A 57,671-nucleotide genomic window follows, 5' to 3' on the forward strand; every position below is an offset into this window, starting at 1 on the left:
GATCTATAAGGTATACCATAAATCCCTCCCCATTCTAGTTTCCTATGTGAAGTGCCTTCTCCATCCGGACTATGAATATCGATTGGATAACCTGAGTGAGCAATGACATCATCAAATTTACGTTGTTCTAATAAATCCTCTGCCTTTAACGTATATAATCCCTCAATTTGCCTTGAACTTCGAACACCAATCGAAGGGCCAGTTGTAACCACTACAGCATTTTCAAAACCAATCATATAGTTTTTCATAAAATACTCAAGTTCGCGGCATTGTTTTCTGCCTTCAATTTCAGCATTGCTTAAGCTCCAAGGGTCTGTACTGTCAAAACCTAACAATCTAGTAGTATTAAAGATTACTTCTCCAGGGTTATTCGTTTCAAAAAACAAGACATCCTCTCTTTTTATCGTGATGTCCCCTTTTTCTTTAGCTTCTTTAAACTCTTTTAAATAGCCGACAACTGATAGTCGCTCTACTTTATTTAGATCATCTAAATTTTCTGGTACTCTTGTAAAATTATCAGGGTTTTCCTTTATATATTGTTTAACTCGATTGATATCTACGTTTCTTACTTTCATTTTTAATGTCATGGGCTGTGATGCTCCATCAGTTTCTCTTCCTTTGGTAAACTTGACACCTGACCATGCAGCTAAATCTCCGTCACCGGAAGCATCTATAAAAATCTTACCGCCAATTTCGGAAAGACCAGCTTTATTACAGACTTTTATCTTTGTTATCTTATTTCCTTCTTTTATTACTTCAGCTAATACTGTGTGGTATAAGATTTCAGCACCACTTTCAACTAACATCATTTCTAATTCATGTTTCATTGCTTCTGAATCAAATGGAGTAATTGAGTAAGTGTAATTAGTTAAATCCTTTATATGTCCAACAGATTTCCCAATTTTTTTCAAGCGTTGAATGAGTTCATCCGTAATTCCTTGAATAGCTTGTTTTTTTCCTGCATGAAAAGTCATCATAGGGCCTACTCCGGCAGCTGTTAGCATCCCACCTAAAAAACCATGAGATTCAATGATTAATGTTTTGGCCCCTAACCTTGAAGACGCTATTCCTGCTACCGCACCAGAAATACCCCCACCTAAAATGATCACGTCAAATTCTTTCATTAAATCACTCCTCAAGATTTTAGATTTACTACTAGATAAAATGTTAATTATTACATGAAACATACAGAAACATATTTTTTGCATGTCCGTCCATTCGTCAACTCGTTGTCAAACATGACTAACCTGGTGCACGATACCTTCCCTTAACTAACCGGCTTATTGCTCCTTACCGTTATCATTGTGTGACATTCCTTGTTTTCGATCGCTAAATTGGCGAACCACATAAGTGCAAATGCAAGGTAACTAAAGCTGAAGAAAGGGAGGAGCCCCGGAATAGCCTCCATGAGTAAGGTAAAACAAAACAAGATAAAGGTCATTGAAATCACATGAAAGGGATAAGAGATCGTCATCATGAACGAAACCTTAAATAATTGGATGACCTTTAGATCATAATGAGCAAAAACAGGCGCGACAAAGAACAAAGTCATCAAATACAATAAGCAGATGGCAAACATGAGTAAAAAGAACACCATCGAAGCCGTACCGCTCTGTGCTTGGAAAAAACGCAAGTAAAAATAAAGAATAAAACCAACAACAACAGAAATACCTCCAACAGCATTCGCTTTATAAAAATCTTTTTTATAAAGCTGCTTAAAAGTAGGGAAAAGGGCAATGTCAGTCTGTCCGCGAACCCACTTTCTTGTTACAGCAAACATCGCAAATGTCGCTGGAAAAAAACCGAATCCGATCAACCCCATTACAGTAAAAATTGCCCATAAGAATTGCAGATATACTAAGCGTGAAATCCACTCCATTACTGTATAAATGCCTCCAATTATACCTTTGTTTGCCATTTGCTTCTCTCCTAAAAATAATAAAAGTTGACTTAGGGATTTTTGGCTCAAACGTATCGAGATCTACCTTTTTCCATTTCTAACCACCACAGAAAAAGCCTCCAATATCAAAACCATACTAATCTTTAACTCTCTATCGTTCCCTCTAAGAAAGATGGCTGCCTCAAATAGATTCTAAGGGTAGTTTAAGGCAGCCATATGATATTACCAGTACATTTTCCAATCCTTCAATAATCGAATGAGCGCTTCCATGTAAAAATAGTCGCCCCAAATGCAACATTCATCAACACCTGTATTTCTAGGTTTATGGTAGACTGCGTGTTTTAAAACTCCATTAGCATATGGTTCATCTTTTGTTGTGTAGTGTTCAGCAAGCGAATGAACAATATGCAATGCACTATTTTCATAATACTCTTTCATACCATCAGTTAGAGGAAGCCTTTTACTCATTTCAAGTAAGCCGCAGACGGCAATGGCAGCAGCAGAACTATCTCTTTCTTCTTCGCCTTTTGTGAAGGTTAAGTCCCAATAACAGACGTGATCCTCTGGGAGGCGATTAAGAAAGTAGTTTGCTAGTTTTTTGCTTAGGATGATAAATGTTTCATCACCTGTATAGTGATAGGTAAGGGGAAATCCATATATTCCCCATGCCTGCCCTCTTGCCCAGCAGGAATCATCTGAAAATCCTTGATGAGTGTTGCCGTATAAAGGTTTTCCCGTCACTGGATCCATATAAAAAGTATGATATGTTGAAGAATCTGGACGAACAATATACTTAGCTGACTGCTTTGCATGATGATAAGCAAGTTGACGATAGGTTTGATCACCTGTTACTTCACTTGCCCAATAAAGCAGGGGCAAGTTCATCATACAATCAATGATCATCCTTCCGCTTTGCTTGGGATCTGTTAATTCTCCCCATGCTTGAATGATTCCTGCTTTTTCAGAGTAGCGAGTAAGAAGTAATTCAGCTGCTTCAAGTGCTGCTTCCTTTCCTTGATTCTCTCCCGTTAATTGATAAGCACTAACAGATGAGAGACTGTACAAAAACCCCAAATCATGATGGTTCACGACAATTCTGTTCTTGATTCTATTTTTAAAACTTGTAACCTGCTTTTCAGCTACTCGTCTGTATTTTTCTTCTCCGGTATATTCATAAGCGAGCCAGAGCATTCCTGTCCAGAAACCTGTCGTCCATTCGACATTGTCTATCTGTTGATAAACTAAATTCTTGCTGCTAGGACTAGGGAATTTAGATGTAAAAACTTCTAGGCTCTGATCGATTTTAAAAAGCACATAATCTAGTGCCTTTTCAATAAAAGCACGATCTACAGGTGGTCTTGTTGAAAATCTTTCTTTTCTTAAGAGACTTTCATCTACGACTTGTTCGGTTTTCTGCAACTTTGTTACCTCCTATTCTATTTTCCTATCATTTCTCCATCGATCGATTATACGCTTTTTGATGGAGCTCAATATATTCCTCAACACCAAGATTTTTTAGTTGATTCTTAAATTTCTCATAATCTATCTCTTCGGCACCCATAACCCATTTTTGCATCATTTCATCCCGATAGGTTTTTAAGTCTGCTGCAATTTCAATAATCTTCTTTTCTTCTTCTTCAGTAAAAGTGAGAGGCGGCAGTGGCTCTGCAAAATAGTTATTAGCAGTGTATTCTTCTATCCCTTTTAAGGCAATTGGGTTTAACCATTGTTTCTCATACTCAAAATCCTGATGATAAGAAAAGAGAGTTTGGGCCCCATACTCATGCAATGTTGTTGGAACATCTGGAGAACTCAAAATTTCTTCTTTAAATACAGGTTTTCCATCGACTAGATCATAAGTTTCTCCTTCTACCCCATAGTTCATCAAGCGTCGTCCCTCTTCTGTGTAAAAGAAATCAAGATATTTGATCGCTTTTACTGGATCTTCTGTTGAATAGCCAATCGCTATTCCTGCTTTGTCTCCATATGGATCACGGACGGTAGGTTCGACTTTTTCACCTTCCGTATTTTGAGGAGGAGCAAATGTTTCAAATTTAAACCCTTCAACCTGATCTTTTAATAAATTGTTGTAACCTGCCGTGCTTCCGAACCAATCGTGTGTCATACCTCCTTGATTGTTACCAAGTAAGATATCTCTAGCTTTTGCTCCTCTTGTAAAGATCTCTGGATCAATTAACTTTTCTTCATACCATTTAGCTAATCCTGAAAGGGCAGTACCATATTTTTCTTCATATGGCCCGAATTGAACCTTATCTCCATCAAGATAGAGGTCATTGCGAGCGCCCCATAAAATCGTAAGGTCACCCAAACTTTCCGGAATTCTTGAAAAATAAGGAATTTCATCTTGTTTACCGTTTCCATTTGGATCTTTTTCTTTAAATGCCTTTAACACTTCATATGTTTCTTCTGAGGTTTGCGGTATTTTAAGGCCAAGCTTATCTAACCAATCTTGTCTAACGAACCATCCTTTCTGCGCCTTTCCATCTGCTATAAAAGGAACAAAATAAAGATTTCCATCTGAAGCTGTAGCAAATTCTTCTAAGCCTTCCATCTCTTCAAGGTATTTCTTAATGTTTGGAGCATGTTTCTCAATTAATTCATCTAGTGGAAGAAACGCCCCTTCTTTCCCATACTTCGTTAAATCTGCCTTTGTCCCATGAACAAGATCAGGAATTTCACCTGAAGCAATCATCAAGTTAAAAGCTTCCTGACTATCTGTTGAAGTCTTTGGAGCCACTCCTTTCAAGTTCACATTAGTTAACTCAGCTGCCTTCTTAAACGTCGGCCAATCATCATTAAAAATGACCTGGCCATCAAAATGATGAAGGTGAATCTTCAGATCAATTGGTTCCTTGGATACCTGAACCCCCGTTAGACCTTTTTCACTTTCTGAGTTTTTATTAGCACCCACATTACTTGAAGCACTATTATTCGAGCATCCTCCCATAATTAGCAGAAAAATGGAGAACAAGATCAAAGCGATTTTTTTCAATTGGACTCCCCCCAAGACTTAGTCGTTAATTTTTGTTACGTGTACAACCACCCGATATTCGGAACATCAGGGATTTTATAGAAACAATGAATTCTGTTTCAGCACAAAGACTAAAACATAATCCCCAATACATTACTCCTTTAGCAGTTATCACTTTTACTCTTTAATCCCGCCAATCATCGTTCCTTTTACAAAATACTTTTGCAAATACGGATAGACCAATATGATCGGAATAATCGAAACAATAATTGTCGCATATATCACGGTCTCTGCAGAGTATTGAGAGGTTGTATCCAGTGAATTGGCCATTTGTTCCTTTACACTCATATCAACAACCAATTTTTTCAATAGCACCTGCAGGGGAATTTTACTTTCATCATTTAATACAATCATTGACCAGAAGTAGCCGTTCCACCTGCTAACCGCGTAAAAGAGTCCGACTGTTATGAGCGCTGGTTTTGATAAGGGCAAGAAGATTTTCCACAATATCTGCAGATCATTTGCTCCATCCACTTTTGCCGACTCCTCCAAGGAATCTGGTACTGATTGAAAAAAGCTTCTCATTATGAAGACCAAAAACGTTGAAATAGCAAAGCCTACAATGATCGCTGTCCGAGTATCAAGTAATCCCAGATCTTTTAAATTCAAGTAGGTAGGGATAATTCCTGCATTGAACCACATCGTGAATGCGATGAAAAAAGCGAAAAAGCTGCGACCTTTTAGTCGTTTTTTAGAAAGCGGATAAGCCCCACAAATCGTAACAAACATGCTAAACAGTGTTCCAACTACCGTGTAAAAGATTGTATTTCCGTATGCTACCCAAATTCCAGGCTCCTCAAGGACCAGTTTGTATGCTTCAATTGTTATATCTTTCGGAAATAAGAGCACATCTCCCTTAAGAACGGCATCAGATGAACTGATAGAAGCAGACAATACATAAATGAATGGGTAAATGCAGATAATGGCAATCAATCCGACAACAGCATAAATAATGAAATCGGCTAGTTTACTTCCAGAACCCTTCATTTACCATAACCCTCCGCTCTCACTGAATTTTTTCGTTATTTTGTTCGCTGTGACCACTAGCACTAAACCAACAACTGCATTGAACAAGCCAGCTGCTGCCCCGATCTCATAGTTTGCTCCTTGCAAGCCTGCCCGGTATACGTATGTGTTAATGACATCAGCTGTTTCATATGTTGCGGGTTGATAGAGAAGGATAATCGCTTCATACCCAACCTCCAGGAAGCTTCCGATATTCAAAATAAATAAGATTAAGATCGTCGGGATTATCCCCGGCAAGGTGACATGCCACATTTGTTTCCATCGGTTCGCCCCATCCATTTTGGCTGCTTCATACAACTGTGGATTGATCCCGCTGATTGCAGCAATATAGATAATCGCGTTGAACCCGACATCCTTCCAAATATTCATCCCGATAAAGATGGATCGGAAATATTCTGGATTGGTTAAAAAATAAATTTTTTCTCCTCCTAATTTTTCAATGATGATGTTGACCAGGCCGTTTGATGGGGAAAGAAAGTTAGTTACAATCCCTGCTACAACAACAATTGAAATGAAATAAGGAAGATATGTCGCCGTCTGAGTCAACTTTCTGTAGGTTACCGATTTAATTTCATTAAAAAGAAGAGCCAAAATAATCGGTGCCGGAAAGGCAAATACTAAGGTGTATAAACTAATAAGGATGGTGTTTTTTAACGTTCTAATAAAGTAATCGCTTTCAAAAAACTGTACGAAATGTTGAAATCCAACCCAAGGACTAGCTTCAATCCCCTGAAAAATACTGTAATCTTTAAATGCAATCTGAAGTCCATACATTGGGCGGTATAAGAAGATAATGTACCACGCAATAAACGGGATCAACAATAAATACAAATATTTATCACGGATGATTGTTTTTTTGATTCTCTGAAGGCGCGAAAGATCTGCCTTATGAGTAATTGACGGCATATGCTTTTTCTCTTCAGATTGAATTTGACCATTCATACCTTTCCTCCTTTCCTTTTTTTAATCTGGTTGACTGATTTCATTGATTATCCTAACTTTAAATCGATCATACCCCTGATTACTATCACCAGTTCTTTGTTTTCATCACCGTTTTTTGCAAAATCATAAGAAATGTAGATGGATCACAAATAGTATCGATAAAGTGAGATTTCTTTTTGGGGTACTAACCCCACTGAATAGCAGCGAAACTTATCACGCATAAAACGCCAAGGCCTAATGTCTTCGCCTTACTTGGACATCCTGTCCTACTTCGGATCTTTACGGGCAGTTATCTCTTTCTTATCTTCTTTGCTTCTCATAATCTTGTGCCATGAGGTTTTACTGCCCGTTAAGACTAGAATAAATTAATCACTTAAGATCCTTTTTCATATTGACCAGGGGAAAGTCCAACATATTTTTTAAAGGTTCTGATAAACGTATTGACGTTGTTAAAGCCGACCATGCTTGCTACTTGACTGATTTTCACCTCTTGTGCCGACAAAATCTCCTTTGCTTTCTTTACTCGGTACATATTTAAATATTCTTTAAAGTTTTCTCCTGTTTGTTCTTTAAAGACTTTACTCACGTAACTTGGGGTTAAATTAAAATGTTCCGCTAGATCTGAAAGAGAAAGATCCCTGTGAAAATGATCATGAATAAAGTTCATCAGTTGATCAGCCACTGTCAAGTCTGCTTTTTTTGTTTGTTCTTGAATGTTTTCTAAAAGCTCCTCGAAAAGACTAGTAATTGTCTGTTCAAGCTTTTCTTTTCCGCGAATCACTTGAAGTCTTCGATAGACGGTTTCATCTTCACCAAAGATTGTCCTTTCTGCTTGATTAGTCTGTGATAAAATTCGATGAATGGTAGCAAGTATTTCAAATACCAAGCTTCGGAGTGTAGATTCATCAAGCTGTCTAACATGAAGATTATCATTTAAGACGTTTTTCAAAATGGCCATGGCCTTCTCCTTCTGACCTCTACAACTAAAATTAATCAAATCTTTCTCCATTTCGAGTGGGTAATAGTAGCTCTTTTGCTCAAAAGTATCAATATCTTCTGTTGACACAATGTTTTTTCGATCAATCGCATATCTGTATTCAAGCAAATTTCTTGCCTGTTTATATCCTTTTTCAAATTCAGAAAGTTCTGCAACCGGATCACTGATCGCAATAAACATTGTTGCATGAAGGCGTTCATCCAACCCTGATTTAAACGAATTCAACCAATCGCGAATTCTCTGCAAATTGGTTTCACTTGTCAGGATTGCGAGTTTCTCTACTTCCATTTCAATCATTTCGTAAGAGATTTCCTTTTCTATATGTTCTTTTAAATAGGTTAGCAGCTGTAGCTTGATCGTCAGAATCTCTTCAGGTGTGACCGATTCTCCCCACTCCTTATAGTTAGTGAATTCAAAGAGGATGACCCTTCCTTGTTTCAACTCGGCAAGACCGTATTGCCCCGATTTCTCCTTCACTTCCTCTTTCTCAACTAACCCAAGAAGTAAATCTTTCATAAATTTTTTTTTCAACGACAGCTGGTGATGATCGATGGTAGAAAGCAGTTTTTCGTTCATTTTTTTCATATTGATTGTTATTTGCTGGATAATGGCAAACTCATCTCCATCAATACTCTCTTGTCCATCTTTCAATACATGAAGAACTTTTTTTACAGGCTGATACGTATAATTGACAAACAAAATTTGAACCACAAGACCAGCTAATATAAATAGTACATAAACAGGCAGCGAATCCATTAGAAGCCCGGTAAACGATGTTTCGGTTATTTGTTTCGGCGTAATATAAAGATACTTCCAATCTTTTAACACTTCTGAGGATAAGGATTTAATCTGAAAGTCTGCAGCCGTTATTTTTTGATATGGAACAGGCTCTTCTTTAGAAGGTTCAAGTTGTTTTAATCGATCCTTAGTCAAGATGTCGGTAATCGAAAGATCATGAAAAGTTGTTCGATGACTTGAAATCCGGTTACCTTCTACAATGGCAAACCCTCCCTGATCAATAGGATTTAGAGCAGGGTACAGGTTTTTAGTATAGAAGGAAAGAAAAAAGACAACGTTATTGCCTTCAGCTATCCTCTCTTTTTTCAACAGGGTAATATACACGTTATCTTTCTTTTGATTCATGAGGGTAAATAATTTATACTGCTCGAAGCTATTGTTTTTTTCCTCTAAATAGTCAGCCACCTGTTGATTCTCTTCCTTATTCAGACCAAGCTGCTGAAAATACTGTTCTTGATTAATCGTCATATCAGGTGTCACAATCAAATCTTCATCTGCATTCATCACACCTAGCTTATACTCAAACTGGCTAAAAGCATTCGAATTTTTCTGCAGTTCCTTATACAACTCATTAACATAGTAATATTTCAACTTTTCATTCCTATTTTGACTAAAATTCACAAACGCCTCCGTTGACTTGAGTTGGTTAATCCCGCTCAACGCCACCTGCAAACGATGATCCACTTTTTCCTTCGTCTGTTTTAAAAGCTCCTTCTGACTCTGTTCCAGCTCGAAATTCGTAAACTCCCGATTCTTTAAATAATAAACAAACGACAATGCGGCCGTATAAACAAAAATAACCGCCATCATACATACAAACAACTTCCAATAAAATTTCCTCTTTCTCACCGCTTCTCCCCCCGATCAGTATTTACGTCTTCTTTTAAATTTCCAATTAGTCCAAACCTAATCCTCTAAAATTCACTCTAGATTCCTATTAGAGTGTTTTTGCTCATCACCTAAAACGGTTTATTAAAACATTATGACATGTGCAATCAACGTTAAGCGATGGTAGCCGTCAAAGGAGTGGCTGAACCTACTCCGATTTTGAACTCAGGCACCATTAAATGGTTTTAAGCTTAGTATAATGTTGCGGTCTATACGTGTATTTTTGTAAAACATCATCTACACAAAGTATAATCCCTCCCACAACTTCGATTTGCCTCATTATAATTCCTTCTTTTATTCATACGAATAGGGAAAGGTTTGACGTTATAAGTCAATTTACCTCTCCTTTAAGCTCCATAAGGTATCTTTCTCATAGAAACAGAGATTGATATTCTCAAATTGCCGTGGAATAAAGTAAGAATGCATTCTTAAATAGGATTCTTACATGGTTGAAGATGCGAAATTTGAGGAACTACATAATCAATTTAAATGAGAAAACTGCGATTTATAAAAATGAACAGGAGTTTGATCAAATAGGGTGTATTGCCTTATAGGAGGCTTCGCAACGGTTTAATGAAGATAAGGGAAATTTTCAGTCATATGTCTATTCCTATATCAGCTGCCGGATGAAAACAGCCCGTACGAGTGAAAGGAGAAAAGTGAATAGGGAATGCCAGCTGACATTGCAGAGGAGGCAGGCGTATCTGTTTATGCCGTGAAAGCTTGGCGGAGGGATACGATTGCTAAGTGAAAGAAGCATTTTAGTGAGGCGTTTTGAGAAATAAGAAGCATTCATACAAAGGCGAGATTTTGTTAAATAAAGCTGACTTTCGTCTGCATTTGCTAATACAGGAAATGAACTTGATTAACTGTCTGATTGGCTCATGTTTGACACAGAGCACTACGATAAACCATGAAAATGTGCTGCTTTCATGGTTTATCCACCTGTAGTGAAGTGATGAAACCGCAAATAAAGTTAACGAACGTTAATCAATTTTCTGCTCCTGCCTATGGTATTTAGCTACTTTTTGTAATTTATCCAAATTCACCTTACGATCCCACACTTTTCTTGCATTTTCTGTCATATAAGGGTAAATATACTGATCGACCATCACTTGGTAATCTAGGTCGTCAATTAGATTATAAGTACGAATTTTTATTGTTTTGTTATCGAAGGTTTCAATGACAATATCATTGATCAAATTCAGTGAATTTCTTACTAAATCGATATTACGGATATTCTTAATATAAACTGTACCTTTCTTCGCTTTAACCGTACCATTCACACCTTGAACAATCGTTAACAGGATCTTTCCTGGAATAAAACCTGGAAGTGCCCAGAGAGTTAAATATAGAAAAATAGGAAAAAAAATGATACCTCCAAAGATATAAAACAACGAATATTTCGATTCAAATGAAAAGCCTTCAAAAATTAAGAATGAACAACCTACTAAACCACCTAAAACAAATAAAGCCATCCACCCGTACATGAACTTTGAACCTTTGATTTTGATAGAATTTTCTTCTGTCTTTATATTAATCAAACTTTTTCCTCCTACGAAGGTAACTGTACCGCCAGAAATATAGAGGTATCTGTATCTGAAGGCTTTGCTGTGAGGTGCATTGTTAGGCTGATGAATCTTTTATTGAGGATAAAGCTGAATTTCTTCAGTATTTGTTAACAGATTAACTGTTTAATTGACTCAAGGTTGGCACAGGTATAAACCATGAAAAGATATTATTTTCACAGTTTATTACCTGTATTTATATGGTGTCACACCTTGAGGAAATGAAGGTTAATCAATTTTTTGCTCCTGCCGCTCGTATTTGGCTATCTTTAGCAATTTATCTAAATCCACCTTACGATCCCATACTTTTCTGGCGTTTTCTGTCATATAAGGATAAATATATTGATCGACCATCATTTGATATCCAAGATCATCAAGAATATTGTAAGTACGAATTTTGATTTTCTTGTCATCAAAGGTTTCAACGACAACATCATTGATCAAATTCAATGGATTTCTGACTAAATCAATATTACGAATATTTTTAATAAAAACTGTACCTTTTTTCGATTTTATCTTGCCGTTTCCGCCTTGGACAATCGTTAACAGAACCTTCCCTGGAATAAAACCTGGAAGTGACCAAAGAGTTAGATAAAGGTAAAAAGGAGTGAGGATAATACCGCCACCAAGGTAAAATAATGAATATTTGGAATTAAATTTCAACCCGTGTATGATTAAGAAAATACATGCAATTAAAAAACCTACAGTCGCAAGAAACATCCACCCGTACATGAACTTTGAGCCTTTTATGTGGACGACTTCATTTTCTTTCTTAACGTTTACCAAACGATGCACCTCCTAAGCTGAAAGAATCTTTTTCGTTACGAATAGTTGTTTAATAGATGCCTCATTTGCTCTTTGAATATTCAGGTCAAGGCTGTTGTCCCTTGTCGCTAGCCAACATTCATTCTTTCCTGGAATAAGAAAATAAAGATCCATTAGGTCAGGGGTATTTTCTGAGTCATAGGCTAAGCTTACTAAACTATCCATTGTACCGTTTCTATTCGAAAGATCATTTAAAAACGCTAGGATACTAGTAGACTCTCCCTTTTTGCTTATCCATTTCTGAACAATTGATTCTGGTAAAGAATGAGATTGACTTACATCTTCTAATAGTTCTTCAAATTCTTCACTTTTTAACCGAAGGATGACTTCACCTTGCTTTTCTAAGGTATGGAAGTTGAAAAACCTGCTTACCTCTGAAAGGATTTCTTCTTCCGGCAGCTTTGAAATAGAATGAACTTGATTGTCGTACAGTAATTTATGTAAATAAACCTCTCCATTTTTATAATGAAAGGAGATACTTTCTTCTCCATTGAAGTCTGACTGATGTTTAGAAGCCTTAATGGTACCTTCCGCATAATTCAATGTATGGATATAGGCAGCAAATTCATCCTTTAACTTATATTGATGATCGACTTCCTTAATCATATCTTTTGCTAACAAGGAGCGAGAGGCAATTTCGAGCATTAATTTTAACTCCGCATCCTGAAGCGTTGGAAAATAGGCTTCTTTAATGGATATTCCTTGTTCAAATAAACCTTCACTATAAAATGAAAAAAGTAATTCCTCAATACTTAATTGAATCGTATTCATATATCCTCCTTAAAAAAATGACAATTTATCCTCAAGAAAAACTTTCGCTCCATCGACTAGAGAGCTCGCTGTTTCTTTTGCCTTCGATAATCCTTTACCAATTTCTTTCACCTTCCCTACTGGGTCAGCAATTGTCTCCTTAATTTGATCATTTACAAAATCTACACCTTTATTAACACCTTCAACCACTTTCCCTGCTTTTTCGAATCCACCTTTAAAAAACTCAACCCCAGCATGTATAGGTTCTTTTAAAGCTATAGCCGCTTTTTCTGCTATTCCTGCAGTAAGTTTGGCAGCTTGCTCTCCAACAATACCACCTACAAAAGAGCCTGCAGTAGCACCTAAAACAGTACCTACTGGACCGACTAAACTTCCTAGAGCCCCACCTACTACTGCCCCTGCAATGGAACCTCCAGAAATGGCTACTGTATTATTCACTGCATTTCCCACCGCTTTTGCATTTTCTCGCTTTAGGACCTCAGAATTATTTCCATACTTCGCATAGTTTTCAGAAATTTTCAGGCCCATTCCGCCTACTTCCACTGCTCCTGTTACTAATAGAGTACTAACAGCATTTGTTCTTGCGAATTTTGCTCCAGTTTGAAGAAATGATTTTAATTTAGTTGAATCCACTGCTCTATACTGAATTCCTTCAAGCAAAGCCTTTGAACTATCTGTATACTTAATAACATCACTAGGAAGATATTTTGCAACTTTTTTGTGAACTAAATCAGCAAGTGGGACATCTCGGTATTTTTTCAATAAAAAGCTTGGACTTAATAATCCTCTGGCCACAGTTTGAAACTTGGAATTGTCAATCGCATCCGATAATTGATGAAGTGCCCCCATATGTTTATATGTAAATAACCCATTAGCATTCTTTGGAAATTGTGTAAAACCAAGTCCATAAAATGCTAGTTGTTTTGTTGCTAAAGCCCCCATCGCAGTTAGTGCTCCATACTGATCATACAGTTTATAAAGTTTCCCAACTAAGTTATCAGCGTCTGAGAATTTATTAGCGGTCATTCGCAGGTCAATCTCCATTTCACTCAGAAGATCAACTAATTGATTTCCCGTTCCCCACGGATCCCCTACTTGATAAAAACAATGACTATACTCTGCTGGAGCACTGCTAATTAGGTTGTAAAGCTCCAAATGAAGATCCTTGTATTCCTCTTCAATTTTCGACAATTTCGAGACAAGCTCATTTGCTAAATCTTCTAAACGATCTGGATCTACTGATATTTTATTTCCCATTCTATCACTCTCTTTTTGGTTTACTTTAGCCTTTATAATATTTTCTACTATTCCATCTAAATACTATTAAAAAAATGATGTCCTAATATAATTATCTGTAAAGGTAGTAGAAAAAAATCTACACATCCAGGTAAGACACAACCATCATTTACTGGCTTTTTTTCGTTTTTATTCTCATTTTTAGGCTTATCATTACCCATTTATTTCCTCCTGTAATTTTAACTAAATTAAAGCTGCTATAACTTCAATTTGTAGTAGAAATAGCAAAAGTAGATACAACCTAGTATCCATTTATCAGCTATTTCTTTCCTTATCTTCATCTTCTTTTTTATCCTCTTTTATATATAGTAGGTACCAATTTCTCGCTAATGAGAAAAATTCTTATATTGGTCTAATTACTTGATGTGCCAAAACACCAAATTGAATGATCAAAATAAAAAAATCACTGCAGCCGGGGAGTAAACTACCATCTTTATTGTTCTTATTCTTATCGGGGAAGATCCAGCCTTCCTCTTCTAAACTTTTGCGATCCCTATTCTTCGGTTTCATATGACACCTCTTTATATCCTTCATTCATTTAATTTCTACTCATCCCTCATACAAGCAAGCCGCTCTAATTCTCTTTGTCTTTCAATCTCTTCTCTCACCCTGTCAACATCATTTGCTGCACTTTCTAATTCTTTGCTTATGGTATAAAGATTGTCTGAATGTCTTTGAAATAAAATATCTGCTTCATCAAGAAGAGAATCAAATTTTTTTCGTGCTTCTCCTGTCCATGTCTCCGTATTTGTATGTACACTCTGCATTAATTTCGATTCATCTAATTTTAACGTTTCAGAAGATTCCTGGAACACTTTTGCTAATGCTCTGACTTTTTCTGAATTCATAAATTTCACCTCATTATTAACTTACTTTTCTATTCATCGTCAACTTCATTTTCAATAAAATCCAATAATAGCTAAGTAAATGTTACTATAATTACCAGATCACTTCCATAAGTCTCCAGTAGTGAAATTGGAAATGAATATAGGAAGAATGTTTTATTTTATTAAACTCAACTTTCACAGAGTGCAATCGACTAATTTGCTTTTATATAATTATCCACTGCTCATGTTGACTTTAAATGAACTATCTATTTTTTATAATTTTAAAGTATTCTTAATTCTAGGTTTTGAAGCTAATAAAATTTAAAAATAGTAATAAAATACAACAGGAATATACTCGTCTCTAGTACTGGCTAGGTTACAACTTTTTGTTCATAAAAAAGGAACATGGCACCTATCCCCATGTTCCTCCCTAACGATTATCCCTTTTTAATAACGAGTCTATTCCCCCCTTGCCTTTTTGATGTTGCAACAAGCATTCCGCCAATTAATGGGAGACTAGTTAAGTTTGCTACTTTACTATTTCCTATCTTAGAAACTGGTTTGTAAAACTTTTTTAAATCTTGAGAAACAAAACAACAGGCACCCAAAACTACCTTACAATAAATTCTTCAATTAACTTATCGTTTTTCAACTGATTGCATTGAAAACAAGCACAAACACAGTTTTTCGGGTTCGTCAGCCCACCCTTGGACTTTGGAACGATGTGATCAATAGTATCACCATATTCGCCATAGTAAAAACAGATAAAATTGCTTTCTTCAATAATCACACACTTCAGCATCGTGATCACTTCCATCCAAACGAACGGTACCTAGTGAAAACTTTAATTGAATAAGGAGAAGTAAAGCGAGAAACTCCTAAGCTGATGGAAAATAATTAGATTAATATCCGTGGAACTATCTTACTCTTCCAAAATATCTAAAAATCTCCGGCATATTCGCGGTGACTAGAAAACTAAATGAAATGACAGCCAGTTTTAATTAGGAATACTTTTATGTATAATGGATATATAATATAAGGGAGAAGCCAACTAACTCTTCTCCCTACAACCTCTACCGTCAGGGTGATGGTTGTCAAAAAATTACTTTCTTTTCGAACCACCCTCTTGCTTGCGACGGCGCGGGGTGGTTTCCTTGTTTTCTAATACGTTCTTCCAAAAAAATACGCACTCACTTCACGCACAATCCCCTTCAGAACTTCTCGTAAAAATTCAAGAAATGTTTCCATGATTATCACCTCCTTTCCTATACGGAAAAGAAGCTTGACAACTAACCAACCTCACAATATTCAGTTGCAACTCTATTCTATTCATGTCTATTTAATCTAATAACCTACCAACCTTCGACAAATTTCGGGTGGTGACAGGCACCCAAAACTACGTTACACAGACAAAAACCCCAATAACACCATCACCCTAACGAACTCCCTACCAATAACCTCGTTATTACTAAGAAATAATCCCCTTAATAGGTTAATCTCCCCCGTTATCTCCACCATATTGAAAGTTTCTCAAAGAAAAATAGACTGATATTCTCAAATTACCGCGGAAAACATAAGAATGCATTCTTAAAAAGGATTCTTATATGAATGAAGATGAGAAATTCGAGAAGCTGCATGAACAATTTGAACCAATGATTTATCATATGATGAAAAAGTTAAAGATTTACAAAGATAAAAAGGAGTTTTATCAAATTGGCTGTATTGCATTATGGGAGGCTTCATTACGGTTTAATGAAGAAAAAGGGGAATTCAAGTCTTATGTTTATTCCTATATCATTGGTCGAATGAAAGCAGTGCTTACGAAAGAAAGGAAAAAACAGGAGAAGGAAAATCGTCTCATGACTGTTTCACCCCAAGAAGAAACAAGCGAAGATGATTTTAAACATCTACTATCAGATTCTAATATTAACAGTATTTCCACCCTTTTGACTTCAAATCAAAGCAAATGGCTAAAAGCCTACTGCCTTCATGATAGAACACCAAGTCAAGTTGCAAAGGATGAAGGAGTATCAATATCTGCAGTTAAAGGATGGCGTAGGAATGCGATTGCTAAACTAAAGAAGTATTCTAGTGAGGATTTTTTGGAAATCAGGTAATACCAGTGGTTAGCAACATGCCAGAAGCTATTACATCCATCTTTTATAAAAAAAAATTAATAACACGCTACTCTACCTACCCTTTCTCTATATATAAAGGGTGAAAGGAGGTGAGAGCATGGCAGTTGCAACATTATTAGATTCTCAATTAAGCCTTGTCTTTAACATGGGAGTTGATGAGAACGGCAAAGACATCTATAAGCGTAAAAACTACAACAATGTCAAAACTTCAGCAACACCTGACCAATTGCTTCAAGCTGCACAAGCGATCGCAAGCTTACAATCAGAAACACTAACATTTGTTGAGCGTAACGACACAAATCAAATTGATGCGTAACAACAGGTAAGAATGTAAAAAACAGCTATTTGAAGGAATACTTAGACACCTAATTCCTTCAAAAACCCTAGAAAGGAGGGAAAAAAATGGCGAAAACATTAGAGCTTCAATTTTTAAACACAGCAGGAAAAACAGTGAAAATCAGTGTGGATTCTCCAGTAGAACCGGTTGATCAAACTGCCCTAAATGCAGCAATGGATCAAATCTTAGCAGCAAATATTTTCATTTCAACGGATGGAGAATTTGTCTCAAAAAAAGGCGCAAGAATTATTGACCGTAATGTGACGGAAATTGTGCTTGGATAACTACGTATAGGGCTGACAAGCTTTCTCTTGTCGGCCCTTTTCTATAAATTCTAATGAAAGAGGTGTGAAAGGATGGAACAATGGTTAACAATGATAAGTGATGCCGGCTTCCCGATCATCATCACATTATATTTACTTAATCGAATCGAAAACAAGCTTGACACATTAAATCAGCCGATCCAGATGCTTCCTACGCAATCGCAAAAGGGATAACTCGTAAAAGGCGTGGGGGTTTTCTTTTTGCTGTCTAAATACGCTTTTCCGAATTAAATGTACACTTGTTTCGCGTACAATTCCTTTCAAAAAACTTCTCTTAGAAATTCAAGAAATCTTTCGATGATTATCACATCCTTTCCTCAACAGAAAGAAGACCGACAACAACCACCCTCACACTAGCCAGTTGCTACTGTGAATTACCATATTCTATCCAATTACTAGTCTATCAATCTTCGAGAAAATTCGAGTGGTGCTAAGCACATAAATCATACCTATATTTACCTTTATAAAACATAAAAAAAAAGAATTACTTTAAAATGAAGATATGGTACCTTATAGTACATTAGAACGATATCCACTACTCAATGGGAAAGGTATAAGAAGATGCAAACAGAAATAAAACCACCAATCAAAACAGAGTACACCAAGCCGTATATTCCAATCAAAACTAAGTTCATAGTAAGTCACTTGACTGCGTTTCTATGGATGTGCCTATCCATTTATTTAGGACTTCCTTGGCTAAAGGATCTTTCTCATATTCTTCCCTTACCAGTAGCTTTGCTTATTATCGGAGGGATATCTTATATTCCTGGGTATATGAATGCCTTTCTAGTAATGAGCTTACTCTTAGATCGGCAGCCCCCTTTAAAAAATCAATATCCTGAAGATCAAATTTCAGTTCTTATTGCAGCCTTTAATGAAGAAGATAAAATTTATCAAACACTTCGTTATTTAGATCATCAAGACTATCATGGAAAAATGAAGATATATGTAATTAATAATGGTTCCTTAGACAGAACAGCAGAAGAAACCTTACGAGCAAAAAGGGAATTGTCAATAGATATTGAACTGCTGCATGAGGAGAAACCTGGTAAGTTCCATGCATTAAATCATGGTTTAACCATGGTTCAAACCCCTTATGTTATTACAATTGACGCTGATACACTTTTACAACCAACTTCTATCCGCTATCTTGTAGCGCGCATCAAATCCAGCCCTGAAGATGTATGTGCTATAGCTGGCTCTGTTCTAACAAAAAACAGCAGAGAAAATCTATGGACCAGAGTTCAAGAGTGGGATTATTTCTTAGGGATTGCCTCGATTAAAAGGCTTCAAGGTTTATACCAAGGCACCCTTGTTGCACAAGGTGCTTATAGTCTATATAAAACAAACTGTATTAAAGCAGTTGGCGGATGGCCAAATGCAATCGGAGAAGACATCGTTTTAACTTGGCGATTACTGCAAAAACATTGGAAAGTATACTATGAGCCATTAGCTGTTGCTTTCACAGAAGTACCAAGTACACTTAAGCACTTTATTCGACAGCGAGCAAGATGGGCAAGGGGCATGATTGAAGGTTTAAATGAAGTAAAACCTTGGAATCAGCCGCAAATTTATATTAAATATTTAACGGGCATTAATTTGATCATGCCTTACTTAGACTTCATCTTCACTGTATGTTGGATTCCTGGGCTAATATTAGCATTTTTCGGTCATTATTGGATTGTTGGTCCAATAACATTATTTGTCCTGCCGTTAACCTTTTTAAGTTATAGCATTCTTTATTTCTATCAAAAGAATTATGTGTTTAAGCCATTAAATCTAAGTATCCGAAAAAATTTAGTAGGCTTTATTTTCTTTATCATTGGTTATCAAATGATCATGTCACCTGTATCCGTATTCGGCTATGTACAAGAACTTTTTAAATTTAAACGTAATTGGAAGTGAATTTAATCGCTGAACTTATTAGTCTAAATTAGACAAGATTGGTTCAGCACCTTTTGGTTTGTGACGGCGCGAGGTGGTTTCCTTGTTTTCTAATACGTTCTTCCGAAAGAAATAGGCACTTACTTCGCGCACAAACCCCTTCAGAACTTCTCGTACAAATTCAAGAAATGTTTCCATGATTATCATCTCCTTCCTAAACGGAAAGAAGACTGACAACCAACCACCCTCACAATATGCAGTTGCAACTGTATATTACAATATTCTATCCATTTACTAGGCTATCCATCTTCGACAAAATTCGGGTGGTGACAGGCACCCTTAACAAGTTCTCTCGAATAAACTCATCCACTACAGCATTAAACTGCTCTGGCTGACATAAATTTGTTGGATCAAACGCATTCTTAATAATATGTAATGAACCATCTGGAATTGGTTCTATGACTTCACGCATTTTTTCGATGACTAATGGTTCATCATCTCCTACTATGCCTAGTACTGGAATTTCTAATTTTGCCAATGCAGGTAGATTATTCAATCCAAAGCATCCCATGAGTTGATTTGTTACTTCTTTGGCCCTTCGATTTTGAATAATGTCTACAATTTCTTGATGTGCTAGCTCCCAGCGTTCATAGCGTTTAAAAATAGGCATGATCCATTTGGATGGTAACCATACGGAAAAGGCAATAAAGCCTGCAAATAAAAAAAGTTCAAACTCTTCCCTACTTTTTGGAATGGTATTTGCGTACGTATCAACGAGGATGAGTTTATCTACTAATTGGGGGTGAGTAATTGCAAGATGTTGCGCAACGATTCCTCCGTATGACACACCGACTAAAGTAATGTTATCAAGATGTAAATCGTGACATAAGGTAAGAATCGACTCACAATGGATGTCTAAACATTTTGAGGGTAAACAATTTAACGAATCCGATTGCCCACTTCCCTTTAGATCAACAGTAATGGTTTGAAACTCCTGTGAAAAATAGTCTACTTGAGGCTGAAACATTGTATGAGTTCCTCCAATTCCATGTAAAAAAAGAATCGGATCACCCTTACCGTTCACCTCGTAATATAAACCTTTATTAAACAAGCTTATCCCTACCTCTTATGAAAATTTAGATGAAATAAAAGAACGGTTTTCCGCTATCTTCTAAAACCACCACAACGTTTACCATTATATAACAACCATTACTTTAAGACCATAAAAATGCCTATAATTAACATAACGCATTTCGTTATACCTAATAAAAAAATACCATACAGCATTATTTAATGACTACTGGGCTTATTTTGGTACGGGCGGTGACAAGCTAAAAAAATGAGTAGTCTTGAACCTCTTTTAGACTTTCAAAAATATACTTCGGATCTATGTTTTTGAAAAGTAGCTCAATTCTACATTTATAAATATAATAGTATTTGAGAAGAAGACTACTAGAATTTAATTTTTTCAACATTTCACATATATTTAAATGAACAATACAGGAGGCTATTACATATGAATTTAGCTCAATTTCCTAAACGAAGATACACATCATCCTATACACCTATCGAGAAATTAGACAATTTATCTGAAGTTCTTGGCGGCCCTACGATTTATCTAAAACGAGATGATTTACTTGGGCTAACGGTTGGCGGAAATAAAACGAGAAAATTAGAGTTTCTTGTTGCCGATGCACTGAAAAAAGGTGCAGATACTTTAATTACATGTGGAGGCATTCAATCAAATCATTGTCGCTTAACACTAGCCGCTGCAGTGAAAGAGAAGATGAAGTGCATTCTTGTCTTGGAAGAGGGTATGACAAAAAGCTCTGAGCCTGATTTTAACGGTAACTATTTTCTTTATCATTTACTAGGCGCTGAAAATATCAAGGTTGTCCCGAATGGAACAGACTTGATGAAAGAAATGCAGCAAGTAGCAAAAGAAGTAGAAGGGAAGGGACATCACCCTTACATCATTCCAGTTGGTGGATCTACTGCCATTGGGGCAACAGGATATGCCGCTTGCTCCCAGGAGATTTTAGCACAGTCATTTGATCAAGGAATAAATATAAAGTCGGTCGTTTGTGTAAGCGGCAGTGGCGGAATGCATGCAGGTTTGATCACTGGATTTGATGGAAGTCAAAGTAATATACCTGTAATAGGAATAAACGTAAGCAGAGGAAAAACAGAACAAGAAGAAAAAGTGTACCAGCTTGTGAAAGAAACATCGGCACATATCGGAATTTCACATTCCATCCCCCGTGAGGCAGTTACTTGCTTTGATGAATATGTCGGACCTGGCTATGCTTTACCTACCCCTGAAATGGTAGAAGCTGTCCAGTTAATGGCAAAAACAGAAGGAATTTTACTCGATCCAGTGTACACGGGTAAAGCTGCAGCAGGACTTATTGATCTCATCCGTAATGGCTACTTTAAACGCGATGATCACATTTTATTTATACACTCTGGAGGATCACCTGCTTTATATGCAAATACCTCTCTTTTTATTAAATACTAGAGCAACCTATTATGAAATGATCTTTGCATTTAAATTGTTACACAAAGATTTGACAAAATTCAGATGGCGAATGTTCCACCAAAACCAAACTCGTTTGTAACCTGATACAATAAACATAGTTGTTTTTTGTGGAAGTCTCCAGAATTATACAATACAAGGTCATTACTCTTGTAAAATTATGGACAGGGAATACAGTCAACTTTGGGCAATTTTAAGTTGTCAAAATAATTTCTCATAGTTTGCGTGGTATAAAAATATGGGAACAGTTCGACGCTTACATGTTAATCACAAAGAAAGGACAATCACACATTGAGTGAATGGCACGCTTTGTGAACACTAAAATAGTTATATGAAAAATTTGTAGAACAAATTTTTTCGGGTGGTGACAGTGGCACTCAAAACCCTTACTTCACAGCCCAAACCGCTTAACAAAATACTCAACAATGTTTAGCAGTTGAGAAAGCAGTTCCTTTACTTCCACTTCGTTTATCGATATATACTCTTCCAGTGCATCGTAGTGGAGGGAGCTGTTGGCCATGGTACGTATGTTATACATTTGATCATTTATTTTTTTGGGATAGCGCCTCTTTTTCTTTGTCTCCTCTATTAGATGATGCAATGTTTTTCTTCTGTCACCATTCAACAGGTTTATTCCAATTTTCAAACTGCTTTCTTGTAAAATAACCTCAAGTGTAAGGCGCATTGGAACCATCGATAAATGGGCCTTATCCTCGAGAGTATCAAAGATGTCATTAAAATGAGCAGTTAATAGTTTCTTTACCTTTTCAGACCTTACTTGTCCTAGTATCTCATGTAATTTCTCTTCTGATGAATCATCTAATTTTTTTACTACTTGTACTTCATTTTTCTTTTCCCCTCCAAAGGTTATTGCCCCATTAGCAATACCTTGAGGTTTTACTGCATCAAACACATCTCCCCATATAGCCATATACATTTCCTGCTTTTCCTTGAAAACCAGCTCATTTTTCGTTTCATACGGATCTGGAACATTGTTTTCGAGATTATATAAAATAACGGAAACATCGCCATATAATTGGGAATTCCCTACAAAGGATTGATATTCTTCATATAGAAATGACTCCATCTCAAAACGACCTAGGCTGTCATATTCCTCTTGTTGTCTGTACTCCCATTCGTCCTCTTCCTGGTCCAGTTCTTCATCTGATTTTTCATTGATTAAATATTTCTTTGCAAAGCCTGTAAATAAGTCCAGAAATTCATCCCTATTTTCTTTATGAATTTCAACAAGGGATACCGAAACTAGCTGATTGTTTAAGTTGTCGAAAGCCACTTCCTTCGGCTCGTTAAATTGCCCCTCATAATAATGCTCCTGTTCCAACTGTTCGATGTGCAGATCTTTAAAAGAAGTTAATTCTGGTACCTCATCGTCATATGACAATTCGAGGAGTGTTCCATAAAATTCTTTCACAAATGGTGTAAAGCTTCCTTTATTTATCGTAATTTCAAAAAGATTAGTTTGAAGAGATTCGTCTATTGTGAAAATTTCTTTTAAAAACTGATAATCTACCATCTCAATTTTCTCTTTATCCTTACGTTCTAGATCAAGTGAAACAGGTACCTTATAAGGCAGATAAAACTGGAATGTAAAGTCCTTAGGTATTTCATCAAAATGGACCATATCATCATCAATTTCAAAGTGAATCTCGTATTCTTCATTATCTATGTAACCTTTCCACAGCTTTTTACTGCGAGTCAGGTGAAGTATTTTCGAAAGCTCCTTGCTGTAATACTCGTTCGTATTGGAGAGAAGATACTCAATAAGATGTAGCAAACCACCAGCAACATCCATTCCACTTTCCAGGTACATCTTCCCTAGATTAAAGGATAAGTCTGGATTTCCAGAAAAATTTTCTACTGCTTGTTCCAGCTTAGCGATAGCATCATTAACGTCACCCGCTTTATATGCGTTTAACCCTTCCCTTGTGAGATCTATCGCAACTTTTGCAGGACCGAAATAATACAACTCATTTTGCTGGATCAAAGCAGGCTTTAACTCATCTCTTTTTCTCCTCTCATCCTTCTTCTTTTGTTCTTTATCTTCTTTTATCCCATCAAAATCCAACCTAAATTTCGGTTTCGGCCGTTCTATGATCCCCTTTTTCACCTTATAAAACTGCATTGCACTTTCTTCCATGTTATGTAAGTAACCCTTAAGTTCTTGAATACTCCAATTCCGGTTCACTTTCCCATCACCCTTATTTTTTTACTATCATTTTACCATGTATGTTCTAATGGCTCACAACATCTTCTTGCATATTATGGGAAAGCATGGGGACGGTCCTCATGCTTCCCTCTTTGCCTCAAATGTAGGTGTAAAACAGATTCAATATTTCTCAGGTGGTGAATATACAAAATCTTAATAAAACCCTAGCGTAGCCTGAAACCACACCCAGAACATTTGTTTGAATAATGCGCATGGACTGTCCCCATGCTTCACTCATAATTCTGGTTGTGATATGCACCTAAAACAGTTTTATCGATCAATTTGATCATCATAAGTATTCCTTCCTGACGTATAAAGACTAGCTTTCTCAGCTACAACATTCATTTTATAAAGATCTGTCGCCTGTTCTTGTCGTATATCGTATGTACTAATAAGACGAGCACCCTTATTTAACTTGTCCTCCAAGACTACCCTATTAATCTCCAATTTTAACTTTTTCTGATTCGAGAAGATGATAATTGAATGGTTTCCTTTTGGTACTATGTCTATCACATGCTTATAGGCAAGCCAAATGCAATTTGTGTTCTTTGGTGAGCATAATGGCACCATACAATATTTATTTACTTCACTTATAATGACAGGAAGCATCCGTTGTCCTTTTAATATTTTTTGTGCTGAATTGATTCTACCTGATAGGTCACTTCCATAATAATCACAGCTGTCTTCAACAATGTCCAATGGGCTTCTGCTCACATTTTCAACCTTGTACTTTTCGAAGACAGTACTATGTAGCTCAGCAAGTTTCGTATATTTCGGAATAAGGGCCATTGTGTTTTCATTGATAATGTGCAATTTCTCTTCCTTGACCTGATGGCTTTTGTTTTGATTATTATTCATGTTTAACACTCCTCCTCAATATGTTTAAGTCTTTCAATTTTTGAAGGAGTTGGATATAATACCAAGTAAGGTTGGTTAATCCAACTCGCCTAAGTCCTTAAGCACGGCTCCTGTCAAAGTTTAGTGCTTAAGGATTTTACATTTCTTTGTTATCCCATTCAACCACCTCCTTTAATATGAAGTTGGTTGTACCAGTTTACCAGCTGTTTTATGGCTGCAGGTTCATTCTTTATAAAATACAGGTCTGAGCCTTTTCGATACGCTCCTTTAAACTCCTCCCAGCATTTGTTGCTTGTTGACCAATCCACATGTGAAAGTTGTTTCATTTTCATCATCATTAATGACGTACGTTCTTCCAACGTTTTATGGATGATTCCCTCATTTGCATAATAGGCAAGGCTAATAATTATTGGAAAGCTCGCCAGCATTGTTTTATGATAGTTTCCAATATCTCTAGGCTTCTGCCATTTAAATAGCTCATAGATCCAAGCATTTATCAGGTGAATATATTCTTCTTCTGTTAAAGGATAGCTTTTGCTACTCTCTTTTTTCACAACAAGGTGATGCCCTTCCATAAAAACATTTACAATTTGCCGAAGCTGTGAGAGTGATAAGAATTTCGTATTGGTTGGGCGAATAATTGCCCGTTTTTCAGTATCAATTCCCGCTTCCTTAAGCATCGTATTTGTTTCCAGTAGCTTGTTTGTTATGTGATTATCCATATGTCTAGAGTCATACTCAATTAATTTTGATAGGGCAACCTTCTTCCCCTTCGTATTAAAGTCAATGTAGAGTTGATCACATTCTTCATCTGAAAATTCGTGAAATACTTGGATACCAATGGACGAATTCTCAAAATAAACAGCCGTTTTTGTATTCCTTTCATCCTTATCTGTTTGTTTGTTCTGTAAAGATTGAAAAAGAGAATAAATGGCACGAACTCTTGTTGACCCATCTATCATTTGTAATTTTCCATCCTTGGTTTTATTTGCAACAAGCATTGGTAAAAATGCTTGTTGCTTATCAATTCCGTTTAAAATATATTTTCTTAACGCTTGTATATGCTCTTTAATGGAGGCCCTAAGGATAATGTGATCTTCCTCAAACTGTTTTGCTAGGTAAGAGAGTGTCATATATTCAATGGTTGGTTTAATGTCCAATACTTTTCACCTCTCGACTTGTAAGATAAGCACTAAATTCAGTTGTTAATTTAAGAATTGATTGCTGTGTAGAATGATTTAGCATCCTTTTTTTCCTTGAATCATAAAAGGCAAGAAAAAGGGCATCATCGTGCCTCCATGATGTACCTGTTTTAAGTTTCTTCAATTCATCTATCGCTTGTAAATAGGTAAGTCCACGCTTTGAAACTGACAAATACACTGTATTAGCAAGTGCAATTTGAATACCTGAAAGACCACATACATATTTAAATCGATTACCACCTTGACTTGGAAAAAGTTCTGACCATGTTTTGAAAAACTTATAAGAAATCGATTCCATCTCTTCCTTTTGACAATATTTAAGCTTCGGACTTCCTTCCTTATGTGTTAAAACCCCTTCAAATAATGCTAATAAACAACGTCTCATAATAACGAGTGAAGTCATAGCCGTATTATGGACCGTTAAACGAGATAACGATGTTTCAATCTCCAACTGTGATTGTAATTTATGAGCAATATGTCTAGCCAGGATGACATATTCCTCACGTTGCTCGTACTTCATGATCAGCCCACTATGTGCATTTTTTCGTTCTGTATTAATATCTGTGAAAAGCTGCCGTTCCTCTTGTGTCGTTAAATCTAAGTAGATTTGCATCGTGATGGGGAAGGATTCTAATTTCTTGATTGCCTTTTCAATATGACTAATCTCTTGTTGTTTATTAGAAGGCATTTCTTCAAGTGCTTCTTTCTTTACATGAAGGTGCCTAAGTGCTGAAACGAGACTTGTTGAGCGATGCTGACCATCAAGGATCGCCAGCTTCGCGCCAGGTTTAATCTCCCAATTGTCACCAACCTTTTCAATACAACCCCTAGCTGAATAAACAAACGGAGAGAAATAAAATGTACTTTCGTGTACAGTATTTAATATATATTCTTTTATGACGTTCCTTCTTCTATGATCAAGTTCCCTTTGTACATAGGGGTCAACTTCAAAAATACTCTCTAAATACTTAAATGGCATCTCAGTTATTAGCAATTCATGACCAAACTGCTCAAAATAATGACCATTAAGCTTAGTTCTTAAATCCTCATTCATTGTTTTATCACTCCTTGTCCTTTTTCATTATAATCCATTCTACCTAGCCTAAATGTTATTTTAATGTAAATTATGTAAAAGATTGTAATATTACGTTGTCATTTGTTATTCCTTGCCGATATATGTTAAAAAGAGAAAATTGTTCAAATATACATCATCTGAACATATCCCTTTTTCAAATCCTTGACTATTCGTTTATAACATGTTAATAAGTAGTCGTTCTGTGATGTATCTAAGTTCTCACTTTATTTGATTTTGATATGTATTTAACGACACAATTACACCTGGTTCTTTCATTTGTCTATTACTAGTGTGAAAAGCCCCTACTGGACTCCAATAGGGGCTTTTCTCATTTACTTCTACAATTCGTATCAAACGTTTATTTAAACTTCTATCAAGATTCGAGAATACTACTTTGTTGTGATTGGATCTCACAACAAATACAACGTCGTCAGGACCTGTGCTTACAATGATCCTCTGTTATGTCTGACATTGTTAGTATAAAATGAAAACCTTCAAAGGCTAATAGCGTTTTACCAAAGTATTTCCTATGAGTAAGCTTTACCATCAACAATGACGAGTGGCATCTGATGTTCTTCCCGCTCTAGATCAGTGTCTATAAGTACTTCGACATATGTCAATGATATGTTAGATCGTTTTGCTATGTATCTTCTCAACTCTTACGAATTGTTTTGCTATACCACACTGCGCTTTGTTTCTGATCACTATTCAAATCACCAAAAACAGCAAATTTATAACCGGATATTGTACCACTTCTATTGCTTCTATTTTTCACAATATATCAGAATATGCATTAGGGTTGTCGAATCATAACACCATTCTTCCGATAGTCTCAACTCCACGATAAAGTCATACTCAAAAAAGTATATATTCTGCCATTGGAATGATCTTAAGTGTTCTTCACAAAGCCATGTTCACATTCAATTTGAAATTTATGTCGTAGTATAAGCCAATAATCGTAATCAATAATATATCTTAAACATAATCTTCAATAATAGATTGAACTTCAGGTAGACGAATTACCAAGGTTTAATTTTTTACGGATAAATGCAATACAAAACAGTATTATTGGCACGATTAATTGTAGTGGCACGAATAAATAGGGAATAAAATAACCATATGCAATTTTCAAATATTCAACAAAATTTGTTGCAATTAATAATGATAATGGAGTAATAATGGTCCCCAAACCGAGTAGTACCGATTTATTTTGATTTAACTTAAATAATTGGGAGATTGCAACAGCAGCACCAAATATACAACCCCCAACTTATAAAAATACCCCTGATACCATCACTAAAATAACCAATGCATCAAATCTTTCAAGGAAGTCTGCAATAGAAACCATCTAAGTAGCTGTTAAAAAAGGAAACCAATTATCACCATAAATTTCTGGACCTAAGACAGATAAAATCAAAATTGAATTAATTGTAAGTATTAACCCACCGACTAAAATTACAGTCATGCCTACCTTTCTGATTATTTGTTTGTTATTTAAATAAGGAATAAACATCATAATGATAATCGTTTCTCCAAAAGGAAAGTTTATAATACCAGGATATACCTCTTTCAAAATTGGCTTTAATCCATTCCCCATTATAGGGGTAAGGTTATTTAGATTAAAATCTTCCACACTTAATAATAAAATCCAAAGAACAATCAAAGATATAATGTATATTGGAAATACCATTTCTCCCATTCTTACAAATGCCTCAACTCCACCACCAATGATGGACACAGCAGAAGCAGAATGGAGAGGATGACGGTATGGAGGAATAGTAAGTGAGTTGTAATGAGCGCCTTGCTGACTGATATAAACTTATTTTCTCGAGTTGTGCTTCTTGTAACATGGTGGCAAAATCGTTGGGAAGGATTCTACTAAAAGGCTTTTCCCGCAACCTGGGGGACCGTCCATCATAACATAATGCTCACTTGCTGCCGCAATTTCAAGGGCTCGTTTCGCAAATTCATGGCCAATAATTTGATTGAAATCCTTTTCAACTACCTTATTCTCTTCAAAAATCGTATTCGTTTGTATAAACTGAAGTGGTGGTCGTCTAGCAAGGATATCGATAATATCTTGTAAATTTTTAATATAAATGAGTTCTAAGTTGGGATATCCACTTTGGGAATGGTAGGGTCGGATGGGAGGAATAGTTTCTTTAAGCTCAATCCTTTTGCTGCTAAGATGGCGGCGATCATACCTTCAACAGGGAGAACGGTTCCATCTAATATAAAGCCCGATAAATCCAGTATCATTTGGAATCCTATCTTTTAAAAACTTTCCGCTCTTTAATACACCGAGTGCAATCGCAAGGTCAAATAATGGACCATTTTTCCTTTATTCTGCAGGTAATAAATTAATAATCACTTTCATATCGACTAATAAAAATCCCATACTATGTAATGATGCAGAAACCCTTTCCTTTGATTCTTTCACCGAAGCATCAGGAAGACCAACATTCACAATCGATTCGATTCCTTCCTTCACTTGCACTTCTACTTGGACACGATACCCTTCCAAACCTTTTAAACCGATACTAGTTATTTTTGCTGACATGTTTTTAGACCTCCAATAGATGGATCATTTTTTGAAAATAGGTATGTTTTGGGCTTAGAAAATAAACGAATAAAATCGTTTAGTCGTTTATATTGAAAGTATATGTGATTGATTGTAATGTAGGAGAAGTGTAAATAGAATTGTATATGGTGTATAAATTTGATGGTTTTATAATACTTGGGGGAATCTTTATTACGCTGTTCTTTGGATGTTGTGAGCGGTTATGTAGTAACTAAAACGTGGTATGGGCTTTACATGAGATTTCATATAGGGGTATTTTAGATCGGTATAAATTACCTCTTATCATATCTATTAGATTATATACTATTTTCCAAATTTCTCATTACTTATTTTGTAAAACAATGTAAAAAGTAAGTTGTATTTGTCTTTTTCAAACCAAAAGAAGCGCGAGAACCGTCCCTGTTCTCCAAATCTCGAGGAGTCACAGTGACCATTCCTTAAATTTCGGGTGGTCACTGTGACGCAAACTTTTGACATAGGAATTATTGTTCAATAACTACCTATCTAAACCCTCAAAAACATTCTCCCATTCCGTATCACTCTTCAATCTAAACTTAAACTCAACTCTTCGAGAATTTTCCCTGTCTACTTTTTTAGCATTCTTAGCGTATTTTAACTGGCTTTCAGATCGACCATTTGCGGTAATTTTATCTCTTACTACTTCTTTATGAGGGAAATCTCCAAACTCTTCACTTAGCATAAATTTTACAACACTAAAGGCTCTTTCTTGTGATAAAACTAGATTACTATTAAAGCTCCCGACATCATCTGTGTGGCCTACTACTACGATTTCTGATATGTGACCATCCTCGAGGCATCAAAAACTTATTACGTTATGAATGGTCTATCCATATCTTTAAGATGATAAGTTTTAAAAGTTAAGCTATCAAAATACGCTACCCTTCCAGCACCTTCTGTGTATAATCTAGGTAATACAACCGTAGCATCTTCAGGAATATACGCCCAAACATCCAAGTATTCCCATTTGCCGTCTCCTGAATGTTTAGCTTCACTAATAAATGAAGTACCTTTTATGTAGACAATTCTTAGACTTGTATTCGGAGTATTGGAATAAACCCACCCTGCAAAACTTGCCCAAGTTCCCAGAAGTGGTTTAATCCCTTTCGTAAGTGTACCGTCGGCATTACCAACAGCACCGCCAATTGTTAATTTCAATGACACAGTTGACTTTACTAGTGTTGCCTCTGCGTAACCTGTTGCTCCATTGTACGACCACCCGTTAGAAATAATAGCTGTATCTATGTCAAATCCACCGTTTAAAAGATAATTTTCATTATCAGTAATTGCGTTTGTTATTTTAAAATCCCCTCCATATGGTGCTGTTGCTGTGACAGGGGTATTAATTGTTTTATAAAACTTACTCCCATACCCTCGAACATTCAGTACACCTGTTGAAGTAGGAGAAAAATAAACCCCGTAATGCTGAACGGCTTGTGTGATAATATCGCCAATTTTAACAGTTGAAAGATTAGCAGCTGAATACCTTAACCCTTTGGTAGATAATCTAACAACATCTCCACTTTCCCTAATCACTTTTGCATATCCTTTCAAAGTTCCGTCAGTCCCATAAATAGCTACTTTGGGATAATTTTCTATAGTCCCACTTTTCCATGAAGCAACGGTAAAAGAAGAATTTCCAATAACGGAACTAATCGTAGTGGATTGTCTATCATCGAAACATTCAGCGTCTATTTGAACATTTTTACTACCGCGGGCAACAAAGATTCCATTGTAAAAACTAGGTTGTTTATTATCCAAGTGACCAGCTAAACGATGGTTATTATAATAACGTCCTTTTATATAAATACTATGGCAAGGTTGAAAAATAGCAAGACCTGAGTTCCAATTATTTTCCGCTTCGCATGTAGAATCAAACTCAATTTTGTAAGGAGATTCCCCATTTCCTAAAATATGAGATGTGGAGGCATCATTATCAGCCGCAATGGTAAATCCACCGTCATTATTTCGATGAGCTTTACACCCAATAAATTTAATATCATGAGAGCCTTGATTAACGTTGAATCCATCACGACCATTATCATTTGCAGTGCATCCAATAAAAATAACATGCTGTGTACGGAATCTAATTGCAGTACCAAAACCCGAAAACCCTTTTATTATCTCATTCGGTTTCTTAAAAGCTATTTTAAAACCATATCCGTTTCGGTCAAAATGACACATGTAAAATTCGTGATATGATGATTGACTCATTTGCAAACCACTAGTTGAGTTATCGTGTACATTAACCAAATTAAATTTACCATTGTTAGCATTTATCATAAGAGCTACTGAACATGTGTTAATAATTTCAACATTAGATAAAAAAACATTGTCACCTGTAATATTTAACCCGTATTGATTTTTCTTTTTGGTATAATTCCACTGATTCCCATCAATTTTTAGATCAAATATGGATACGTTTTTACCAGTAATGTTGACCGCACCGTAAAATTCAGTCGTACTTCCGTAGTCTGCTTTTTGAACAATTTCAGCACCGTTACCCAATATTTTTATGTTATTATAGGGAATATTCCAATAAGCAATTATTAATTTTTTTCCTTGTAAGTCAATCGGTTTATTTGTATTGCTTGCTTCAATTGTCATCCTACTTAAACGTCCTGTATCATCTGTTTCATGGCTAAGTTTAGGGAAATTGTTCGGAAGAATAGTTTCTGCCGACTTGTTACTTAAAACATCACTTTTTATACTAGAATTACCAAATCTATAGCCAAAAGTGAACAATAACATCCAAAGTAAAAAGTTTAATAGGAAGTTTCTTCTAGTCACAATAATCCCTCCTAACAACAGTTTAATTCTTTATATCATAGTTACTTAATTTTCCCATCATAAAAGCTGTTTAAATAGCTTTAACTACCTTAGCCTAATCCTTAGGATTGGCTGTATAGTTTATTTCAAAATCCTATAAATCAACTACTCACTAGTTGATTTATGATGATACCAAAACTATCCACACTATTAGTTTACACCAAGCGGAGATCTATTGTTAACGGAATAATGTCCTGTTCCGCTAATCTCGATTATTTGATTACTCCGACATACGATTACTAATGCAATTGCATGTTGGATTATCATTCCTTTATAAAGATGTTTCTCCGCCTCCTCCATCGTCGATATGTACACCATTAGAAGGGTTAGTGACTGTAATTGTTCCTTCAACGGAATTCACAGTCTAATTTTCAAATTGAGAAGAATCCCTGACATATCAATTGGTGATCATGCATAATATTGTAGTTGTTTTGAACCACTACAGAACCTATAATATAATTTAATGCCAATCCAAACCCTCTAAGATTTATTATGCTAATTTAGTTAAATCTTAATAGTGTCAGATTCAGCAGGAGCAGCATTTGACTTTAAGTCACCATTAGAATGAAACGATGTAGATGCCTGCTGTTCCTGTTGAGTATGCATTTTGTAGTGTACTCTCATTTTATGATTCATTGCCGATATTAAACATCTCTTGCTTTATCGCCTTTCTTCCAACTGTGCATTAAAAATTATACTCTATTTATGTAAAAAGCCGTCTACTACTTTGAAAGAGGGGGCTCGGCGGTTAACTCTAAAAGATTTGATAACCTATCATCCTTCGATAATATTTTGGTGGTAACACAGTAGTTCCCAAATCCAAGAATACTTATAATTAAGAATATCAAGTCAAGCATCTTTTGATCATTCTCTTTCCAAGGCTTCTTCTAAATCCTCTTTAATTTCTAAGTTGGGAAACATCATATGATAAACATCTCTTTTATCATATATCAACTATTATCATCATTTTTAACAAACTTAACTATATGCACTGTATCTAAAAAGAAATAGGAATCAGAGCTAACTACTGCTCGAATTCCAAGGGGCTAATTTGAATATGAAAAATTTTCTAACAGTAATTATCAACTCAATAGATCCCTCAAAAGTACCCATAAGGAACATTGATTTCAGTATCATTTTTTTTTTGCTTTTTTCAACTGTCTACACAAAAGATATAATTTCAGCGTAGGGTGGATCCTTGTTTTCTAATTCGTTCTTGCACCTGCTTCACGCACAATCTCCCTCTGAATTTCTCGTAGAAAATTAAGGAATGATTCCATTATTATTACCTCCTTCACTTAACAGGAAGAAATACTAACAATCCCACTCCCAATATTTAGTTGCAACTCTATCTATCATATCCTTCAATTTTATATTCTATCAATCTTCGATATATATCGGATGATTAACAGGTACCTAAAACTGTTTCATATTTTTAGAGAATCATAGAACTAAGATACCTTCTGAGAAACTATTCTCTTAATATTTTTATTTTTTAATAATAAGGCTGGTCTTTCAACTAGATACCAAGAAACGATAGAACACAGAAATACAAAAGGTAGTGAAAGTAAAAAGTTTTCAATAGGACTTATATTGTTATTAAATACATGGACAATTATTTGTTGTATGGGAAAAGCAAAAATATAAATTCCATACGTGAAATCTCCAAATTTAGAAAAGTTGTATAACCTTATTTTTGCAGAATAAGCAAAATAAAAAATAAAATAACTGCATAAGAGAGGAAAAAATGGTTTTAACCAACCTAGACTGATGATTAATATAGTGACAAGTAAACTAAGTAATAAGTAAATATAGCTATGTTTAATTTTATCCCTATAAAAATAAAATACACTTCCAGAAAGGAAATATAATGATAATATATTTAGATCTGTCAATGTTTTGCCCAAATTTACAGGTATTATAGATATAAATGTATTAATAAGAAATAATGTAATAATCACCTGTTTTTTTAAAAGACCAAAGCCTCCTAAAAACCCAATCATTGCGTAACATATAATCTCATATTTTAAAGTCCAAAGTGATCCATTTACTGCGTTCTGGTAAATGTTGCTATCAAAAACTCCTGGCAAAGGAAGGTCAGGTACGAATGTTGTAATTTTAGTGAAATAAAAGTAGGTTTGAGAATTAGAAAAATACTTAATTAAGCTTTCACTGGTTATAAGAGGGCCCACTATTAGCACTGTAAATAGGGTTACAAGAATCAATCCCGGAAAAATTCTAAGTACTCGTGCCTTAATAAATGAACCAATGCTCCTTGAATATAAAAAACTTTGGGTTATTAAGAATCCACTAATTACAAAAAAACAATACACTGCAATTGCTCCTAAAGTTGTTTGTCCGTTTGTGATCTGATTAATGGGTTCTAATAGGTCATTTCCCGTAAGTGGGTAAGCGTGAGAATAAATAACTAGAGTTGCAGCTACAAACCTTAAAAAGTCTAAATTATTTTGTCTCCCCTGAATAAGTTCGCTAAAGGTTTTCAATATTTTCATTCCCTTCATATTTAATTTAGTAAAATGTTATATGTTTCATCGATGGTACAAGGTACTTAGTATATATAATTAAAACGTCTATGATTAAAACAAAAATCCTTCTTAGTATGAAAGTAGATATAGTAATTGCTAAATGAAGTGGTACTTACTGGCATATAAAATATAACTTCCCCTCGATAATAGGTCTATAATATTATACTGCTTGTTCTACACCTACATTAAACGCCCTCAAATTACTGACTTAAAGAAAGTAAAATTGTGTTCCATTAAATCTATCCTTGAAAAACCCCCTTTAAAACTTACTACCTTACAAAGTCTCATTGCAATCATCTATACATTTGTTAAAGTCTAAATTTAAACTTAAATTGAAATGGCAACCTGTAACAAGACTACAGGTTGCTATTCTATACTTATTATAGAGTGCTACTTTCTTTGGATAGGCAAATATAACAAACTTATCCTGGAGAATTCTGTTATAAAATAATAAATAATAGCAATAACTAATGGCTCAATTAATTTCTATTATAATGCTGTTTAAAGTAATTTTGGTATTCGCCATTAATAATTTGTTCCCACCATTCTTTATTATCTAGATACCATTGAACAGTCTGAGCAATACCAGTTTCAAAAGTATATAATGGTTTCCATCCTAATTTCTCCAATTTTGTTGGATCTATTGCATAACGCTTATCATGCCCTAAACGATCTTTTACAAACTCTATTAATTCATCGGATTTCCCTAAAGTATTAATAATTGTTTTTACAACTTCTAAATTTGTTTTCTCATTATGCCCACCAATATTATAAACCTCACCATTTATACCTTTATGCAAAATTAAATCAATTGCTTCACAATGATCTAAAACATGTAACCAATCCCTTATATTTTTCCCATCTCCATAAATAGGGACCTGTTGGTCACTTAATACACGTGAAATCGTTAATGGGATCAATTTCTCAGGGAAATGGTATGGCCCATAATTGTTTGAACAACGCGTAATGTTAATTGGTAAACCATATGTTTCATGGTACGCGCGTACAAGTAAGTCAGATGATGCTTTACTCGCACTATATGGACTATTTGGCTGTAAAGGTGTTCCTTCAGTGAAAAAAGTGGTTGGATCAAAATCTAATTCCCCATATACCTCATCAGTTGATACGTGTACAAATTTAGTTACGTCAACTTGTTTCGCAGCATCTAATAATACTTGGGTTCCTAATACGTTGGTTCGTACAAAAATTTCAGGATCTGTAATTGATCGGTCAACATGACTTTCAGCTGCAAAATGCACTACAAAATCAAACTTCTTTTTTTCAAATAGAGCAATAATAAAATTACGATCTGATATATCAGCTTTCACAAAATGATAATTATCATTTTCTTCTATATTACTATGTTTAGTTAGATCTCCAGCATATGTTAACATATCTAAGTTATATATATCATATTGGGGATATTTGTTCACCATAAGTTGTACAAAGTTTCCTCCAATAAATCCCGCCCCACCTGTTACTAATATACTTTTTTTTGTCATTTATTTCACCTCTAGCTTTAATTCTTCCAAATAACGTTGTAACGCATCCTGCCATTTTGGTAATAAACTAAATCCACTCTCTACTAATTTCTGTTTCGACATTCGTGAGTTCTTTGGACGAACAGCACGGGTTGGGTAATCTTCAGAGGTTATAGCATTTACCTTAACATTCTTCTCAGAAAGATAAAAAATTTCTTGAGCAAATTCAGCCCAATTACAGAACCCCTCATTAGAAGCATGATAGATTCCATATTTTTCAGTTTTGATCATTTCAAGTAGTAACAAAGCTAAATCAGATGTATAAGTAGGGGAACCATATTGATCTCCGACAACATTTAATTCATTCCTAGATTCTGCTAATTTAAGCATGGTTTTAATAAAATTATTTCCATTAATACCAAACACCCATGAAATACGCACAATAAACCATTTATCCAATAAGCTCTGTACTACTTCCTCACCTTTATGCTTGGTCAATCCATAATGTCCAATTGGACTAACAGCATCCGTTTCTAAAAAAGGAGTCACTCCTGTTCCATCAAAAACGTAGTCTGTACTAATATACAAAAACTTCGCATTAATTTCTCTAGCAACTTTAGCAAGGTACTTTGTACCTTCTACATTAATATTCCAGCAATTGCTTTTATCATCTTCAGCTTTATCAACTCCTGTATATGCAGCACAATGAATAATCGCATCTGGATTTAACTTCTTTACATAACTGTAAACTGCTTCTTCATTTGTTATGTTTAATTGATTAGAACCTATTCCTGTCATATCAATTCCCATTTTTAAACCTTCATGTACTACATCAAAACCGAGCTGGCCTGTATATCCCGTTACTAAAATTTTCATTTTATTAATATCCAAAGCTGAAATTATTTTCAGCATCCTTTAGTGGAGGTGCTTTTTCATCTTTCGCTGATAAGACAGGAGTAATCTGACTAGACCAGTCTATTCCAATTGTAGGATCATTCCAAAGTATTCCTCTGTCATATTCGGGTGAATATAACTCGTCCACTTTATATTGTACCTCAACATTATCGACTAGTGTCATAAACCCATGTGCAAATCCCTTTGGAATTAATAATTGTCTTTTATTATCTTCACTTAGTTCAATACCAAACCATTTTCCAAATGTCGGACTTCCTTTGCGGATATCTACCGCTACATCAAATATTGAACCTTTAGTACAACGTACAAGCTTTGATTGTGCTTTTGGATTCAATTGATAATGTAATCCTCGTAATGTACCTTTTGTTACAGAAAATGAATGATTGTCCTGAACAAACTTTAAGTTAATACCTGCTTCATCAAACTTTAAATCACTATAAGTCTCCATAAACCAGCCACGGTGATCACCAAATACGGATGGTTCGATCACAAATACATCTTCAAATATTGTTTTTATAATATTCATAAATTTTCACCTACTGCCACTTTTTCTAATTTAACTTGATTTGCTAAACGTAATAAGTACTGCCCATATTCATTTTTGCTTAACGGTTCTGCTAGTTTTATTAACTCTTCTTTGTTAATGTAACCTTTCCGATATGCTATTTCTTCTAAACATGCTACTTTTAAGCTTTGGCGTTTTTCAACAGTTTCTATAAAAGAGGAGGCTTCTAACAATGACTCATGTGTTCCTGTATCTAGCCAAGCAAATCCTCTACCTAATAATTCAACTTTTAGTTTTCCACGCCGTAAATACTCCTCGTTCACAGAAGTAATTTCTAATTCTCCGCGTGATGATGGCTTTATTGATTTTGCAATTTCAATAACATCATTATCATAGAAATAAAGACCTGTAACAGCATAAGATGACTTGGGATAGAGTGGTTTTTCTTCAATAGAAATAACTTTACCATTATTATCAAAGTCAACAACTCCGAATCGTTCAGGATCTTTAACGTTATATCCAAAGATAGTTGCACCTATTGAACGATTCGCTACATCTCTTAAGATATTAGTAAAACCGTGACCATAGAAAATGTTATCACCTAACACAAGCGCAACAGAATCACTTCCAATAAATTCTTCACCTATAATAAATGCTTGGGCCAATCCATCAGGAGATTCTTGTACTTTATAACTTAAATTTATACCAAGATCTTTTCCATCACCTAATAATAATTTAAAACGAGGGGTATCCTCAGTAGTAGAAATAATTAAGATATCTTTTATACCAGCCAACATTAGAACAGATAAAGGATAATAAATCATTGGCTTATCATAAATCGGTAATAGTTGCTTGGATATTGATCTTGTAATTGGATAAAGTCTAGTCCCACTTCCACCAGCTAATATTATACCTTTCATAATAATCTCCTTTTACTCAATAATTTTTCAGTGTTTAATTTCTCCACTTGTTTCATTTTTATTTTGGGTAAGTAATTTCAACTTCAGTCCTTGGACCGGTAACCTAGAAAGTCGATTTAACATTTCTCTTTTACCTTTTAAATTATTTGATATTTTTGTTTTATTTTCATATACATCGGCTAAGCATTTTTTTATATCTACCTTATCAATTTCTGTAATATCTATACTATAGCTTTCCATTTCAGAGTACTTACAAGCTTCGACCATTTTGTTTTCATATGAAAGTGATAAAAATGGTATTGCATTTTTTATACTAAAAATGACTCCATGATATCTCATTGAAAGGACTATATCTGAATTTTTAATAATTTCTTCATAATTCCAAAATGTTACACATTGGTGTTCAATAAATACTCTATTCTCTTCCATACCATTTTCTATGAACAATTCCTTGTATAATAACAACAATTTCTCTTCGTTTTGAACCCCTGTAAGATGTGGGATGATTCTTATATCTACATTATGTTCATTACAAAATTCGACAATTTCAGTTATTTTTGTAAGTACTTTATCATCAACTGGGTTGTTCTTAAAACTTTTATGCCATGAATCAAACTGTGTAGGGATAAACGCTAAATAAGGTGAGTTTGAATTTATTACATTTACTTTATCTTTCAAACTAAAAGCAGTATCAACGCCTTGTTCTGCTATTATTCCCCATTCTTTTAATTCATGTAGACTTTTTGCTTCTCTAACGTAGATTTTTGATCTTTTTAAGGCATATTTCGCAATTAAGTTAAATATAAAATTGTCACTTTTCCCTACAGTATTTAGATGAATAATAGGTATATGTCCTTCCAACACTGCCATCAAGACCCTCAATAGATGTATCCAATCTTTATAAATACCAATATTCGCTCCACAAGGCGCACTGATCACAAAATCCGCACTTTTTATAATATCAGCCGTTTTTTTTACTGCACCGTTACCATATGATAGAAAAGGTAAAACTTTTGAAATTAAATACCTAACAGCATCAATTAGATCATTTTTGTACATAGGTAATTCATTATAGTGTGTAGTTTTACTATCCGAGAATGGAATGGGATCCGACTTTTCATATACATTATATACAAAATCTATATGAGCATTTGGGAAATCCTCTCTTATTTGTTCAGCCATTGCTACACATGCAGCATCATCTCCAAAGTTATTTGTATGTGTATTTATTACGCAAATTTTCACAAAGATCTCTCTTTTCATTTTAATTTTCTTAATAAATTAATATTAATAACACCACGATTAAAACAATCATATTTCTCTTATTAATAATAAAAATTGTTGTATTTTTGATTACAAATAAATAGATAATTAATAATACAAAGTTTGAAACTATATTAGCATAGACCGCACCAATCAATCCGAATTTTGGTATTAGAAAAACACTAAATAATATATTTAATATTAATGCAACAATTACTGCAATCGCTCTATATGATTGTGTGTTTTGTATTGTCAAAAGTACACCAAGTGCAGATGATAAGAATCTTAGAAATAGTACGATCGATAGTAACTCCAAAATTACAATCGCACCTATGAATTCTTCATCAAATAAAGTATTTACAAGAAACGCTGGGAAAAATTTAATTACAAATGATAACGCAATAGCAATAATGAAATTGTACCTAAACATTACCTTAATTGACTTGATATATTCTTTTTCATTATTTTCCTTGAAAGCCAATGATAATTTCGGCAAATAAACATTACATAACACTTCACTTATCATTAACAACGCAAAAACAATTCTAGTAGCAGCTTGATAGATACCTAATCCATGTCCTCCTGCATAATAATGAACTATAAGGGAATCAACTTGAAAATAGAGTGTGCCTACTATTAAATGAATAGCATAGGAAAAGTTATTTTTAATTGCTAGTACAACTATATTAAGTTTAAATTTAAATATAAAGAAATTCCCTATTACTTTGTATAATAAAAAATAGCCATATATAAAACTAATTAGTCTTGCAACTAAATATATAATCGCAATTTCCATCGGAGTATTAACTAAAAACAAACCAATGGACACACCTACAAACAATAATAAGTTCGATATAGTGGAATGTTTAGATTCGATATCGAACCTTCCAATAGCTCTTAATGGCAACATAAAAAAATTAGAGAACGAATTAAAAATATAAGATAAGAAAAGTATATAAAATTCTTCTTCCTTAAAAACACTACCTTGATCAACCCACTCGAAATAGAATATTATTCCAATCAGTAGAAATAATGTAAGAAACACTTTAGCAAAAAATGACTGGTACAGATACTTTTTCAAACTTGATGGGTCTGAACTAATTTCTTTTACTAACCTTATATTAAATCCATAGTCTGAGACTAATATCAATATACTTGATAAGGTAATCAGATACATAAAGTCTCCAAGAACATCAACGCTCCAAAACCTTGCAAGTATAAAAAAAATTGCAACATTAGAAAGAAGTCTAAAACCAAGAGTAACAAACATTAAATAAATATTTTTGAACAAACAATCACCTACAAATCCAAACCCTAGTTATCCTCTTGCTACTAAAAACGTATTTTTTTTATAAAATAAAAAAATATACAGAATAACAACGGAATAACAATGCTTGTCTCAATTAACATATTGGAAAATACACTCAGCAAGCTTGCACAACTCAAAATACATAGTCCTGTTAGATAAAACTCTTTACATTTTTTTAATAATAATAAAAAACCGAAAATATATATTACTAAGTGTACAAACAAAAACACTACTCCATGCCACCTTAGGTATTCAAAAGCCCTAGCATAAATAGTTCCTACAGTAAACGCATGGAGTACCCTATCTATTTGAACCCTACTTTCCCCCATGTATGATAAAATATGCTCAGAAACGATATTAGGAACAATTTCTGACAGATAAAATAGTGAGAAATTATCAAGTGAAGTGAATCCACCTATATTCAATTCTAAATTTGCTAAAGGGGATGCGAGGTACATATACACCAAAAAAAACTCACTAGGAATACCACTAGAAATGAAAACTCCACTAGCATCTCCTAGCACCAAAATATCTTGTCCTTCTGGTAATCTTAAGTTGCCTATAAAGCCAAATAAATATATCGCGACAAGTAATAATATTCCAATTTTGACAATCCTGTTTATCCTTAAATAATCTTTAATATAAAAGATATACATTATAGCACATGATAAAATTGTGATAGTTGCTGTGCCTCTATAATAAAAAAGTATTGAAGGGACAAAACTTAAAAGAAAGAGAATAATGTATTCTTTCCTTTTCTTATTGCCTGAAAGGATTAAATGAAAAAGATATATTCCCAAGAAAGTACTATAAGTCATTATTATCGGTAAAACTATTGGAGTTCCATAAGTGCCATGATTGTCGATAGAATGTACCGATATCATGTATAAAGGTATATCTCTCTGTAGTAACACCTGGACTAATGTCAAACCTAGTAAAATCTTTATGTTCGTTTTTACACCAATTGTATCCTCAATTTTATAAAAGTTATATGAAAATAGTTTGGAAGTTACAAAACTTAAAATAGTCATCACTAACATAGTAAATAATAAAAAGATGATTAGCTCGTAACTTAATTCGGATAATTGATTAGACCATCCAAAATTATAAATAATACAAACAAAAGCGAATACCAAAGTATAAATACTAAATGGATTCATTGTAATTCACCTAATCAAACTTTCTAAAGTATTTCAGTCTAACCTTTGTATACCTAATTAACAAAAGTGTGACTAACACACCTCTTGATTTTAGGATCTTCAGTAAATTATCTGAAGGATATAGTCCTGTTACATTTTTGTCATGTCTTCTATAATAAATTAACTTATCGTCTATAAACACTGTTTTACTAAGCATAGAATTAAGAATTCCAATCCAAGCATCATGCATAGGAATCCCTTTGGGAAAAGGGAGAATAAAGTTTTTAATCTCTTTTCGGAATGCTAATGTACAACCTAAAAACGTATTCTTATATATATTTTTTATTACTCCATTCCCACTTTTTCTATGCTTGTAAAAAGAGTCACTTATTATTTTCAGTGACTGATCCACTATATAAGCATCCGATGAAACCAGAGTACATCCTTTTGTTTCAAAGATATTTATAACAGTATCTACTTTATTATCTAACCATACATCGTCTTGATCACAAAGAAAGATAATGTCACCAGTTGCCTTTTCAATGGCTTTTTCAAAAGATTCAATAACTCCTATATTTTGCTCATTTGAATAGAGTCTAATACGTGGATCATTATAATTTTTTATAATTTTTATGGATGCATCACTTGAATTGTCATTAATAATAATAATTTCGTCAGTACTTTTCACTTGAATTAATATTGAATCCAATTGTTGTTTAAGATACTGTTCACCATTATAAACGGATAAACAAACAGATATTTTCAATTTTCGCACCTCAAGTTTAATAACTTTTCACTTTTAAAAATAATAAATAGATTCCAATAACTTGTTATTTTAAGAACGTTTATAATTATATAAGATATAAACATTTAAATAAAATTATATAAGTTTATCTTAATATATTATTAATAGCTAATCTCTAAATATATCATTTATCCATGTAGTAATTGAATACCTATTATATATACTTTCATCTATATTACGATACTTAGTATCAAAAAAGTCACTATCTAGAAGAACATCTTTTCTATTTATTACATGAACATTATTCTTATTATAAAAGTCATAATCAACGATTAAATCGTTAGTAGTAACAATCTTTTTATGCGCACCTAAAACTTCTAATGTTCTGATCGTTAAACCTTTTTGTTTGGGTCTTTCAATATCTAGTATGGCTTTTGATCTAGCATAAATATTAATTATTTCTTCAGATGATATACCCTTAAATTTAAATTCACTGTATTTTGCAGTTTTAAATTTAGGGTCAAAAATCTTTTTTAACCAAAACAAAATCCTATTTGGATAATACATGTAAAAATACCCATTTAAATTCATATCTTTTAGCTGTTTTTGAACACTTTTTATAACATTGTACCTATCAGTATGCACAGTTCCTATAAATACTAAATCCAAGTCTTCATCAACTTTTTTTATGTTTTTATAAGAGTCTAAAAAGAATAATGGTCTGAAAATCATATTTGGATATATTTTCACATCATCAGGATCAAAAGTGTAAACTTTATCAAATAAGTTTTTGACTTTTTTTGCATTAGGATTATAGCTAATTGAATCCCATAGATATAATATTAATTTTGCATTTTTATGCAATTGTTTTATATTTTTTAACCATTCTTCAGTTATTACTTCACCTTTTATTATTAGTATATAATCATAATTCTGATTCTCTGTACTATTAATTATTTCTTCATAATATGCAGAGTTCTTTTTCGCTAAAATATTTTTGTTTACTCTTATTAATGATTTTGTAATAAAATCATTACCCGGTCTCTCATCAAAGTAATCAACTTGAGCTCCCATTTCAGTTAATTTCATGTATATTTTCTTTTCATAGCTAAAGAAATTTGCTGCTATAAAAAGAATTTTTTTTCCCTTTAATATGTTATCCATTTTTATTTATATAGACCCTTCTCTCTCATTTCTTTCATAGCATTTTCATAGTTGTCACTTTCTATTTCTTGCGATTCGACCCATTGTGTAAACAATTCGATACCTCTGTCGAAACTAACAATTGGTTTAAACCCTAGTTTGTTTTCAATTTTAGTTAAGTCTGCAAAATTATGTCTTATATCACCCAGTCTAAAGTCGCCACTAATATTGATGTCCACCGTTGAATTATATTTATCTTTAAGAGTTTGAGCTATCGTGATAACCTCAGTTGGAACACCTGTACCAACATTAAAGCTTTCATAGTTTGCATTTTCACTTTCAATTCCAAGTATAGTTGCTTGAACAACATCATCAATATAAACAAAATCACGTGTCTCTTTTCCATCCTCAAAAATATTAATTTCATTTTCATTTTTAATTCTTGTAGAAAAAATAGATAAAATTCCAGTATATGGATTTTTCAAAGACTGACCTGGACCATAAACATTTTGGTATCTAAAAGCAACTACTGGAATACCTAATGATTTTCCAACTATCATACACATTTCTTCTTGACTATATTTAGTAAAACCGTAAATAGATGTTGGATGTATTAAGGATTCCTCGTTTGTAGGTATTACATCAACATCCTTCATACAAATTGGACACTTAACATTGAAATCTCCCGCTAATAAATCTTTTTCTATTCTCTCATTTGGAAAAACAATTCCATGTAAATCACAATTGTAACCTCCTTCACCATAAATAGCCCTAGAGGAGGCAACTACAACCTTTTTAACTGAATGATTATTATTTGTTAAAATATCCAATAAGTTAGATGTTCCTTTAATATTCACATCTATATACTTATTAATTTCATACATTGATTGACCTGTACCAGTCTCTGCAGCAAGATGAACTACAATATCAATATCTTTGATTGCTTTTAGCCAATCTTCTTTCCGTCTTACATCACCTTTTATAAACTCAACCTTATTTTTAATTTTCATAAATAATTCTGATTCCGATTCTTCTTTACCATGTATTTGCTCTGAAAGATTATCTAGAACACGTACATTATAACCCTTTTCTAATAACTGTAACGATAGTGAACTACCAATAAATCCAGCTCCACCAGTAATTAATATATTCATATTATTTGTCTCCTTTGAATTTCAACTATAATCATAAAAAATTTCAGAATTCTTCATTATTTTTTTGGGAAATTTTTTAAAATTAATACGCTCCCTTTTTTAGCAATACTTGAACTACAGTCCTAATCAATATTACAAAGTCCAACTTTAATGATTGCTCATAGACATAATGCAATTCCAAATCCACTCTATCAGGATAACCAATGTTACTTCTACCACTCACTTGCCAGTATCCAGTTATACCTGGTTTTACGGATAAAAGAATAGATTTTTTCGCTCCATACTCTTTGAGTTCTTCTTCTACCACAGGCCTCGGTCCCACTAAACTCATATCACCTTTTATTACATTGATAAGCTGTGGAATCTCATCTAGACTAGTTGACCTAAGAAACTGTCCTAACTTAGTAATCCTAGGATCTTCATTTGGCTCCAATTTATAATTATTTTCTACATATTTCTTATAAAGATTGTTATCTGATTTTAACTTTTCTTCAGCATTCATTAACATGGATCTAAATTTATATATATGAAACTTCTTACCATATTCACCAATACGTATTTGCTTAAAAAAAACAGGTCCTTTTGCCTCACCATACATATATAAAATACTTATAATTATAAATAGAGGTGATATTAAAACCAAACCTAATATTGCTCCAGTTATATCAATAGTTCTTTTAGTGATATTAAAGAGCTTTGAAGGTTTTTCATATGATTTTATAGACCGTTCAACTTCTTCCATTTGTATTCCAACATTTGACTTATCCAATCTCTTCACGTCCCAATATTCTCGACTCAAACAAATCATTTAAATATTTAATTAAGTCATCTTTAATTTCATCATTCTGTAATGCAAACTCCACTGTTGTTTTCACGAATCCAAACTTTTCTCCGACATCAAATCTTTTCCCTCTAAAATCAAATGCAAAGACACTTTGAATCATATTTAACTTCTGAATAGCATCAGTCAGTTGAATTTCTCCACCTGCGCCTTGTTCTTGTTTTTCAAGAATCATAAAAATCTCTGGAGTTAATACATATCTTCCCATAATTGCTAAATTAGAGGGAGCAGTTCCTTTTGCAGGTTTCTCCACAAATTGACTAACTTGATAGAGTCTTTCCTTCGAGGATAACGGATCAATAATCCCATATCGATGTGTTTCATTATCACTAACCTGTTGAACACCAATAATCGACGAATGTGTATCATCATATTGATCTATTAATTGACGTAAACACGGGATTTCGCTCTTAACAATATCATCTCCCAAAAGTACAGCAAATGGTTCATTACCAATAAACTTCCTTGCACACCATACAGCATGTCCAAGCCCCTTCGGTTCTTTCTGACGAATATAATGGATGTTAATCTGCGAAGATTGTTTTACTTCTTCTAATAGGTGATATTTTCCTTTTTCAATTAAATTCTGTTCTAGTTCAAAATTATGATCAAAATGGTCCTCTATTGAGCGTTTTCCTTTTCCTGTTACAATAATAATGTCTTCAATTCCTGAATCTATAGCTTCCTCAACAATATACTGAATTGTTGGTTTGTCTACAATTGGTAACATTTCCTTTGGCATTGCTTTTGTTGCTGGTAAAAACCTGGTTCCTAATCCAGCAGCTGGAATAATTGCTTTTCTAACCTTTTTCAACGTAAGCCCCCCCTTAATTATTTTGTATTTATTAACTTATCCAACTACTAATCTAATCCAAATTAAAATTTATAATTCCTAACAACATGCTCTTCAAACAAATTTTTAAGATATTTAGAATCATTACTTCGGTACAATATCTAAATAAGTAATTTGTTCCCACCATATACCCTTGCATAACTCGGATTAAAGAAGTCAGTTTCCTCAGACCACAAATATACAGTGTGCCGCCATTGATATATAAACATCAGCAATGGAATATCAAAATATCCCTAAGAACTTTTTCCGCTTAATTTGACTTGGTTGTTGTTTATACACTATTTGCCCATGTATAAGTTGTTCAGCATTTTCTTTAAAGTAGTATACAGCTTGATTACCAAATTCCTTTTCTATTTCAGAAATTGAATCCCTAATTTTAAAGCTTCTGGAAGTTATATTATGAGCATCAGAAGAAATGAAGTGTGTCAAATTCGCTTCAATCAACTGTAATGAAAACTTCTGAATCTTCTTCCCAAAGTGTCCTGTTATACTTCCAGCCGTAACCTGTGTTAGCGAGCCTTTCCTAACAAGGTTAAGTAATTTTTCAGGATTTTCAATCACTTCTGCATTTCTCTCTGGATGAACAATTATAGGAGTTATTCCGTGTAATTGAATATCAAATATAAGTTTTTCCGTATACCTTGGAACATGTCCTGAAGGCAATTCAATAAACAAATAATTAGACTGATTAAGAGGAAGAATATCACCCTTCTCCAGATCCTCCAGCAACTCTCCATAAATCCGCGTTTCCTGCCCTGGTAAAACCTCTAAAGGTATATTCTCATTTTGAAGCAAACGGTTAAGCTCTGAAACTCTTTCTAAAATGTCTTGTTTCCTATTAATATACTTCCCGTTCTGATGATGTGGCGTAGCGATGATTTTCGTAATACCTTCTTCTACTGCTAGTCTTGCCATATTAATTGAGTCTTCTACTGTCTGTGCACCGTCGTCCACACCAGGCAGAATATGACTATGAATATCAATCAAAATACCCACCCCCATCAAAATATTGGTAATTTTTCAATACTATTTCTCTATAACTAAGATACTTTTAAAATCGTATCACTGTAGAAAACCAAAGAAAAGAGGGAAACTTTGTCGAAATTTGACTATTTCCCCCCGTAGTAATAGTAGTAATGACTTTCTTCTTGTTTCTTATTATTAAGAACAACACCTAAAATCTTTGCTTTCGCACTATCTAGTAATTCTTTCGCCTTTTTCGCTGCATCCGTTTCTGTTTTTCCGCTACTAACAACAAGTACAACACCATCTGCTAAATTAGATAAAACTTGTGCATCTGTAACTGCCAATACTGGCGGTGTATCAAAAATAATCAAATCATATTCATCTTTTGCTTTTTCTAATAAATTCTGCATCCCTTTCGAACCAAGTAACTCTGATGGATTCGGTGGAATCGGTCCACTTGTTAATAACCATAGATTTTCCTGTGCTGTTGTTTGCACTGCTTCTTCTAATGTTGTCTGCCTAGTCAAAACATTCGATAATCCAATATGATTTTCTGTACGGAATGTGTAGTGTACCGTCGGTTTACGTAAATCCGCATCAATCATCAATACACGTTTCCCTTGCTGAGAAAATACTACGGCTAGATTTGCTGTTGTCGTAGACTTACCTTCCCCTGGACCAGACGACGTAACAATCATTGTTTGTATTTCTTCATCAACATTAGAGAACTGGATATTTGTACGTATTGTACGAAATTGTTCTGCTATCGGTGATTTAGGATTTGTCATCGAAATTAAACTTCTGTTTTGTAATTGAAATATCTGCTTACGATCCTTACGAGCCAACAGACTCACCTCGCGTTCTTAACATTGTTTGATTACCTGCTGCTTGCTCTTTTAATTCGTCATCCATATTAATCGTTGTAATCGCACCTAATACAGGAAGACCTAACTGATTTTCAATATCTTGCTCTGATTTAATTGTATTATCTAAATATTCAAGTAAAAAGGCTACACCTACTCCGGCCATTAAACCTACTACTAGAGCAATTGCCATGTTTAACACTGGTTTTGGTTTAATTGGTGATGGATCTTCACCTAATTCAGCTTGTGTTAGAATACTAACATTATCTATTTTCATAATCTTTGTTATTTCGGTTTGAAATGTTGTTGCAATTGAGTTTGCAATATCAGCTGCTTTTTGTGGATCTTCGTTTTGAACTGCAATATTTACAACCTGTGAATTTTGTTCACTTGAAACAGTAATCAATTCGTTTAGTGCTCCCGATGTCATTTCTAACTTTTCTTGTTCAATCACTTTATCCAAAATAGCAGGACTTTTAATAATTACGTTATATGTGTTAATTAACTGAAGGTTAGTTTGTACTTCACCAACGTTAAATGCTTGCTGATCACTCTTCGATTGGTTAACTAAAATCTGGGTTGACGACTGATAGATTGGTGTTAGGAATAAATAACTAACTAAACCACTTGTTGCCGTTGCAATAGCTGCAATAATAATAATGAGTGAGAGACGTTTCTTTAATGTACGAAACAGCTCTTTCAAGCTGATAGTTTCTTCCATAATAACCTCCAAGATTTATAATCTATTAAAAATAACAACTAAACTATTATAATAAATATTTCTTTTTATATCTACAGCACAATCTACATTTTCTTACATAATTGGTGAGTTTTCAACTCGTTTTTCGCTTACTGGACTTATTCTAACATGTTTCTGTCAATAAATTTACATTTATTTTTGGGGAATTTGTACCAAATCGTTCATAATAAGTTTTCTTTCCTTATTTCATACAGAAGGACCGATCCTAGGTTTTTGTCTTTTAGAATCAGTCCTTTTTATGGTTCTTTATAGTCCGTTTGCTGCTACAGTTACAAGAGCCCCGATTAATATTGCGATAAACGGTAGTGAAAATGTAATAACCTTTTTCTTTAGTTCCCTTTTTCTTGCCATTTCTTCTGGTGTAATCCAATTAGCCAAAAGTCGTTCCCCCTAGTTTTATCTATAATAACTATTAATTATTGTCGAGACTTACTAACTTTCGACAGACATAATTTATATCGGTTATTATACAATTTTTTTTAGTACTTTCTAGCGAAAATAATTAGGTTGTAGGTTTTTTTTACTACATACGACATTAAAAATGTCGGATTTTATCCTATTTTTCATTATAAATTACATATTTAGATTTTTTTGGCATTACTTTATAAGAAAAGATAGCGTTTTAAGAATAAATGAAAGATTTTTCTAATATGTTTGGTATTCAAGAAGTTAGTCACGACACTTGAACATATGATTTAGTAGTAGCTTAGCTGTTAGTTTTACTTGCTTTAGTACTTACTATTAGGATGTATCTGTATTATGCTTACTTGTAAAACAGACAACAGGCAATATTTACAGCTATTCTCATTGCCTGTTTTGTCCCCTCATTTACTAGTGGCTAATTATCTTCAATACCATGAATTACTTTATCCCCATCGATATTTTCAAATTCTATTTTCCATGTATCTAATTCATGGTTATATTGTAGATTAGATAAGATTCTTGATTCTGTACTATTTCCTGTTAGGGATTTTTTAATGGCCGCTGCTTCTGTTAAATCCGCTCCTTGTGGTTTATGACTATCTAATTTTTCGATTTTCTTTGCTTCAGCTTGCCCTGGGTATGACTCCAATAATACGTCAAATGATACTTTGACCTTTTCTCCTATTTCAATTGAGTCTGGTACGTTTGAAAACCAGACGGCGTCTGTGTACTCATTAGGAGTTGGGTTTACGACTAAAATTTGCTTTGGTTGCCTTTGTATGACATAGCCTTCCATTTTCATTCCGTTTTCAGTTGCAGGATCTTCTTGGGTGGTGTTAGTTGTTCCTGTAGAGGATGAGGGGGGATTGGTACCACAACCAATGAGTATGCTTGGTAGTATTAAGAATAGGACTAGTATCTTTTTCATCAGCAATACCTCCTTTATTTGATAGTCGATTGAATGATGGAATTTGTTACATAAAGGTAGGATTTTGAGGTCATAATATTGGAATAAAATTATGTACTTTTTCATGAACAGCTTCCTTTTGAAAGCGAATGAATTTATGGTTAAAAAATCTGCGAATGGTTTCATAACCATCAGGTAAATTCCCTAGTAAAGAGTTCTATAGTAAAAAAGACACCTTAACTAAACAGTATAGGTGTCTTCTTGCAATTACTTTAGGTATATATTTAAACTCATTCCATTAACATAACTTTTCCAGACCTTTTTATCTATTTTCTTTGGTTCTTTAAATTCGTCAATAAAAATGAGATCTGATCCTAAGACTGCTGTTAATTCTGCTTGATTTATGATTTTCTTTACCGTATGTTCATCATGATAAAAAATGACCATTACTCTACCTGAGTGTCCTCCAGTTGTTCCCATCTTTTGTGCCTCCTCTTTTCAACTATTTATTAGCTTTTGCTACATGGTTCTTATTTATGACAAAGAGTTTTATTGACTAATAACTGAAGACACCGGAGCAATCAAAACACTTTATATTTTTCAATTTTTACCGATAAAAAGAGAAGAGTATTCTTTTAATTATGATTGAAATGGAGAACTTCTCTATATGTATAACAAAATTGATTCAATAGATCGTCTCATTCAGACAATACCTATCCTAAAGGCTGCTGTTCCAGCAGATTTATCAATCGCCATCTGTGATCTGGAGAAATTCATCGCTTATTTTCCTGGAGAGAGTATCAATTTAAATATAAAGGTTGGGCAAAAAATTAATCCTGACGAGCCACTTTCCATTGCGATAAAGCAAAATAAAAGGCTGCAGGCTGAAGTTCCTGTTGAGTTCTATGGATTTGAATTTACCGGTACAGCTCTTCCTTTACATGATCAAAACAGTAAGGTTATTGGTGGAATAGCTATTCAGATCCGCAGACAAAGTGAACTTAGATCAATTGCTGTGGAGATGCTAGAGTCATTAACACAAGCTAATGAACAAATTAGTACTGTCGCAAATGGTTCTAATTTATTAGCTGATCTTACGCAAGAACTCCTTGTTAAGTCCCATCAAGCTGGAGAAAATGTCAGGGAAACAGATAAAGTGATATCAATGATCAAAAACGTCGCAAACCAAACAAACATCCTTGGATTAAATGCAGCAATTGAAGCGGCACGTGCTGGTGAACACGGAAGAGGCTTTGCCGTTGTAGCAAATGAGGTTCGCAAGTTTTCAAAAGAAACGGTCAATTCTACACAAAAAATAAGTGACATAACCGCTCAAATCCAAAAGGTTACAAATCAAATGGGAACTTCCATTGAGCAAATTGCTTCTATTGGTATCGAACAAGCAGCCTCCATGCAACAAACATACTCATTTATTAAAGAAATTGAAATCCTATCAAAACGGCTTAGTGAATATGCAAATAAATTGTAATTTGTGAATGATCGGATAGATGATGAGTGGCAACTAGTGGGGACTTTCTACTAGTTAAAAATGGGATAAATCTTATAAATACCAGTTCCTTTTATTTCTTAACAATAATAGGACTGGTTTTTATTAATTAGCACTTCAATTGTTTATAGTCATAATTAATCATTTTTTGAAAAGGTTATTTATTTTGAAAGCGTTTTCAATTATAATAAGGACAAGCATACATAAGAAATTACTTTAACTCATGGAGGAGTGTTGATCATGGAACAACAAGGAAATGTTTTTAACGGGATAATGTGGGGGATGTTGCTTAGTATTCCATTGTGGTTGTCATTCTTTCTTTTGTTAAAAAGTTTGTTATAAATAAGTTGAAAGAGTTACTAATATGCTATTGGTTATCAAGTTATCATACATTTATTTAATCCATTTCTTTACTTGATTAATAACAGGTATAGGGATGGATTATTTATTATCTAAAGGCATTGTAATCGTACTTTTGCCACTCCTTTATGTACCCTTTGTTAGGAGGGATTCATCTTTAGGAGTGGCTTTTTTTATAATGAATTATTTATTAGGTAATAGCCCAGCACCAATTAAACCCGCCTTTTGATCTAATAAAGCTGGCTTTAAAATAAAGGATTCTCTTAAGCTCGGATACAAATATTGCTTTGTTTTTTCAATTAGTGGTTTTAGGATAAGATCTTTGGATTTCATTACACCACCACCGATTACGATTACTTCTGGGTTTACTGTGTGAACAATGTTTGCCAGTCCAATTGCAAGGTAATTGATGGCTTCGTCTAGAATCTCTTGCGCAGCTTTGTCACCTTGTTCTGCAAGTTGGAACACTCCTTGAGCGCCAGTAGTAATGCCTAGGCGTTCTTGTCCGATCCGACCGATGGCTGTGCCGCTTGCTAGACCTTCTAACGCGCCTTTATTTAGGCCTGGTCCTTGGTAAGCATTCGGATCTGGATTGACAATCATGTTGCCAATTTCCCCGCAATTTCCTTGGGCACCTGAGACAAGCTGGCCATTGTTAACGTATCCTCCACCAACTCCTGTGCTAACAGTTACAAAAAACACGCTGCTAGCTCCCTTTCCTGCACCAAGTGTTGCTTCCGCAAGAGCTGCTGCGTTTGCGTCGTTTTCTAACTTTACTGGTAAACCTATTTTCTCTTCTAGCATTTTTACTAGTGGAATGTTTACCCAGCCTGGTAGGTTAGGTGGCTCGATGATGACGCCTTCGTATGCGTTCAGCGGGCCTGGGGAGCCAATGCCTACTGCTTTGATTTCGTATTGTGCCTTAAGTTTATCAATGACTTCTGCCATGTTATTTACTGCATATTCAGGGCCCTTTTCTGCTTCTGTCGGGCGGCTGTGCTCTTCAATAATTTCTCCTTGTTCATTGAAGAGGCCGATGCGCAGGTTTGTGCCGCCTAGGTCGATTCCGATAGTGTACATAATCTTTGTTCCTCCTATGACTTATACGTCTTTCTTCGTTTAACTTTATCTATCTGTTCAATTAAATATCTATCATTTAGTTTATCAGGAAAGAGAAATAATGAAAGCGTTTTTCGAAGAGAACTGAATTTTTTTAGGTTAGTAGATTCTAGCTGTTTTTCACATAGTGGTATTGATAATTTATCTCTATTTTTCATGCAACGAAAAATAGATCCCAACCTTTGGGGGATCTACTATTTGTGAATATATTTATTTAAGCTTCCTTTGTTAGTAAAACCGCAAACCAGTACTATAGATAATAGACATGAGAGACTGGAAAAAATGACGAGACTAAAAGAAAGGAGAAAATAAAAGGAGATAAAGAAGGATTATACTACATCTCTCCTCCTTATCTTCTTGCCACACCTTACACACTTATCTGTGTAGTAACTATATTTATGAGTCTTTAAAATGAAACAAATTAGACGTTTGATCTTCATCGAATCCCTCCTCTAACTATACATAATACGTTCAATTTTTTATTTAATTATCCTTTTAATTTACAAATGTTTTACAATAACACGATTCGACAAAAGGTTTGTGCTTTGTGGGTGATTATTACTATGTCATATAAATGTCATATGGAAGAGGGGATTTGTGGGGGACTGTCCCCAAGAAAGGAGGCTAAGTTTGATGCCATAAAACAAGACTTGTTTTTTTCATAAAAAAGAAGTAGCAACCTACTATTTTATGTAAGGAGACTACTTCTTATAATGGAATTTTCAGGTTGAGGAGTTATACTAAATGTTTTTTCTCTGAAACTGAAGCTTTTAGAGGTATTTTGTGGATTATGATCCGTTCACAGCTCAAATTGCTTCTTTACTTTTGCAATTTCTCTTTCATTACGAACAGTCTTTTCCCATGTGAACTCGTGATCTGCTTCAAGTGATTCAAATCTACTTATGATTTCCTTATGACGTTGCTCATTTTCTATTCGCATTGACTTTTGTTCCTCTTTCAATGCGTTTAATTCAAATCGAGTCGCTGTTTGCTCTTCCTTCATTAAAGTCTGTTCTTCCTTCATTGATGTTTGTTCTTCCCGCATGCTTCCTACCATTTTTATAAGCGAGGTCAACATTTCTTCGATCCTATTTAATCTTTCTTCCATCTTTTCTTCACCTCCTTCTACATCATTTTACAACTTATTGTTGTTTATGGCTAATAGTTAAAAATGAATTTTCAGAGATGATACTGTACTTATTATTATGGATCGAAAAAGACCCTTACATTTATTTTGTAAGGATCTGTCAATTTGTTTTTACCCTTTTACAGAACCAGCTAGCAATCCTTTTACAAAGTATTTTCCTAGTAGGATATAAACTAACAAAGTGGGCAACGCGGCTAATAATGCCCCAGCCATTTGCACGTTCCAGTGGACAATCTGACTTCCAGAAAGGTTTTGTAAGGCAACCATGATCGGCTGTTGGTCAGAGGTTGTAATGGTTACGGCGAAAAGGAATTCATTCCATATATTCGTAAATTGCCAAATTGCAACAACAACAAAGCTCGTAATCGAAAGTGGAATCATGATGTGACGAAAGATTCCGATGAATCCTGCTCCATCAATTTGGGCTGATTCGATCATTTCATCTGGGATGTTCGCGTAGAAGTTACGGAACATCAGTGTTGTGATTGGTAAGCCGTAGACGACGTGAACGAAAACTAATCCAGGGATTGTGTTGTAGAGACCGATTTCACGCAAGAATTGGATTAATGGGATTAGGATGCTTTGGTATGGGATGAACATACCGAATAAAATGACCGTGAATAAGACGTCTGCGCCTTTAAATTTCCATTTTGCAAGGACATACCCGTTCATTGCGCCTAGTAATGCTGACAGCAAAGTCGCTGGGATGACGAGATAAAATGAGTTGATTAAGTTTGGCGATAGCTTTGTGAATGCTTCTGAATAACCACTGAAGTCCAGCGTGGTTGGGAGCTGCCACATCGTTGCTAGGGTTACTTCGTCAAACGACTTTAGGCTTGTGATGATCATGACGTAGACAGGCATGAGAAAGAAGAGACTCATGGCGATTAAAATTAGGTAGATGATTGGTTTGCTCATTCGTTGAAGAACCATTTTATGCCTCCGCCTTTCTGCTGTTGATTAAGTATGGCACGATGAAAATTGCCACGGATACGAGCATGATAATCGCAATGGCTGCTCCGTTTGCGTAGTAGTTGCCACGGAAGGTTGTTTCGAACATGTAGACACCTGGGACGTCTGTTACAAAATTTGCTCCAGGACCTGTCATCGCATAGATTAGGTCAAATATTTTCAAGGAAATATGTGCCATGATGATGATGACACTTACTGTAATAGGTTGTAATAATGGTAGAATGATTTTTCGATAGATTAGGAATTCTGATGCCCCATCCATACGTGCCGCTTCCCTTACTTCGTCAGGAATTCCGCGTAGGCCTGCTAAATACATTGCAAGGGAGAAGCCTGTCATTTGCCATACCGCTGCAATCACAACCGCGATCAGCGCTGCCGGGATTCCGAACTCTATTTTTCCCCACTGAAAGCCTGCTAGGATGTTTGTGTCAGTGTACCATTTCGGGCTTAAGCCGATTTTGTTTAAAAATAAGTTCACACCTGTTGATGGGTTTAAAAGCCATTGCCAGACAACACCTGTTACGACGAATGATAATGCCATTGGGAAGAAGAACAGGTTTCGGAAGATTGGTTCGGCTTTGATTTTTTGATCTAATAGAACGGCTAAACCCATGCCGCTTATAATAACAAGACCGATGAATAGGACTGTGAAAAAGATCGTGTTCCGTAAATCGGCTTGGAAACGGAAATCTTGGAATAAATAGATGTAGTTTTTTAAGCCTACGAATGAAAAATCAGGAACGAGTGAGTTCCAATTACTAAATGATACATAACCAGTCCATCCGATAAAGCCGTATACAAAGATCAGGATAAGTAAAAATGATGGCAAGATAAATGCGATGGCCATAAGATGATCACTTGATAGCTTCTTCTTTTTAGGTAGGGATGCAACCGTTTTTTGTTGTGGATATGGTTTGACTGTTTGCATTGGTTCT

57 protein-coding genes (1 of these 57 cut by a window edge) are annotated in these 57,671 nt (G+C 34.5%); 7 read left to right on the top strand and 50 right to left on the bottom strand.

From position 1 onward, the window contains the following. The 15 genes from I7822_RS09255 to I7822_RS09325 all read right to left on the bottom strand — a co-directional run. Positions 1 to 1,124 carry the 5' portion of an FAD-dependent oxidoreductase gene (locus tag I7822_RS09255; protein ID WP_207977244.1) on the bottom strand. It extends 250 nt beyond the left edge of the window, so 1,124 of the gene's 1,374 nt are visible here — the first part of the coding sequence; its start codon is at positions 1,122 to 1,124; its stop codon lies off the left edge, out of view. 143 nt (positions 1,125 to 1,267) lie between these two features. Next, positions 1,268 to 1,918: a YesL family protein gene (locus tag I7822_RS09260; protein WP_207977245.1), complete on the bottom strand. Its 651-nt coding sequence runs from the start codon at positions 1,916 to 1,918 to the stop codon at positions 1,268 to 1,270. 204 nt (positions 1,919 to 2,122) lie between these two features. Next, entirely contained in the window at positions 2,123 to 3,319 is a 1,197-nt protein-coding gene (locus I7822_RS09265; protein ID WP_207977246.1) for a glycoside hydrolase family 88 protein, read from the bottom strand. Between the two features lie 28 nt (positions 3,320 to 3,347). Next, complete coding sequence (locus I7822_RS09270) at positions 3,348 to 4,913, bottom strand: extracellular solute-binding protein (RefSeq protein ID WP_207977249.1); 1,566 nt, start codon at positions 4,911 to 4,913, stop codon at positions 3,348 to 3,350. Positions 4,914 to 5,069: 156 nt separating this feature from the next. After that, entirely contained in the window at positions 5,070 to 5,939 is an 870-nt protein-coding gene (locus I7822_RS09275; protein WP_207977251.1) for a carbohydrate ABC transporter permease, read from the bottom strand. Beyond that, positions 5,940 to 6,920 carry an ABC transporter permease gene (locus I7822_RS09280; protein ID WP_243459371.1) on the bottom strand — a complete coding sequence of 327 codons (981 nt, stop codon included), beginning with the start codon at positions 6,918 to 6,920 and terminating at the stop codon, positions 5,940 to 5,942. Between the two features lie 373 nt (positions 6,921 to 7,293). Then, positions 7,294 to 9,564 (bottom strand): helix-turn-helix transcriptional regulator, encoded by a 2,271-nt coding sequence (locus tag I7822_RS30440; RefSeq protein WP_207977253.1) that lies wholly within the window; start codon positions 9,562 to 9,564, stop codon positions 7,294 to 7,296. A 1,025-nt stretch (positions 9,565 to 10,589) separates the two neighbouring features. Then, a complete protein-coding gene (locus I7822_RS09290; protein ID WP_243459372.1) occupies positions 10,590 to 11,147 on the bottom strand; it encodes a DUF5381 family protein in 558 nt (185 codons plus the stop codon). A gap of 252 nt (positions 11,148 to 11,399) precedes the next feature. Further along, positions 11,400 to 11,957, bottom strand: a complete 558-nt coding sequence (locus I7822_RS09295; protein WP_207977255.1) for a DUF5381 family protein — start codon at positions 11,955 to 11,957, stop codon at positions 11,400 to 11,402. Between the two features lie 12 nt (positions 11,958 to 11,969). Further along, positions 11,970 to 12,767, bottom strand: coding sequence for a YfjC family protein (locus I7822_RS09300; protein ID WP_207977256.1), 798 nt, complete (start codon positions 12,765 to 12,767; stop codon positions 11,970 to 11,972). A 9-nt stretch (positions 12,768 to 12,776) separates the two neighbouring features. Beyond that, positions 12,777 to 14,024 (bottom strand): YfjB-related protein, encoded by a 1,248-nt coding sequence (locus tag I7822_RS09305; RefSeq protein ID WP_207977258.1) that lies wholly within the window; start codon positions 14,022 to 14,024, stop codon positions 12,777 to 12,779. A 56-nt stretch (positions 14,025 to 14,080) separates the two neighbouring features. Beyond that, the gene (locus I7822_RS09310) at positions 14,081 to 14,224 is read right to left on the bottom strand and encodes a hypothetical protein (protein ID WP_207977260.1); all 144 of its coding nucleotides are present in this window, start codon (positions 14,222 to 14,224) and stop codon (positions 14,081 to 14,083) included. 181 nt (positions 14,225 to 14,405) lie between these two features. Further along, on the bottom strand, positions 14,406 to 14,573 hold the full coding sequence (locus I7822_RS09315; RefSeq protein WP_207977262.1) for a hypothetical protein: 168 nt from the start codon (positions 14,571 to 14,573) through the stop codon (positions 14,406 to 14,408). Positions 14,574 to 14,608: 35 nt separating this feature from the next. After that, a complete protein-coding gene (locus tag I7822_RS09320) occupies positions 14,609 to 14,911 on the bottom strand; it encodes a WXG100 family type VII secretion target (protein WP_207977264.1) in 303 nt (100 codons plus the stop codon). 589 nt (positions 14,912 to 15,500) lie between these two features. After that, positions 15,501 to 15,707 carry an HNH endonuclease gene (locus tag I7822_RS09325; RefSeq protein ID WP_207977266.1) on the bottom strand — a complete coding sequence of 69 codons (207 nt, stop codon included), beginning with the start codon at positions 15,705 to 15,707 and terminating at the stop codon, positions 15,501 to 15,503. A gap of 787 nt (positions 15,708 to 16,494) precedes the next feature. Here I7822_RS09325 and I7822_RS09330 point away from each other — a divergent pair. From I7822_RS09330 to I7822_RS09350, 5 genes are all read left to right on the top strand, one after another. Further along, positions 16,495 to 17,007 (top strand): sigma-70 family RNA polymerase sigma factor, encoded by a 513-nt coding sequence (locus I7822_RS09330; RefSeq protein ID WP_207977268.1) that lies wholly within the window; start codon positions 16,495 to 16,497, stop codon positions 17,005 to 17,007. Positions 17,008 to 17,125: 118 nt separating this feature from the next. Continuing rightward, positions 17,126 to 17,344 (top strand): DUF1659 domain-containing protein, encoded by a 219-nt coding sequence (locus I7822_RS09335; RefSeq protein WP_066328899.1) that lies wholly within the window; start codon positions 17,126 to 17,128, stop codon positions 17,342 to 17,344. 86 nt (positions 17,345 to 17,430) lie between these two features. Further along, on the top strand, positions 17,431 to 17,649 hold the full coding sequence (locus I7822_RS09340) for a DUF2922 domain-containing protein (RefSeq protein ID WP_207977270.1): 219 nt from the start codon (positions 17,431 to 17,433) through the stop codon (positions 17,647 to 17,649). Between the two features lie 72 nt (positions 17,650 to 17,721). Next, entirely contained in the window at positions 17,722 to 17,862 is a 141-nt protein-coding gene (locus I7822_RS09345; RefSeq protein WP_207977272.1) for a YvrJ family protein, read from the top strand. Positions 17,863 to 18,249: 387 nt separating this feature from the next. Continuing rightward, entirely contained in the window at positions 18,250 to 19,593 is a 1,344-nt protein-coding gene (locus tag I7822_RS09350) for a glycosyltransferase family 2 protein (RefSeq protein ID WP_207977274.1), read from the top strand. An 18-nt stretch (positions 19,594 to 19,611) separates the two neighbouring features. Here I7822_RS09350 and I7822_RS09355 read toward each other — a convergent pair whose 3' ends face one another. Together I7822_RS09355 and I7822_RS09360 are read right to left on the bottom strand one after the other, a co-directional pair. Next, a complete protein-coding gene (locus I7822_RS09355; RefSeq protein ID WP_207977276.1) occupies positions 19,612 to 19,770 on the bottom strand; it encodes a hypothetical protein in 159 nt (52 codons plus the stop codon). Positions 19,771 to 19,855: 85 nt separating this feature from the next. Beyond that, positions 19,856 to 20,683 carry an alpha/beta fold hydrolase gene (locus I7822_RS09360; protein ID WP_207977278.1) on the bottom strand — a complete coding sequence of 276 codons (828 nt, stop codon included), beginning with the start codon at positions 20,681 to 20,683 and terminating at the stop codon, positions 19,856 to 19,858. A 405-nt stretch (positions 20,684 to 21,088) separates the two neighbouring features. Between I7822_RS09360 and cuyA the strand changes: the two genes are divergently transcribed. Further along, a complete protein-coding gene (cuyA, locus tag I7822_RS09365; protein WP_207977281.1) occupies positions 21,089 to 22,090 on the top strand; it encodes a D-cysteate sulfo-lyase in 1,002 nt (333 codons plus the stop codon). Between the two features lie 409 nt (positions 22,091 to 22,499). On the opposite strand, the gene I7822_RS09370 is transcribed toward cuyA, so the two are convergent. The 29 genes from I7822_RS09370 to I7822_RS09505 all read right to left on the bottom strand — a co-directional run bounded on the left by I7822_RS09370 (position 22,500) and on the right by I7822_RS09505 (position 52,111). Next, positions 22,500 to 24,314, bottom strand: a complete 1,815-nt coding sequence (locus I7822_RS09370) for a tetratricopeptide repeat protein (RefSeq protein WP_207977283.1) — start codon at positions 24,312 to 24,314, stop codon at positions 22,500 to 22,502. A 291-nt stretch (positions 24,315 to 24,605) separates the two neighbouring features. After that, positions 24,606 to 25,193: a competence protein ComK gene (locus tag I7822_RS09375; protein WP_207977285.1), complete on the bottom strand. Its 588-nt coding sequence runs from the start codon at positions 25,191 to 25,193 to the stop codon at positions 24,606 to 24,608. A gap of 158 nt (positions 25,194 to 25,351) precedes the next feature. Then, entirely contained in the window at positions 25,352 to 26,353 is a 1,002-nt protein-coding gene (locus I7822_RS09380) for a DNA sulfur modification protein DndB (protein WP_207977287.1), read from the bottom strand. Next, positions 26,343 to 27,449, bottom strand: a complete 1,107-nt coding sequence (locus I7822_RS09385) for a DNA sulfur modification protein DndB (RefSeq protein ID WP_207977289.1) — start codon at positions 27,447 to 27,449, stop codon at positions 26,343 to 26,345. Before I7822_RS09385 ends, I7822_RS09380 begins: the two co-directional genes overlap by 11 nt. 1,369 nt (positions 27,450 to 28,818) lie before the next feature. Further along, on the bottom strand, positions 28,819 to 29,208 hold the full coding sequence (locus I7822_RS09390; RefSeq protein ID WP_307847710.1) for a GerAB/ArcD/ProY family transporter: 390 nt from the start codon (positions 29,206 to 29,208) through the stop codon (positions 28,819 to 28,821). Between the two features lie 81 nt (positions 29,209 to 29,289). Then, entirely contained in the window at positions 29,290 to 29,643 is a 354-nt protein-coding gene (locus I7822_RS30645) for an ATP-binding protein (RefSeq protein ID WP_207977538.1), read from the bottom strand. Beyond that, on the bottom strand, positions 29,577 to 29,729 hold the full coding sequence (locus I7822_RS09400) for a hypothetical protein (RefSeq protein ID WP_207977293.1): 153 nt from the start codon (positions 29,727 to 29,729) through the stop codon (positions 29,577 to 29,579). The genes I7822_RS30645 and I7822_RS09400 overlap by 67 nt, the downstream gene beginning before the upstream one ends. An 82-nt stretch (positions 29,730 to 29,811) precedes the next feature. Then, complete coding sequence (locus I7822_RS09405; RefSeq protein WP_207977296.1) at positions 29,812 to 30,030, bottom strand: magnesium chelatase domain-containing protein; 219 nt, start codon at positions 30,028 to 30,030, stop codon at positions 29,812 to 29,814. 517 nt (positions 30,031 to 30,547) lie between these two features. Further along, the gene (locus I7822_RS30650; protein WP_207977540.1) at positions 30,548 to 30,850 is read right to left on the bottom strand and encodes an OmpA family protein; all 303 of its coding nucleotides are present in this window, start codon (positions 30,848 to 30,850) and stop codon (positions 30,548 to 30,550) included. Positions 30,851 to 30,879: 29 nt separating this feature from the next. Further along, the gene (locus tag I7822_RS09415) at positions 30,880 to 32,859 is read right to left on the bottom strand and encodes a right-handed parallel beta-helix repeat-containing protein (protein WP_207977298.1); all 1,980 of its coding nucleotides are present in this window, start codon (positions 32,857 to 32,859) and stop codon (positions 30,880 to 30,882) included. 1,490 nt (positions 32,860 to 34,349) lie between these two features. Then, positions 34,350 to 35,402, bottom strand: a complete 1,053-nt coding sequence (locus I7822_RS09420) for an acyltransferase family protein (RefSeq protein ID WP_207977300.1) — start codon at positions 35,400 to 35,402, stop codon at positions 34,350 to 34,352. 521 nt (positions 35,403 to 35,923) lie between these two features. Continuing rightward, positions 35,924 to 36,946: a dTDP-glucose 4,6-dehydratase gene (gene rfbB / locus I7822_RS09425; protein WP_207977302.1), complete on the bottom strand. Its 1,023-nt coding sequence runs from the start codon at positions 36,944 to 36,946 to the stop codon at positions 35,924 to 35,926. Beyond that, on the bottom strand, positions 36,947 to 37,801 hold the full coding sequence (rfbD, locus tag I7822_RS09430; RefSeq protein WP_207977304.1) for a dTDP-4-dehydrorhamnose reductase: 855 nt from the start codon (positions 37,799 to 37,801) through the stop codon (positions 36,947 to 36,949). A gap of 4 nt (positions 37,802 to 37,805) precedes the next feature. Beyond that, positions 37,806 to 38,366 carry a dTDP-4-dehydrorhamnose 3,5-epimerase gene (gene rfbC / locus I7822_RS09435; RefSeq protein ID WP_207977306.1) on the bottom strand — a complete coding sequence of 187 codons (561 nt, stop codon included), beginning with the start codon at positions 38,364 to 38,366 and terminating at the stop codon, positions 37,806 to 37,808. Continuing rightward, a complete protein-coding gene (gene rfbA, locus I7822_RS09440; RefSeq protein ID WP_207977308.1) occupies positions 38,363 to 39,265 on the bottom strand; it encodes a glucose-1-phosphate thymidylyltransferase RfbA in 903 nt (300 codons plus the stop codon). The genes rfbC and rfbA overlap by 4 nt, the downstream gene beginning before the upstream one ends. 27 nt (positions 39,266 to 39,292) lie before the next feature. Beyond that, entirely contained in the window at positions 39,293 to 40,510 is a 1,218-nt protein-coding gene (locus I7822_RS09445; RefSeq protein ID WP_207977310.1) for a polysaccharide pyruvyl transferase family protein, read from the bottom strand. 28 nt (positions 40,511 to 40,538) lie between these two features. After that, the gene (locus I7822_RS09450; RefSeq protein WP_207977312.1) at positions 40,539 to 41,819 is read right to left on the bottom strand and encodes a flippase; all 1,281 of its coding nucleotides are present in this window, start codon (positions 41,817 to 41,819) and stop codon (positions 40,539 to 40,541) included. Between the two features lie 41 nt (positions 41,820 to 41,860). Then, the gene (locus I7822_RS09455; protein WP_207977314.1) at positions 41,861 to 42,997 is read right to left on the bottom strand and encodes an O-antigen polymerase; all 1,137 of its coding nucleotides are present in this window, start codon (positions 42,995 to 42,997) and stop codon (positions 41,861 to 41,863) included. Positions 42,998 to 43,007: 10 nt separating this feature from the next. Further along, entirely contained in the window at positions 43,008 to 43,742 is a 735-nt protein-coding gene (locus I7822_RS09460; protein WP_207977316.1) for a glycosyltransferase family 2 protein, read from the bottom strand. Positions 43,743 to 43,889: 147 nt separating this feature from the next. Continuing rightward, on the bottom strand, positions 43,890 to 44,885 hold the full coding sequence (locus I7822_RS09465) for a WaaS/CpsH family glycosyltransferase (RefSeq protein ID WP_207977318.1): 996 nt from the start codon (positions 44,883 to 44,885) through the stop codon (positions 43,890 to 43,892). A 2-nt stretch (positions 44,886 to 44,887) separates the two neighbouring features. Next, positions 44,888 to 46,018, bottom strand: coding sequence for an SDR family NAD(P)-dependent oxidoreductase (locus tag I7822_RS09470; RefSeq protein ID WP_207977320.1), 1,131 nt, complete (start codon positions 46,016 to 46,018; stop codon positions 44,888 to 44,890). Between the two features lie 82 nt (positions 46,019 to 46,100). Beyond that, on the bottom strand, positions 46,101 to 46,760 hold the full coding sequence (locus I7822_RS09475) for a sugar transferase (protein ID WP_207977542.1): 660 nt from the start codon (positions 46,758 to 46,760) through the stop codon (positions 46,101 to 46,103). Between the two features lie 19 nt (positions 46,761 to 46,779). After that, on the bottom strand, positions 46,780 to 47,673 hold the full coding sequence (gene galU, locus I7822_RS09480; RefSeq protein ID WP_207977321.1) for a UTP--glucose-1-phosphate uridylyltransferase GalU: 894 nt from the start codon (positions 47,671 to 47,673) through the stop codon (positions 46,780 to 46,782). A gap of 261 nt (positions 47,674 to 47,934) precedes the next feature. Further along, positions 47,935 to 48,699 carry a tyrosine-protein phosphatase gene (locus tag I7822_RS09485; protein WP_207977323.1) on the bottom strand — a complete coding sequence of 255 codons (765 nt, stop codon included), beginning with the start codon at positions 48,697 to 48,699 and terminating at the stop codon, positions 47,935 to 47,937. A gap of 122 nt (positions 48,700 to 48,821) precedes the next feature. After that, the gene (locus tag I7822_RS09490; RefSeq protein ID WP_279381937.1) at positions 48,822 to 49,523 is read right to left on the bottom strand and encodes a CpsD/CapB family tyrosine-protein kinase; all 702 of its coding nucleotides are present in this window, start codon (positions 49,521 to 49,523) and stop codon (positions 48,822 to 48,824) included. Continuing rightward, entirely contained in the window at positions 49,513 to 50,262 is a 750-nt protein-coding gene (locus I7822_RS09495) for a YveK family protein (protein ID WP_207977326.1), read from the bottom strand. Before I7822_RS09495 ends, I7822_RS09490 begins: the two co-directional genes overlap by 11 nt. 285 nt (positions 50,263 to 50,547) lie before the next feature. Further along, the gene (locus tag I7822_RS30205; RefSeq protein WP_279381938.1) at positions 50,548 to 50,679 is read right to left on the bottom strand and encodes a hypothetical protein; all 132 of its coding nucleotides are present in this window, start codon (positions 50,677 to 50,679) and stop codon (positions 50,548 to 50,550) included. 460 nt (positions 50,680 to 51,139) lie between these two features. Next, a complete protein-coding gene (locus tag I7822_RS09500) occupies positions 51,140 to 51,652 on the bottom strand; it encodes a DUF3221 domain-containing protein (protein WP_207977328.1) in 513 nt (170 codons plus the stop codon). Positions 51,653 to 51,898: 246 nt separating this feature from the next. Next, positions 51,899 to 52,111 carry a hypothetical protein gene (locus I7822_RS09505; RefSeq protein ID WP_207977330.1) on the bottom strand — a complete coding sequence of 71 codons (213 nt, stop codon included), beginning with the start codon at positions 52,109 to 52,111 and terminating at the stop codon, positions 51,899 to 51,901. Positions 52,112 to 52,652: 541 nt separating this feature from the next. On the opposite strand from I7822_RS09505, the gene I7822_RS30655 reads away from it, so the two are divergent. Further along, positions 52,653 to 53,120 (top strand): methyl-accepting chemotaxis protein, encoded by a 468-nt coding sequence (locus I7822_RS30655; RefSeq protein WP_243459388.1) that lies wholly within the window; start codon positions 52,653 to 52,655, stop codon positions 53,118 to 53,120. A gap of 561 nt (positions 53,121 to 53,681) precedes the next feature. Here the strand turns inward: I7822_RS30655 and I7822_RS09515 are convergent. The 4 genes from I7822_RS09515 to I7822_RS09530 all read right to left on the bottom strand — a co-directional run bounded on the left by I7822_RS09515 (position 53,682) and on the right by I7822_RS09530 (position 57,664). Then, a complete protein-coding gene (locus I7822_RS09515) occupies positions 53,682 to 54,578 on the bottom strand; it encodes an ROK family protein (protein WP_243459374.1) in 897 nt (298 codons plus the stop codon). Positions 54,579 to 55,416: 838 nt separating this feature from the next. Then, positions 55,417 to 55,725, bottom strand: a complete 309-nt coding sequence (locus I7822_RS09520; protein ID WP_207977333.1) for a hypothetical protein — start codon at positions 55,723 to 55,725, stop codon at positions 55,417 to 55,419. 150 nt (positions 55,726 to 55,875) lie between these two features. After that, complete coding sequence (locus tag I7822_RS09525) at positions 55,876 to 56,697, bottom strand: carbohydrate ABC transporter permease (protein ID WP_207977335.1); 822 nt, start codon at positions 56,695 to 56,697, stop codon at positions 55,876 to 55,878. A 1-nt stretch (position 56,698) separates the two neighbouring features. After that, positions 56,699 to 57,664, bottom strand: a complete 966-nt coding sequence (locus I7822_RS09530; RefSeq protein ID WP_207977337.1) for a carbohydrate ABC transporter permease — start codon at positions 57,662 to 57,664, stop codon at positions 56,699 to 56,701. Positions 57,665 to 57,671 lie beyond the last annotated feature (7 nt).

Source organism: Metabacillus bambusae (assembly GCF_017497975.1).
Classification (GTDB): Bacteria; Bacillota; Bacilli; order Bacillales; family Bacillaceae; genus Metabacillus; species Metabacillus bambusae.

Bases quoted from the DNA above. Each gene is read 5' to 3' on its own strand.
- I7822_RS09495 (WP_207977326.1), bottom strand. From the start codon at position 50,262: ATGGAAGAAACTATCAGCTTGAAAGAGCTGTTTCGTACATTAAAGAAA.
- rfbB (WP_207977302.1), bottom strand. From the start codon at position 36,946: ATGACAAAAAAAAGTATATTAGTAACAGGTGGGGCGGGATTTATTGGA.
- I7822_RS09300 (WP_207977256.1), bottom strand. From the start codon at position 12,767: ATGAATACGATTCAATTAAGTATTGAGGAATTACTTTTTTCATTTTAT.
- I7822_RS09515 (WP_243459374.1), bottom strand. From the start codon at position 54,578: ATGTACACTATCGGAATCGACCTAGGCGGCACAAACCTGCGCATCGGC.
- rfbD (WP_207977304.1), bottom strand. From the start codon at position 37,801: ATGAAAATTTTAGTAACGGGATATACAGGCCAGCTCGGTTTTGATGTA.
- I7822_RS09500 (WP_207977328.1), bottom strand. From the start codon at position 51,652: ATGAAAAAGATACTAGTCCTATTCTTAATACTACCAAGCATACTCATT.
- I7822_RS09335 (WP_066328899.1), top strand. From the start codon at position 17,126: ATGGCAGTTGCAACATTATTAGATTCTCAATTAAGCCTTGTCTTTAAC.
- I7822_RS30655 (WP_243459388.1), top strand. From the start codon at position 52,653: ATGCTAGAGTCATTAACACAAGCTAATGAACAAATTAGTACTGTCGCA.
- I7822_RS09350 (WP_207977274.1), top strand. From the start codon at position 18,250: ATGCAAACAGAAATAAAACCACCAATCAAAACAGAGTACACCAAGCCG.
- I7822_RS09400 (WP_207977293.1), bottom strand. From the start codon at position 29,729: ATGATACTGGATTTATCGGGCTTTATATTAGATGGAACCGTTCTCCCT.
- I7822_RS09325 (WP_207977266.1), bottom strand. From the start codon at position 15,707: ATGGAAGTGATCACGATGCTGAAGTGTGTGATTATTGAAGAAAGCAAT.
- cuyA (WP_207977281.1), top strand. From the start codon at position 21,089: ATGAATTTAGCTCAATTTCCTAAACGAAGATACACATCATCCTATACA.
- I7822_RS09320 (WP_207977264.1), bottom strand. From the start codon at position 14,911: ATGAATTCAGAAAAAGTCAGAGCATTAGCAAAAGTGTTCCAGGAATCT.
- I7822_RS09530 (WP_207977337.1), bottom strand. From the start codon at position 57,664: ATGCAAACAGTCAAACCATATCCACAACAAAAAACGGTTGCATCCCTA.
- I7822_RS09355 (WP_207977276.1), bottom strand. From the start codon at position 19,770: ATGGAAACATTTCTTGAATTTGTACGAGAAGTTCTGAAGGGGTTTGTG.
- I7822_RS09280 (WP_243459371.1), bottom strand. From the start codon at position 6,920: ATGAATGGTCAAATTCAATCTGAAGAGAAAAAGCATATGCCGTCAATT.
- I7822_RS09475 (WP_207977542.1), bottom strand. From the start codon at position 46,760: ATGGAAGAAGTTGAACGGTCTATAAAATCATATGAAAAACCTTCAAAG.
- I7822_RS09315 (WP_207977262.1), bottom strand. From the start codon at position 14,573: ATGAAACCGAAGAATAGGGATCGCAAAAGTTTAGAAGAGGAAGGCTGG.
- I7822_RS09330 (WP_207977268.1), top strand. From the start codon at position 16,495: ATGAATGAAGATGAGAAATTCGAGAAGCTGCATGAACAATTTGAACCA.
- I7822_RS09520 (WP_207977333.1), bottom strand. From the start codon at position 55,725: ATGGAAGAAAGATTAAATAGGATCGAAGAAATGTTGACCTCGCTTATA.
- I7822_RS09525 (WP_207977335.1), bottom strand. From the start codon at position 56,697: ATGGTTCTTCAACGAATGAGCAAACCAATCATCTACCTAATTTTAATC.
- I7822_RS09505 (WP_207977330.1), bottom strand. From the start codon at position 52,111: ATGGGAACAACTGGAGGACACTCAGGTAGAGTAATGGTCATTTTTTAT.
- I7822_RS09340 (WP_207977270.1), top strand. From the start codon at position 17,431: ATGGCGAAAACATTAGAGCTTCAATTTTTAAACACAGCAGGAAAAACA.
- rfbC (WP_207977306.1), bottom strand. From the start codon at position 38,366: ATGAATATTATAAAAACAATATTTGAAGATGTATTTGTGATCGAACCA.
- I7822_RS09470 (WP_207977320.1), bottom strand. From the start codon at position 46,018: ATGAATATATTAATTACTGGTGGAGCTGGATTTATTGGTAGTTCACTA.
- I7822_RS09405 (WP_207977296.1), bottom strand. From the start codon at position 30,030: ATGTCAGCAAAAATAACTAGTATCGGTTTAAAAGGTTTGGAAGGGTAT.
- I7822_RS09465 (WP_207977318.1), bottom strand. From the start codon at position 44,885: ATGGATAACATATTAAAGGGAAAAAAAATTCTTTTTATAGCAGCAAAT.
- I7822_RS09305 (WP_207977258.1), bottom strand. From the start codon at position 14,024: ATGGGAAATAAAATATCAGTAGATCCAGATCGTTTAGAAGATTTAGCA.
- I7822_RS09275 (WP_207977251.1), bottom strand. From the start codon at position 5,939: ATGAAGGGTTCTGGAAGTAAACTAGCCGATTTCATTATTTATGCTGTT.
- I7822_RS09375 (WP_207977285.1), bottom strand. From the start codon at position 25,193: ATGAATAATAATCAAAACAAAAGCCATCAGGTCAAGGAAGAGAAATTG.
- I7822_RS09345 (WP_207977272.1), top strand. From the start codon at position 17,722: ATGGAACAATGGTTAACAATGATAAGTGATGCCGGCTTCCCGATCATC.
- I7822_RS09385 (WP_207977289.1), bottom strand. From the start codon at position 27,449: ATGAATGAGGATTTAAGAACTAAGCTTAATGGTCATTATTTTGAGCAG.
- I7822_RS09310 (WP_207977260.1), bottom strand. From the start codon at position 14,224: ATGGGTAATGATAAGCCTAAAAATGAGAATAAAAACGAAAAAAAGCCA.
- rfbA (WP_207977308.1), bottom strand. From the start codon at position 39,265: ATGAAAGGTATAATATTAGCTGGTGGAAGTGGGACTAGACTTTATCCA.
- I7822_RS09455 (WP_207977314.1), bottom strand. From the start codon at position 42,997: ATGAATCCATTTAGTATTTATACTTTGGTATTCGCTTTTGTTTGTATT.
- I7822_RS09260 (WP_207977245.1), bottom strand. From the start codon at position 1,918: ATGGCAAACAAAGGTATAATTGGAGGCATTTATACAGTAATGGAGTGG.